This is a genomic window from Nonomuraea sp. NPDC005730 (genome assembly GCF_040630865.1).
Lineage (GTDB): Bacteria > Actinomycetota > Actinomycetes > Streptosporangiales > Streptosporangiaceae > Nonomuraea.
Map to the genome: position 1 here is coordinate 56776 of NZ_JBEXYK010000013.1, position 53732 is coordinate 110507.

Annotated in this window: 55 protein-coding genes, 3 pseudogenes and 1 riboswitch (2 of these 59 only partly in view); of the genes and pseudogenes, 30 read left to right on the forward strand and 28 right to left on the reverse strand. The window is 70.9% G+C overall.

Features of this window, described 5'->3' with window-relative positions:
• From ABZ444_RS18325 to ABZ444_RS18335, 3 genes are all read right to left on the reverse strand, one after another.
• Positions 1 to 658: the start of an erythromycin esterase family protein gene (locus tag ABZ444_RS18325; RefSeq protein WP_357997789.1), read on the reverse strand. Its footprint begins 701 nt before the window's first position; only the first 658 of its 1359 coding nucleotides appear in the window; it begins with the start codon at positions 656 to 658; its stop codon lies off the left edge, out of view.
• A 181-nt stretch (positions 659 to 839) separates the two neighbouring features.
• Positions 840 to 1478 carry a response regulator transcription factor gene (locus ABZ444_RS18330; protein ID WP_357997792.1) on the reverse strand — a complete coding sequence of 213 codons (639 nt, stop codon included), beginning with the start codon at positions 1476 to 1478 and terminating at the stop codon, positions 840 to 842.
• Positions 1466 to 2707: a sensor domain-containing protein gene (locus ABZ444_RS18335; protein WP_357997795.1), complete on the reverse strand. Its 1242-nt coding sequence runs from the start codon at positions 2705 to 2707 to the stop codon at positions 1466 to 1468. The genes ABZ444_RS18330 and ABZ444_RS18335 overlap by 13 nt, the downstream gene beginning before the upstream one ends.
• A 99-nt stretch (positions 2708 to 2806) precedes the next feature.
• Between ABZ444_RS18335 and ABZ444_RS18340 the strand changes: the two genes are divergently transcribed.
• Together ABZ444_RS18340 and ABZ444_RS18345 are read left to right on the forward strand one after the other, a co-directional pair.
• Entirely contained in the window at positions 2807 to 3079 is a 273-nt protein-coding gene (locus ABZ444_RS18340; protein ID WP_357997798.1) for a hypothetical protein, read from the forward strand.
• Between the two features lie 154 nt (positions 3080 to 3233).
• The gene (locus ABZ444_RS18345) at positions 3234 to 3722 is read left to right on the forward strand and encodes a GNAT family N-acetyltransferase (protein ID WP_357997801.1); all 489 of its coding nucleotides are present in this window, start codon (positions 3234 to 3236) and stop codon (positions 3720 to 3722) included.
• 147 nt (positions 3723 to 3869) lie between these two features.
• Here ABZ444_RS18345 and ABZ444_RS18350 read toward each other — a convergent pair whose 3' ends face one another.
• Positions 3870 to 4718: a hypothetical protein gene (locus ABZ444_RS18350; protein ID WP_357997804.1), complete on the reverse strand. Its 849-nt coding sequence runs from the start codon at positions 4716 to 4718 to the stop codon at positions 3870 to 3872.
• Positions 4719 to 4779: 61 nt separating this feature from the next.
• Entirely contained in the window at positions 4780 to 8226 is a 3447-nt protein-coding gene (locus ABZ444_RS18355) for a serine/threonine-protein kinase (protein WP_357997807.1), read from the reverse strand.
• Between the two features lie 167 nt (positions 8227 to 8393).
• Here ABZ444_RS18355 and ABZ444_RS18360 point away from each other — a divergent pair, with 167 nt between their 5' ends.
• Positions 8394 to 9224, forward strand: coding sequence for an MFS transporter (locus ABZ444_RS18360; protein WP_357997811.1), 831 nt, complete (start codon positions 8394 to 8396; stop codon positions 9222 to 9224).
• Here the strand turns inward: ABZ444_RS18360 and ABZ444_RS18365 are convergent.
• Entirely contained in the window at positions 9185 to 9877 is a 693-nt protein-coding gene (locus tag ABZ444_RS18365; RefSeq protein WP_357997814.1) for an SDR family oxidoreductase, read from the reverse strand. The genes ABZ444_RS18360 and ABZ444_RS18365 overlap by 40 nt on opposite strands.
• A 96-nt stretch (positions 9878 to 9973) precedes the next feature.
• Between ABZ444_RS18365 and ABZ444_RS18370 the strand changes: the two genes are divergently transcribed.
• From ABZ444_RS18370 to ABZ444_RS18380, 3 genes and pseudogenes are all read left to right on the forward strand, one after another.
• Positions 9974 to 10543, forward strand: a complete 570-nt coding sequence (locus tag ABZ444_RS18370; RefSeq protein ID WP_357997817.1) for a TetR family transcriptional regulator — start codon at positions 9974 to 9976, stop codon at positions 10541 to 10543.
• Between the two features lie 62 nt (positions 10544 to 10605).
• A pseudogene (locus ABZ444_RS18375) lies at positions 10606 to 11139 on the forward strand (LysR family transcriptional regulator); the annotation flags it as partial.
• A gap of 100 nt (positions 11140 to 11239) precedes the next feature.
• Entirely contained in the window at positions 11240 to 11434 is a 195-nt protein-coding gene (locus ABZ444_RS18380; RefSeq protein WP_357998121.1) for a hypothetical protein, read from the forward strand.
• A gap of 61 nt (positions 11435 to 11495) precedes the next feature.
• Here ABZ444_RS18380 and ABZ444_RS18385 read toward each other — a convergent pair whose 3' ends face one another.
• The gene (locus ABZ444_RS18385; protein WP_357997820.1) at positions 11496 to 11999 is read right to left on the reverse strand and encodes a MerR family transcriptional regulator; all 504 of its coding nucleotides are present in this window, start codon (positions 11997 to 11999) and stop codon (positions 11496 to 11498) included.
• Complete coding sequence (locus tag ABZ444_RS18390; RefSeq protein WP_357997823.1) at positions 11996 to 12349, reverse strand: hypothetical protein; 354 nt, start codon at positions 12347 to 12349, stop codon at positions 11996 to 11998. The genes ABZ444_RS18385 and ABZ444_RS18390 overlap by 4 nt, the downstream gene beginning before the upstream one ends.
• 198 nt (positions 12350 to 12547) lie before the next feature.
• Between ABZ444_RS18390 and ABZ444_RS18395 the strand changes: the two genes are divergently transcribed.
• The 5 genes from ABZ444_RS18395 (at position 12548) to ABZ444_RS18415 (ending at position 20055) form a co-directional block, all read left to right on the forward strand.
• On the forward strand, positions 12548 to 14044 hold the full coding sequence (locus ABZ444_RS18395; RefSeq protein ID WP_357997826.1) for an alpha/beta fold hydrolase: 1497 nt from the start codon (positions 12548 to 12550) through the stop codon (positions 14042 to 14044).
• Positions 14045 to 14073: 29 nt separating this feature from the next.
• Complete coding sequence (locus tag ABZ444_RS18400) at positions 14074 to 14910, forward strand: serine protease (protein WP_357997829.1); 837 nt, start codon at positions 14074 to 14076, stop codon at positions 14908 to 14910.
• 948 nt (positions 14911 to 15858) lie between these two features.
• Positions 15859 to 17523, forward strand: coding sequence for a TROVE domain-containing protein (locus ABZ444_RS18405; RefSeq protein WP_357997832.1), 1665 nt, complete (start codon positions 15859 to 15861; stop codon positions 17521 to 17523).
• 340 nt (positions 17524 to 17863) lie between these two features.
• Complete coding sequence (locus ABZ444_RS18410) at positions 17864 to 18007, forward strand: hypothetical protein (protein WP_357997835.1); 144 nt, start codon at positions 17864 to 17866, stop codon at positions 18005 to 18007.
• Positions 18004 to 20055, forward strand: a complete 2052-nt coding sequence (locus ABZ444_RS18415; RefSeq protein ID WP_357997837.1) for a serine/threonine-protein kinase — start codon at positions 18004 to 18006, stop codon at positions 20053 to 20055. The genes ABZ444_RS18410 and ABZ444_RS18415 overlap by 4 nt, the downstream gene beginning before the upstream one ends.
• A gap of 77 nt (positions 20056 to 20132) precedes the next feature.
• On the opposite strand, the gene ABZ444_RS18420 is transcribed toward ABZ444_RS18415, so the two are convergent.
• The 4 genes and pseudogenes from ABZ444_RS18420 to ABZ444_RS18435 form a co-directional block, all read right to left on the reverse strand.
• Entirely contained in the window at positions 20133 to 21038 is a 906-nt protein-coding gene (locus ABZ444_RS18420) for a S41 family peptidase (protein ID WP_357997840.1), read from the reverse strand.
• Between the two features lie 115 nt (positions 21039 to 21153).
• A complete protein-coding gene (locus ABZ444_RS18425; protein ID WP_357998124.1) occupies positions 21154 to 21666 on the reverse strand; it encodes a hypothetical protein in 513 nt (170 codons plus the stop codon).
• A gap of 128 nt (positions 21667 to 21794) precedes the next feature.
• A pseudogene (locus ABZ444_RS18430) lies at positions 21795 to 22103 on the reverse strand (sigma factor); the annotation flags it as partial.
• A 73-nt stretch (positions 22104 to 22176) separates the two neighbouring features.
• Positions 22177 to 23454 (reverse strand): FAD-dependent monooxygenase, encoded by a 1278-nt coding sequence (locus tag ABZ444_RS18435; protein ID WP_357997843.1) that lies wholly within the window; start codon positions 23452 to 23454, stop codon positions 22177 to 22179.
• Between the two features lie 71 nt (positions 23455 to 23525).
• Between ABZ444_RS18435 and ABZ444_RS18440 the strand changes: the two genes are divergently transcribed.
• On the forward strand, positions 23526 to 24110 hold the full coding sequence (locus ABZ444_RS18440; RefSeq protein ID WP_357997846.1) for a TetR/AcrR family transcriptional regulator C-terminal domain-containing protein: 585 nt from the start codon (positions 23526 to 23528) through the stop codon (positions 24108 to 24110).
• A gap of 38 nt (positions 24111 to 24148) precedes the next feature.
• On the opposite strand, the gene ABZ444_RS18445 is transcribed toward ABZ444_RS18440, so the two are convergent.
• Positions 24149 to 24382 (reverse strand): hypothetical protein, encoded by a 234-nt coding sequence (locus ABZ444_RS18445; protein ID WP_357998127.1) that lies wholly within the window; start codon positions 24380 to 24382, stop codon positions 24149 to 24151.
• A gap of 157 nt (positions 24383 to 24539) precedes the next feature.
• Positions 24540 to 24785 (reverse strand): annotated as a pseudogene (locus ABZ444_RS18450) (helix-turn-helix domain-containing protein); the annotation flags it as partial.
• 22 nt (positions 24786 to 24807) lie between these two features.
• Here ABZ444_RS18450 and ABZ444_RS18455 point away from each other — a divergent pair.
• A complete protein-coding gene (locus ABZ444_RS18455) occupies positions 24808 to 24993 on the forward strand; it encodes a hypothetical protein (protein WP_357997849.1) in 186 nt (61 codons plus the stop codon).
• A 45-nt stretch (positions 24994 to 25038) separates the two neighbouring features.
• Here ABZ444_RS18455 and ABZ444_RS18460 read toward each other — a convergent pair whose 3' ends face one another.
• Positions 25039 to 26202 (reverse strand): MFS transporter, encoded by a 1164-nt coding sequence (locus tag ABZ444_RS18460; protein ID WP_357997851.1) that lies wholly within the window; start codon positions 26200 to 26202, stop codon positions 25039 to 25041.
• A gap of 73 nt (positions 26203 to 26275) precedes the next feature.
• On the opposite strand from ABZ444_RS18460, the gene ABZ444_RS18465 reads away from it, so the two are divergent.
• Entirely contained in the window at positions 26276 to 26866 is a 591-nt protein-coding gene (locus ABZ444_RS18465) for an XRE family transcriptional regulator (protein WP_357997854.1), read from the forward strand.
• A 118-nt stretch (positions 26867 to 26984) separates the two neighbouring features.
• On the opposite strand, the gene ABZ444_RS18470 is transcribed toward ABZ444_RS18465, so the two are convergent.
• The gene (locus tag ABZ444_RS18470; RefSeq protein WP_357997857.1) at positions 26985 to 28187 is read right to left on the reverse strand and encodes an MFS transporter; all 1203 of its coding nucleotides are present in this window, start codon (positions 28185 to 28187) and stop codon (positions 26985 to 26987) included.
• Between the two features lie 123 nt (positions 28188 to 28310).
• On the opposite strand from ABZ444_RS18470, the gene ABZ444_RS18475 reads away from it, so the two are divergent.
• Together ABZ444_RS18475 and ABZ444_RS18480 are read left to right on the forward strand one after the other, a co-directional pair.
• Entirely contained in the window at positions 28311 to 28922 is a 612-nt protein-coding gene (locus ABZ444_RS18475; RefSeq protein ID WP_357997860.1) for a TetR/AcrR family transcriptional regulator, read from the forward strand.
• A gap of 83 nt (positions 28923 to 29005) precedes the next feature.
• On the forward strand, positions 29006 to 29542 hold the full coding sequence (locus ABZ444_RS18480; protein WP_357997863.1) for a helix-turn-helix domain-containing protein: 537 nt from the start codon (positions 29006 to 29008) through the stop codon (positions 29540 to 29542).
• Here ABZ444_RS18480 and ABZ444_RS18485 read toward each other — a convergent pair.
• Both ABZ444_RS18485 and ABZ444_RS18490 read right to left on the reverse strand, forming a co-directional pair.
• The gene (locus ABZ444_RS18485; protein ID WP_357997866.1) at positions 29539 to 30036 is read right to left on the reverse strand and encodes a hypothetical protein; all 498 of its coding nucleotides are present in this window, start codon (positions 30034 to 30036) and stop codon (positions 29539 to 29541) included. The two genes, ABZ444_RS18480 and ABZ444_RS18485, sit on opposite strands and share 4 nt — an antisense overlap.
• Before the next feature lie 181 nt (positions 30037 to 30217).
• Entirely contained in the window at positions 30218 to 31102 is an 885-nt protein-coding gene (locus tag ABZ444_RS18490; protein ID WP_357997869.1) for a hypothetical protein, read from the reverse strand.
• 162 nt (positions 31103 to 31264) lie between these two features.
• Here ABZ444_RS18490 and ABZ444_RS18495 point away from each other — a divergent pair, with 162 nt between their 5' ends.
• The 6 genes from ABZ444_RS18495 (at position 31265) to ABZ444_RS18520 (ending at position 38424) form a co-directional block, all read left to right on the forward strand.
• On the forward strand, positions 31265 to 32314 hold the full coding sequence (locus tag ABZ444_RS18495; protein WP_357997872.1) for a hypothetical protein: 1050 nt from the start codon (positions 31265 to 31267) through the stop codon (positions 32312 to 32314).
• Positions 32304 to 33530 (forward strand): hypothetical protein, encoded by a 1227-nt coding sequence (locus ABZ444_RS18500; protein ID WP_357997875.1) that lies wholly within the window; start codon positions 32304 to 32306, stop codon positions 33528 to 33530. The genes ABZ444_RS18495 and ABZ444_RS18500 overlap by 11 nt, the downstream gene beginning before the upstream one ends.
• Entirely contained in the window at positions 33527 to 36553 is a 3027-nt protein-coding gene (locus ABZ444_RS18505) for a WD40 repeat domain-containing protein (RefSeq protein ID WP_357997878.1), read from the forward strand. The genes ABZ444_RS18500 and ABZ444_RS18505 overlap by 4 nt, the downstream gene beginning before the upstream one ends.
• A gap of 66 nt (positions 36554 to 36619) precedes the next feature.
• Entirely contained in the window at positions 36620 to 36778 is a 159-nt protein-coding gene (locus ABZ444_RS18510) for a hypothetical protein (protein WP_357997880.1), read from the forward strand.
• A gap of 116 nt (positions 36779 to 36894) precedes the next feature.
• On the forward strand, positions 36895 to 37866 hold the full coding sequence (locus tag ABZ444_RS18515) for a helix-turn-helix domain-containing protein (RefSeq protein ID WP_357997883.1): 972 nt from the start codon (positions 36895 to 36897) through the stop codon (positions 37864 to 37866).
• Between the two features lie 153 nt (positions 37867 to 38019).
• A complete protein-coding gene (locus ABZ444_RS18520; RefSeq protein WP_357997886.1) occupies positions 38020 to 38424 on the forward strand; it encodes a hypothetical protein in 405 nt (134 codons plus the stop codon).
• Between the two features lie 214 nt (positions 38425 to 38638).
• On the opposite strand, the gene ABZ444_RS18525 is transcribed toward ABZ444_RS18520, so the two are convergent.
• The 3 genes from ABZ444_RS18525 to ABZ444_RS18535 all read right to left on the reverse strand — a co-directional run bounded on the left by ABZ444_RS18525 (position 38639) and on the right by ABZ444_RS18535 (position 40164).
• A complete protein-coding gene (locus tag ABZ444_RS18525; protein ID WP_357997889.1) occupies positions 38639 to 38908 on the reverse strand; it encodes a hypothetical protein in 270 nt (89 codons plus the stop codon).
• Between the two features lie 83 nt (positions 38909 to 38991).
• Entirely contained in the window at positions 38992 to 39834 is an 843-nt protein-coding gene (locus ABZ444_RS18530; protein ID WP_357997892.1) for a universal stress protein, read from the reverse strand.
• A 120-nt stretch (positions 39835 to 39954) separates the two neighbouring features.
• Positions 39955 to 40164, reverse strand: a complete 210-nt coding sequence (locus ABZ444_RS18535) for a hypothetical protein (RefSeq protein WP_357997895.1) — start codon at positions 40162 to 40164, stop codon at positions 39955 to 39957.
• A gap of 196 nt (positions 40165 to 40360) precedes the next feature.
• On the opposite strand from ABZ444_RS18535, the gene ABZ444_RS18540 reads away from it, so the two are divergent.
• Complete coding sequence (locus tag ABZ444_RS18540; protein ID WP_357997898.1) at positions 40361 to 40618, forward strand: hypothetical protein; 258 nt, start codon at positions 40361 to 40363, stop codon at positions 40616 to 40618.
• Between the two features lie 137 nt (positions 40619 to 40755).
• On the opposite strand, the gene ABZ444_RS18545 is transcribed toward ABZ444_RS18540, so the two are convergent.
• Positions 40756 to 41196, reverse strand: a complete 441-nt coding sequence (locus tag ABZ444_RS18545) for a DoxX family membrane protein (RefSeq protein ID WP_357997901.1) — start codon at positions 41194 to 41196, stop codon at positions 40756 to 40758.
• Positions 41197 to 41297: 101 nt separating this feature from the next.
• Between ABZ444_RS18545 and ABZ444_RS18550 the strand changes: the two genes are divergently transcribed.
• A complete protein-coding gene (locus ABZ444_RS18550; protein ID WP_357997904.1) occupies positions 41298 to 41885 on the forward strand; it encodes a TetR/AcrR family transcriptional regulator in 588 nt (195 codons plus the stop codon).
• 10 nt (positions 41886 to 41895) lie between these two features.
• Here the strand turns inward: ABZ444_RS18550 and ABZ444_RS18555 are convergent, their stop codons facing one another.
• Positions 41896 to 42870 (reverse strand): DUF5937 family protein, encoded by a 975-nt coding sequence (locus ABZ444_RS18555; protein ID WP_357997907.1) that lies wholly within the window; start codon positions 42868 to 42870, stop codon positions 41896 to 41898.
• A 68-nt stretch (positions 42871 to 42938) separates the two neighbouring features.
• Here ABZ444_RS18555 and ABZ444_RS18560 point away from each other — a divergent pair, with 68 nt between their 5' ends.
• Complete coding sequence (locus ABZ444_RS18560) at positions 42939 to 43841, forward strand: alpha/beta hydrolase (protein ID WP_357997910.1); 903 nt, start codon at positions 42939 to 42941, stop codon at positions 43839 to 43841.
• Here ABZ444_RS18560 and ABZ444_RS18565 read toward each other — a convergent pair.
• The 3 genes from ABZ444_RS18565 to ABZ444_RS18575 form a co-directional block, all read right to left on the reverse strand.
• Positions 43807 to 44232: a GNAT family N-acetyltransferase gene (locus tag ABZ444_RS18565; RefSeq protein ID WP_357997913.1), complete on the reverse strand. Its 426-nt coding sequence runs from the start codon at positions 44230 to 44232 to the stop codon at positions 43807 to 43809. The two genes, ABZ444_RS18560 and ABZ444_RS18565, sit on opposite strands and share 35 nt — an antisense overlap.
• A 7-nt stretch (positions 44233 to 44239) precedes the next feature.
• Positions 44240 to 44331, reverse strand: a riboswitch (SAM riboswitch).
• A gap of 123 nt (positions 44332 to 44454) precedes the next feature.
• Positions 44455 to 45213 carry a hypothetical protein gene (locus ABZ444_RS18570; protein ID WP_357997915.1) on the reverse strand — a complete coding sequence of 253 codons (759 nt, stop codon included), beginning with the start codon at positions 45211 to 45213 and terminating at the stop codon, positions 44455 to 44457.
• A 139-nt stretch (positions 45214 to 45352) separates the two neighbouring features.
• Positions 45353 to 47173: a M4 family metallopeptidase gene (locus ABZ444_RS18575; RefSeq protein WP_357997918.1), complete on the reverse strand. Its 1821-nt coding sequence runs from the start codon at positions 47171 to 47173 to the stop codon at positions 45353 to 45355.
• A 262-nt stretch (positions 47174 to 47435) separates the two neighbouring features.
• Here ABZ444_RS18575 and ABZ444_RS18580 point away from each other — a divergent pair, with 262 nt between their 5' ends.
• The 3 genes from ABZ444_RS18580 (at position 47436) to ABZ444_RS18590 (ending at position 50035) form a co-directional block, all read left to right on the forward strand.
• The gene (locus tag ABZ444_RS18580; RefSeq protein WP_357997920.1) at positions 47436 to 48749 is read left to right on the forward strand and encodes a hypothetical protein; all 1314 of its coding nucleotides are present in this window, start codon (positions 47436 to 47438) and stop codon (positions 48747 to 48749) included.
• A 151-nt stretch (positions 48750 to 48900) separates the two neighbouring features.
• A complete protein-coding gene (locus tag ABZ444_RS18585; protein WP_357997923.1) occupies positions 48901 to 49458 on the forward strand; it encodes a GNAT family protein in 558 nt (185 codons plus the stop codon).
• 229 nt (positions 49459 to 49687) lie between these two features.
• On the forward strand, positions 49688 to 50035 hold the full coding sequence (locus ABZ444_RS18590) for a GNAT family N-acetyltransferase (protein ID WP_357998115.1): 348 nt from the start codon (positions 49688 to 49690) through the stop codon (positions 50033 to 50035).
• Here the strand turns inward: ABZ444_RS18590 and ABZ444_RS18595 are convergent.
• Positions 49968 to 51416, reverse strand: coding sequence for an MFS transporter (locus ABZ444_RS18595; RefSeq protein WP_357997926.1), 1449 nt, complete (start codon positions 51414 to 51416; stop codon positions 49968 to 49970). The genes ABZ444_RS18590 and ABZ444_RS18595 overlap by 68 nt on opposite strands.
• A 108-nt stretch (positions 51417 to 51524) precedes the next feature.
• Here ABZ444_RS18595 and ABZ444_RS18600 point away from each other — a divergent pair, with 108 nt between their 5' ends.
• The gene (locus ABZ444_RS18600) at positions 51525 to 52109 is read left to right on the forward strand and encodes a helix-turn-helix domain-containing protein (RefSeq protein WP_357997929.1); all 585 of its coding nucleotides are present in this window, start codon (positions 51525 to 51527) and stop codon (positions 52107 to 52109) included.
• A gap of 24 nt (positions 52110 to 52133) precedes the next feature.
• Here the strand turns inward: ABZ444_RS18600 and ABZ444_RS18605 are convergent, their stop codons facing one another.
• Positions 52134 to 52775: a TetR family transcriptional regulator gene (locus tag ABZ444_RS18605; RefSeq protein WP_357997932.1), complete on the reverse strand. Its 642-nt coding sequence runs from the start codon at positions 52773 to 52775 to the stop codon at positions 52134 to 52136.
• A 76-nt stretch (positions 52776 to 52851) separates the two neighbouring features.
• Here ABZ444_RS18605 and ABZ444_RS18610 point away from each other — a divergent pair, with 76 nt between their 5' ends.
• Positions 52852 to 53732: the 5' portion of a zinc-binding dehydrogenase gene (locus ABZ444_RS18610; protein WP_357997935.1), read on the forward strand. 49 nt of this gene lie beyond the right edge of the window; 881 of the gene's 930 nt are visible here — the first part of the coding sequence; the start codon lies at positions 52852 to 52854; its stop codon lies off the right edge, out of view.

Below are 53732 nucleotides of genomic sequence, written 5' to 3' on the forward strand. Positions count from 1 at the left end.
GCAGGCCCGCGTAGCGGCGACGCAGTTCGGGCGCCAGCGACGGCTGGTGCTTCTCGGCCCACGCGAGGATGCGCCGGTACTGCTCGGGATTGACGTCGCCGATGTCGGATCCCATCACGCGCAGCTTGCGTGCGGCGGTGCGGTTGTAGTCGCGCATCCACTCATACAGGTCCATCCACTCCTGGGTCCTCCACGAGCGGTAGGACTGCTGGAACTCCTCGGCCATGATCGTGCGCAGGTCGCCCTTGCCGGTGCGCACGTACGCGTCCAGGCGGACGCCGGCCGACCAGGTCGCCTCCAGCGCCAGCGTGGTGAAGCCCTGGGTCTGCACCAGGTGCCGGAACATCCGGTGCCGCAGCGTGAACAGCTCCTTCGAGCCGTGCGTGACCTCGCCGATCCCCACGATGGTGGCGCCCTTGGTCATCGCCGACAACGCTCGCAGGTCGCCGGACGGGCCGCCCGGGACGGTGCTGCGCAGTTCCTGAGCGTTGCGCTCCAGGTCCGCCACCACCCGCTCCTGGCCGGTGCCGACGGCCGCCGTGGCGACGCCGGCGGAGGCGGGGGCAGGGGTGGCGAATGCCGGAGCGCTCAGGCTCGTCAGACAGGCCGCCAGCGCCAGGGTGACCGGCACGGTACGACGCAGAGTGTTGCTCGTCAAGACAGATCCTTACGTTGGGTGTCGGATGAAGCAATCACCAACGTAGGGAGCGGCGCGGGCGGTTTCGATCCCGGCCGCTGGCCGGTCGATGGTGGTGCTGGCTACCGCACGCCACCCTGGCCCGGCTCACAAGGCGTTTCCCAGAGGCTGTTCTCCAGAGGCCGGGTGTCAGAGGCCGGCTTCAGGCGCCGAGGTAGCGCAGCACGGCGGCGACCCTGCGGTCCATACGGTCGCTGGGAGCCAGGCCGAGTTTGGCGAAGATGTTGCGGATGTGCTTGTGCACCGCTCCCTCGGTGATCACCATCTTGTCGGCGATGGCCAGGTTGCCCAGTCCTTCGGCCATCAGCGCGAGCACCTCGCGTTCGCGCGGGGTGAACTCCGCCAGGGGGTCGCGGCGGCGGGTGAACAGCTGGGCCACCACGTCCGGGTCGATGGCGGTGCCGCCGCCGGCGACCCGGTTCAGCGCCTCGAGGAACTGCTCGACCTTGCCGACCCGCTCCTTGAGCAGATAGCCGACCCCGTGCGTGCCGTCGGCCAGCAGGTCGGTCGCGAACGCCTGCTCGACATGCGCCGACAGCACCAGCACCCCCAGGCCCGGCTGCAGGCGCTTGGCCGCCACGGCCGCCCGGATGCCCTCGTCGGTGTGGGTGGGCGGCATGCGCACGTCCACCACCGCCACATCGGGCCGGTGTTCCTCGACCGCGGCCAGGAACCCCTCGGGGTCGCTCGCGGCCGCGGCCACCTCGATGCCCTCCCCGCTCAGCAGCAGCACCAGGCCCTCGCGCAGCAGCGCGTCATCCTCAGCGATCACGACTCGCACGGCAGTTCCACCTCGATCACAGTCGGCCCCCCATCGGGGCTGGTCAGGGTCATCGTTCCGTCATGGGCCTCGACACGGCGGCGGATGCCGGCCAGCCCGGTGCCCGCGCCATCACGGGCGCCGCCCTTGCCGTCGTCCTGCACCTGGACGCGCAGCAACGGGCCTGCACGTTCGACGACGACCTCCGCGTGCTGGGCGCCGCTGTGCTTGCCCACGTTGGTCAGCGCCTCGGCCACGGTGAAGTAGGCGGTGCTCTCCACCGACAACGGCACCTCGGCGAGCTCACCCACCCGTACCCGGCAGGGCACCGAGCATCCGGCGGCCAGCGCGTCCAGCGCGCCGGGAAGCCCCTTCTCCTCCAGGATCGGCGGCAAGATCGCGCGAACCACGCCGCGCAGCTCCGCCAGCGCCTGCTCGGCCGCGTTCCTGGCACGTTCCAGTGCGTGCGCGGCCAGGGCGGGATCGCGCTGCAGTGCACGCTCGGCCGCGGCCACCGTGACCACGACCGCGTTCAGCCGGTTCTGCGCGCCGTCGTGCAGGGCCCGCTCGATCCGGCGCAGCTCGACGGCGTGTGCGCGCAGCGCCCCCGCGCGGGTCACGGTCAGCTGCGCGATGCGCTGCGACAAGTCGATCGAGGCGTGCGGGACCAGCAGTTTTCTGGCGGGCAGCGCCTGCAGCCGCGCCAGCACGGGGAAGAGACGGGCCAGGGCGACCACGACGGCCATGCCGATCACCGAGGTGGCGATCGCGCCCGGCCAGGTGGTGACCGGGATGGCGAAGTTGGTGAGCTGATCCTCGCGCGACAGCAACTGCCAGTAGAGCGGGTACGTGACTTCCCGCAGCGCCGCCACCGGCATGACCAGCCCGAGCAGGCCGCAGGCCGGGCCCACCACGGCGTAGAGGGCCAGCCAGCCCAGGTCGCGCCAGGTCGCCGGGTCGGCACGGGCCTCCCGCATCCTGGCCGCCCAGCCTCTGGGCAGCTGCTCGGCAGGCAGCCGGTACGGGCTGACGATCTCGACACCCGCGCCGGCCAGGCGCCTGCGTTCCCACTCGGCCGCGCCCCTGGTCATCGCGATCATCGCCGGCACCAGCGCCAGCCCGACCCCCACCAGGCTCAACGCGGCCACCACCAGCCAGCAGAGCGAGACGACGACGGCCATGAACGCGGTGCCCAGCCCTCCGGCCAGCCGTTCCAGACTTTCAAGGATTCCCCGCAACACTGGTGCCATAGTAGGTGAAAGAGGACACAGCTTGCTCCAGCCCGCTGTACCGCGGCCAGGTAGCGTGCGGGATTTCCGTAGATCGGGCCCATTTCTAGAGTTCTGGCCATGACCGACCCCTACCGCATCTCCAGCCCTGACTCCGACCCCGCCACCCCCCGGGCCACCACATCCCGGCACGCAGCGCGCAGGCCCCCGCTGAGCAGAGGCGCTCTCGCGCTGCGCGCCCTGCTCTGGCTCGTCCTGATGGCCGGCGCGGTCGTCAACCTGATCGCCAACAGCATCGGCCGCGCCTGGCCGCTCGGCCTGGCCTCGGGCGGCGTCGTCGTCGTGTGCGTCGCCGCCCTCATCGTGCACCACGTGAGCAGGCGCAAGACATGAACCACGTCGTCCCCCTCACCGGCGTCACCGAGATGTTCGACTACAAGCCGGCTCGGTCTACGTCGTGACCGGCAAGAACGGAACGGGACACCGGGCCACGGAGGCGGGCTCGCCGTCGCCGGGAGACGTTCGGGGCCGCCGGTATATTGGGCGGATGCTGATCAGAGAAGCCACCCTGGACGACTGGTCGGCCATCTGGCCGTTCTTCCGCGAGATCGTCGCTGCCGGTGAGACCTTCACTTATCCGCTCGATCTCGGTCAGGAAGAGGGGCGCGGCTGGTGGTTGCTGCCCGCCCCGAATCGTACGGTCGTCGCGGTCGACGACGACGGGATGATCCTCGGCACCGCGAAGATGAACAACAACCAGATGGGCAACGGCTCGCACGTCGCGAGCGCCAGCTACATGGTCGATCCAGCGCATTCCGGACGCGGTGTGGGCCGCGCGCTGTGCGAGTACACCATCGAGTGGGCCCGCGACATGGGTTTCCGCTCGATGCAGTTCAACGCGGTCGTGGAGACCAACGAGACGGCGGTGCGCTTGTACCGGCGGCTCGGATTCGAGGTGCTCTGCACCGTGCCGGAGGGCTTCTGCAGTCCGGCGAAGGGCTACGTCGGACTGCACATCATGTACCGCGCTCTGTGACCGGTTCCCGCGACGCGCCCGGCCGCACCGCGGGCACCGCGCACCGCTGAACGACCTTGCGCGCCGCGCCGGCCGGGCGCGGCGGCGCCTGGCCGAGCAGCCGGGCTGTGCCGAGTTCCGGCCTGATGACGCGCGCCGGCGGGATGGTCAGGCGCAGAAGGAGGTCCAGGCGGCGCGGCCCGCCGGGTCGCGCAGGCGGTAGTCGCCGGTGGACCAGTTGAGGTCGAAGTAGAGGGCCCACAAGGAGGCGTGCCGGCTGAGGTACGCGGTCATCTGCCCGAGCCAGGCGGCGCGGCGGGTGCCGTCGTCGCCTGCGGCGATGTGGCTGCCGAGTTCGGCCACGCCGTGCGGGAGGTTCTCGGCCTGGTTGACGGCGTACGTACGGTCGAGCAGGGTGGCCGGGGTGAGGTACTGGCCTTTGGCGGCGGTGGTGTCGTAGTTGTAGACGTCCCAGGCCAGGACATCGATGGCGGTGCTGCCGGGGTAGTAGTCGTGCCAGTCGCGGCCTGAGGCCGGGTCGACCGTCCAGCCCATCAGGATGAGTGTGGCTCGCAGACGGGGGTTGGCCGCCTCGTCGGCCAGCGCGGCGAGGTGGCCCCAGGCCTGACGGTAGGCCGCGGCGGTGAACTCGCCGTTTCTGATGTTGTCCTCGGGTTCGTGGTAGTAGGTCCAGTAGATGTCCTGGTCGGGTGGTGCTGCGGCGAACCAGGCGCGCATCGCGGCGTCGTGGGTCCCGGCGACGATCGCGGCGGGGGCGGCCTTGAACGAGATGACCATGGGGCGCTTGCCCGCGTTCAGCTTGCCGGGCCAGGGGTCGGGCAGGCCGCCGTAGAAGACGCGGACCGCCTTCAGCCCGCCGAACAGGGAGTCCTCGCGAGCCAGCGCCTGCTGATAGGTCTCGCCGGTCTCGGCGGCGAAGGACGCTCCGCACAGGGTCGGCCGGGTGTAGGTGATGACCAGGCGGGGGCCCAGGTCACCGGCCTCGCGCGAGTGCACGACGGTCGCCGACTCCGCATGTTCGGGGACTGCGGCCCCGCATGGATGCCATGCGCGCCCTTCAGCAGAGTTCGCGGTACGGGGCGTCCGGGACGTAGCGTGACCAGTCGGTTCGGGAAGGGTGGCCGCCGACGCGGGTGCACAGCAGGACGGCGGCGCGGGGGCCGTCGGTGACGTAGGTGAACAGGGCGCCGTCGCCGGTCAGCGCGTACAGGGTGCGGCCGTCGGGGGAGAAGGACAGGGCGAGCACGGGGCCCGCGGTGCCGGGGAACGGGAGGTCGGCGACCTGGCCGGTGGAGGTGTCGCGTACGCGTATGCGCTGGTCCCTGTCGACGGTGGCGAGGGTGCGGCCGTCGGGGGAGGAGGCGGCGGCGTCGACGCCGGCCTCGCTGACCAGCGGCGGCTCGATGAGGCGGCCCGTACGCAGATCGGCGAGGTACAGCGCGTTGACGCCGGTGAGGGCGTACCGGGGGTCGGGCGCGAGGCCGCTCAGCGACCCGCCGACGGCGTCGGTGGTGATCCGCCGGGCCGTCCGCCCGGAGGCGACGTCGAGGAGCACGAGCCCGTCGTCGTCGCGTGCCACCACTTCCCGGCCGCCGGGGAGGAAGGCGAAACTCCCGTAGGTCGCGTTCACGGTGTGGGCCGGCCGCCAGGAGGGGGTGGCGGTCCAGAGCTGGGTGGCCCGTTCCTCCTGGCAGGTGCCGGCCGCGCGGTAGGTCGTGGCGGCGGCGAGCGTCCTGCCGTCGGGGCCGAACGTGAGGTCGCCGACCCGCCACAGGTCACCCGTCCGGCGGGGCGGGCGGCGGGAGAGGCGGGCCAGTTCGCGGCTGGTGGCGACGTCGCTGATCCGTACGGCTCCGTCCGGGGTGACCGCCGCGAGGGTGGCGCCGTCCGGGCTGAGGGTCACCGCGTGCTCGGGGTCGTTCGAGGCGGCGCACGGCGAGGTCGCCTCCGTGCCCTGGAAGACCAGGGTGGGCCCGACCTGGCGGCGGGTGCGCAGGTCCCACACCCGTACGCCGTCCGGCCCGGCCGTTGCGGCCCGTCCCGCCCCGACCGCCAGCGCCGCCTGCACGGCCTCCCCGCCCAGCCGATCGGGCGCGGTCCAGGCGGCGACGTCGGCGAACCGTACGCCGCCCGGCCGTACCGTGTAGGCCAGGCCGCGGCCGTCGCCGGTGAACGCCAGCTCCTCCACCAGGGACGGCAGGCCCGGTACGACGGTCGCCGACCGGCGGGCGCGTACGTCCCAGAGCCGCAACCCCTGGCTGCTCGCGGTCGCCAGCCACCGCCCGCCGGGGTCCGTGGCGAAGCTCTCCACGTGCTCCCCGGCCGCGGCGTGGCCGGCGAGCTCGGCGCCGGTGCCCGTGTCCCAGAAACGGAGCTCGACGGCGTGGCTGATCAGGGTCCTGCCGTCCGGGGTGAAGCGCAGGGCGCGGATCTCGTCGTCGGAGGGCGGGACGGTGAAGACGCGTGCCGTCCGTCCCGACGCGAGGTCCACCAGCTCCACCCGGCGGTCCGCGCCGGCCAGCGCGAGGGTGGACCCGTCGGGGCTCAGGGCCGCCGCCGTGACCGTCTTCCTGGTCAGCGTGCTCACGACGGTGCCGCGGCGCAGGTCGAGGACCGAGACCGGCCTGCCGGAGTCGTACGTGAAGACCGCCGCCCTGCCGCCCCCGGCGGCGAAGACCGCTCCGTTGCCGACCAGGGGCAGTTCGTGCCGCAGGCGGCCGTCGCGCACGCCGAACAGGCGGGCCCTGGACTGGTAGGCGTCGATGGCGAGCAGGAGGGAGGCGTCCGGGCTGAGGAAGCTGTTCGCGCAACATCCGGGCGAGGCGATCGTGCCCAGCGTCCGGCGCGTGGCCGGGTCGCGGACCGTCGCGCCGTCGCTGTCCCAGGTCAGGACGTGCCCTCGGGCCGACACGGCGACGTACCTGCCGTCGATGCCCGTACTGACGTCGGCCTGGCCGAGCGAGGCCAGCAGCCCGAGCCGCGCCTCGGGCACGGGGGACAGGCGCCAGGCGGCGAGGCTGAGCTGTATCGCCGTGGTGGGCGTGTGCAGGCGCAGCGCGGGCACCCGCGCGGCGAGCCCGCGGGCGATCGCCTCGTCCCGCTGCCCGGTGACGGTACGTCGCTGCGTCTCGGCCAGCGCGCCCAGGACCGCCGCCACCGCGAGCAGCGCGGCGAGCAGGGCGAGCAGCAGAGCCCGGCGCCGCCTGCGGCGGCCCGCCAGCGCGGCCGAGGCGGCGAGGAACCGCCGTTCGACCGGGTTGAGCCGCAGGTGCCGCCTGGTCTGGCCGGCCCAGCGGTGGTCGCGTTCGAGCGCGGAGCCCTGGTGCAGGTCGGCGTCCTTGTGCCCGTTCGCCGCCCATGCCCGGGCCGCGTCGCGCAGTCGTTCGAGATCGGCCAGGCCGGGACGTTCGTCGGCCAGCCAGCCGCGCAGCCGGTGCCAGGCGACGGGCAGGGCGGGCGAGGCGATGCGCACGCCGTTCGCGTCGCCGGTCAGCATCCCCGCCCGGCGCAGGGCCTCGACGGCGACGGGTGCCGCCGGGTCGTCGCCGAGTTCGTCCAGGGCGGCGGATCTGAGCTGGTCGCCGGGGCCGACCAGGCGTACCAGGAGGCCGGGGACGGCGGCCTGCGCGGGCTCGGGCAACGCCGCGAACGCCCGCTCGGCGCGCTCGCCGAGCGGTGGCCGTTCGGCGCCGTTCCGGACGGCGAGGACGCCCGCCGCCCGGCTGCCGGCCTCCATGAGGCTCCCGTGGGCGGCCCGGTGTTCCAGCAGCCCGAGCAGGAGGTCGCGGGCCGCCGGACGCTCTTCCGGCCGCTCGGCCAGCCCCGCGTCCACGAGCGCGCGGAGCGGCTCCGGCAGCGGGACGGTGTGCGCCTGCGCCCGGTACGGCGGACGGCCCGACGCGGCGTACACCATGACGGCCGCCCAGCCGTAGACGTCGGCGGCAGGTCCCGCGGGGGCGCCGCGCAGCACCTCGGGGGCCATGTAGAGCGGGGTGCCGACGGCGCCGCCGGGGGTGATCGAGCCGGTGAGCAGCCGGGCGATGCCGAAGTCGATGACGCGGGGCCCGTCGGGGCCCAGCAGCACGTTGTCCGGTTTGAGATCGCGGTGCACCACGTCCGCGCGGTGGACCGCCACCAGGGCCGTGGCCACCCCCACCGCCAGCCGGTGCAGCTCGTCGCCGTGGAAGGGGCCGTGCTCCTGGACGGCCGCGCGCAGGCTCGCCCCCGACACGAACTCGCTGACGATGTACGGCCGCTCGGCCGCCAGGTCGAAGTCGAGGATCCTGGCGGTGCAGAAGGGGGCGATCCTCGACAACGCCCGTACCTCGCCGTCGGGTGGGCGGAGGGAGGCCGCCCCGGCGTGCAGCGCCTTCACCGCCACCCGGTCACCGGCCGGCCCGTACGCCTCGTAGACGACCCCCTGGCCACCCGCGCCGAGACGCCCCGCGAGGGTGTACGCGCCGATGCGCCGGGGGTCACCGTCGAGGAGCGGGCTCCAAGCCACGACCCATTGTGCGCGCGAGACCGTCACGAACGTCAATGCCCGACCGGCCGCCCGCAGGGGACCGCACGCCATGCGCGAAGCGCCGCCGACCGGTGTCAAGTCTGCGGTTACGCACCATGGCTGGTCCGCCTCAGCGACCCCAACGGCATCGTCGTCGAACTGACCGAATGGATCACGCCGAGCGGCGCCTGATCTCCCCTCCGGCGGACGGCCGCAGCAGGCCGCTCACCGTCGAACACTCTCCGTATCCGACGGGAATCCAGGCGGTGCTGTCGTCGTCGAAGTTGTTGCGGATGCTGTCGCCACGGGCAGCATTATTGCGCGCCGAAGGACTGCGCTGCCTGTGGCGGCAGCCGCTGCTCCGCCTGATGGCGCTCGCCCTGACCGTACTCAGCGCCTGCTGGGGCGCCTGGCTGGCCCTCGTCCCCCTGGTCGTGACCCAGCTGATGAAGCTGGAGCCCGCCCAGTACGGCCTGCTGCTCAGCGCGCTCGGCGCAGGCGGCCTGGTCGGCGCGATCACCGTCACCACGATCAACCGCCTGCTCGGACGCCGCTGGTCGATGCTCGCCGACCTGATCGGCACCGCCGCCATGGTCGCCGCGCCCGTGTTCACCACCAACCTGTGGATCGTGGCCGCAGCCGCCTTCCTCGGCGGCATGGGCGGCATCCTGTGGACCGTCAACGCCCGCACCATCAGCCAGCGCCTCGTCCACCCCGGCATGCTGGGGCGCCATGCCCTTGGGGGCGGGCCTGGTCGGGCTGCTCGCCCAGTGGCTCGGCAGGCAGGCCGCCTTCGCCCTTTTCGCCGTCGCAGCCCTGGCCGTCATCGTGCCGTTCCTGAAGGCCGCCACCCCCGCCGCGCTCGCGGCCGCCGACGTAGCCGCACCCGCCGCGTGACTCCGGCCGGGAGCGGCAGCAGGCGGCGCGCAGAACGGCCGGTCCGGCTCGCGCCGGGCGATCACCTGCCGGTCGGGACGGGGCCTCGTGCCAGAGCCTGACGGATCTGGCGGGTGAGGTCGTCGGCCAGGATTTCGGCCTGGCCGGTGGCGAGTCCGTCGAGTGCCTGGGTGGCGACGTCGGCGGGGTCGGCCTTCGGGACACCGTCCAGCCCGGCGGTCATGTCGGTGTCCATGAAGCCGACATGGAGTGCCGAGACGCTGATCCCCCTGGGCTGGAGTTCCTCGCGGGCCGCGTCGGTCAGTGCCCACGCGGCCGCCTTCGCTGCCGCGTACGCCCCGGCTCGCGCCGGGTGCAACCACGAGATCACCGACAGGATGTTCAGGATCGCACCTCCGCCGTTGACCTCGATGACCGGGGCGAACGCTCTGGTGACGGCGAGGGGGCCGTAGAAGTTCGTCTCCAGTTCCCGGCGCACCGCGTCGAGGTCGCCGCCGATGAGAGGCGTGCCGGTGGAGATCCCGGCGTTGTTGATCAGGAGGGTGGCGTCGGCGGCGATCCGCGCGGCAGCCCGGATCGACGCGTGGTCGGTGACGTCGAGGAGCAGCGGGGTGACTCCTGGCAGGTCCAGGTCGTCGGGGCGGCGGACGGCCGCGTAGACCGATGCGCCGCGGTCCAGCAGTTGTGCGGCCAGGTGGCGTCCCAGACCCCGGTTCGCACCGGTGACCACCGCGACCGCGCCGTTCAGAACCATGCCTGTCTCCTTGATGCGGATGGAATAGATTATGACGGTAATCTATCTGTCGCAGCATAGGATAGATGACGACTGACATCCGACAAGGGGGCGCAGATGGGACGCGGATCACAGGCGCAGGCGCGGCAGAACCGCCGGCGGGTCGTCGACACGGCGTCCCGGCTCTTCCGCGAGCAGGGCACCGAGGTAAGCGTCGCCGACCTGATGAAGGCCGCGGGGCTGACCCACGGCGGCTTCTACAAGCAGTTCGCCTCCAAGGAAGCCCTCATCGGCGAGGCGACCGCGCGCGCCTTCGACGAGCACGCCGACGTTCGCGCCACCGCGCTCGAACGGCACGCGGGAGATCGCGAAGCCGCCCAGGCGGCGTACGTGGACGCCTACCTCTCCTCCACGCACCGCGACAACGCCGCCGACGGCTGCCCCGCCGCCGGGCTCGCCGTGGACATCGCCCGCGGTCACGGGGACGCCGAGGCCCGCCGCGTGTTCACCGAGCAGGTCGGCGACACCGCGGCCTGGCTCGCCACCGCCGACCAGGACGGCGTCGTACGGCTGTGCACCATGGTCGGCGCCCTCGTCCTGGCCCGCGCCACCGCGGGCGACCCGCTGTCGGAGGACATCCTCGCCGCCGCACGCACGGCACTGGCCGGCGACCGGACCACTCCCTAGAGGGACACCGCACGTGATTCGTGCGTTTCGCGGATCAACCACAGTGCACAGCCGGAACAACGATGAGTCCGGAAAGCTCATCTTCAGCAGGAGCAGGCAGGGCAGGCGTGGAACTACGTGACATCGAGATCTTCCTGACCCTGGCCGAGGAACTGCACTTCGGCCGCACCGCGGCCCGGCTGCACGTGTCACCCGCCCGCATCAGCCAGGCGATCCAGAAGCAGGAGCGGCAGGTCGGCGCGGTGTTGTTCGAGCGCAACAGCCGCACCGTACGGCTGTCGCCGGTCGGGCAGCAGCTCCGCGACGACCTGCGCCCCCATTGGGACGCCTTCCGCGATCGGCACCCGCGGTGGAAGCTACGCCTGCAGAACAGCCGCTCCAGCGACGCCTTCGCCACCCTGCGGCGCGGGGACATCGACGTCCTGATCGCGTGGTCGCCCATCGACGAACCCGACCTCACCGTCGGACCGGTCCTGTTCGCCGAACCGCGCGTCCTCGCCGTCTCCGCCGGCCACGAGCTCACCCGCCGCACGTCGGTCTCCCTGGAGATCGCCGCGGACTTCCAGCACCCGCGCTCCGACACCCGGCCCGGCTACTGGTACGACGCCGCCATCCCGCGCGAGACCGGCCGCGGCCGCACGATCGAACGCGGACCCCTGGTCCACGACACCGAGGACGCGATCATCGCTCGCCGGCATGGCCGAGATCGTCGTGCTCTTCCCCGCCCACATGACCCGCTACCGGATCCGCCCGGACATCACCTACCTGCCGGTCACCGACATGGCGCCGCTGCCGTACGCCCTGGTCTGGCGCAGCGACACGGAGAACGAACTCGTCCGGGCCCTCGCCGGGATCGCCCGCGACCTCGGCCCTCTCCCACCCCGGAACTGACCTGCCGAGTCCGCCCGTTCTCCTCAGCGGTGCGATCCCATGCCCACCTGCCGCGGGGCGGTCACGCGCCCGCCGTCCGGTCGGACCCGCCCGAGCAGGGCGGTGACGACGCCGTCCGCTCCGGCAGGCGGCCCTCGGCCAGGTCGGCGAAGGGCAGCGGGCAGTCGGGACAGGTGCAGTGGGTCAGGCTGTCGCAACCCGCCGAGACCACCTCGGCCAGCGCGGCGCGGATGGTGGTCAGATCGGCGATCTTCGCCTCCACCTCGGAGATCTTCGCCAGGGCGCGGGCCCGCAGATCCGGGGTGGGATGGCCGCGCCGCCCCGTGTCGAGCAGCTCGGCCACCTCCTCCAGCGTGAACCCGAGCCGCTGCGCCGCCTTGATCACCGTCAGCAGCGTGACCGTCTCCGGCGGATAGGCCCGGTGGCCGCCGAGGCTGCGCGCCGGCTCGGCGATCAAGCCACGCCGCTCGTAGTAGCGCAAGGTCTGCAGGTTGACCCCGGCACGTTGGGCCACCTGCCCGCTGCGCAGGTACGGCCTGTCCAGCCCCTGCGTGTCCTGCCTCATGCCGTCCGCCCCGCTTCGGCGACCGCGCGGGCCTGCAGGGCGTCCAGGACGTCGACGTGCTCGGGCGGCACCCTCACCTCCAGCGACAGGCGGCCGCCGGTGACGGTCAGGGTGAAGGTGAAGAAGGAACAGCAGCCGTTCTCTCTGGCCGTGAGCTCGGCGGCCCGTGCGGCGTGGTCCGGGCTGAGGACGAGGTCCAGGCGCAGCCGGGTACGCTCCGGCCGCGCCACGCCTCGCACCGCGTCGGCGAACAAGGCGTCGAACTCGGCCACGCGCAGCGGCTGCTCCGCCGTGGGCAGGGTGCAGGCGGCGGGCGCCCATCCCTGGTCAAAGGCGATGTCCTGTGTCATATCACGACGGTAAACCGGTACCTGGGTACCGAATGCAAGCCCCTGTGACGGATACAGGGCGGATACACGGCCGCGCGGCCGCTGATACGGGGTCGCGACGGTGTGGGAACCTCCGCCCTCCAGGGTGGACGACGTACGCCTGACGGCGTGCCCCGCGCGCTTGGAGGTGCGCGGGCAGGACCGTCGAAAGATGCGACCATGTTCAGCACCCGTGTATTCCCAGGTAATCGTCCGGCGCGCGTGGCGGTCGTGTGCCTGATCGGCCTGGCGAGCTTCGGAGTCGCCGGCGCGGCCGACGCTCACACCGACGAGGAACCTCTGACGTGGCGTGAATGCGCCAAGACGGCCAAGGACTGGCCCGTCGAAGACGACACCAGGACCGAATGCTCCATGCTGACGGTTCCCCTGGACTACGCGAACCCGCAGGGTCGCAAGACAAAGATCGCCGTGAGCAGGATCAAGGCCGCCGACCCGAGCAAACGCCGTGGTGTGCTGGTCATCAGTCCCGGCGGTCCCGGCATCAGCAACATCGACGCGCCGGCGACGTACGCCACCAGCAAGCTCGGCCCGCTGGCCGTCGACCATGACCTGATCGGGTTCGATCCCAGGGGCGTTGGCTACAGCGAGAAGATCAAGTGCGACGCGGAGGACGAGATGGGCGGTCAGGAGTCGCCGTCCAGCACGTCGCCCAAGGAGGAGGCGAAGGCTGGATTCGCCGGGACCGCCGCGTACAACAAGCGGTGCGCCGCCAAGGATCCCGCCTTCGTCCAGCAGTTGACCACCACGAACATAGCGCGGGACGTGGACTCGATCCGCGCGGCCCTCGGTGAATCGAAGATCAACTTCTACGGGGTGTCCTACGGCACCGCGGTGGGCGTGAACTACCGGTCGCTGTTCGACCACCGGGTGAACGCGATGTGGGTGGACTCGGTGATGCCACCCGTCATCGACCTCGCCGCCATGGACGCCACGATGGACGCCCTCAACGAGAAGCGCTTCGACGCGTTCGTCCCGTGGCTGGCGCGGCACGACGGCGAGTATCACTTCGGGACGACCGACGCCAAGGTCCGCGAGACCATATTCGCGCTGCGTGACGAGCTCCGCCGTGAACCACGTGAGGTGGACGAGAACACGGTGCTCGACGGCGAGTGGGTCAGGACGATGCTCGGCGGAGGGCCGAGCGGCTGGATCTCCTCCGCCAGGGATCTCGCCACCGTCCGCGAAGGCGGCGTCCCGCTGTCGGCGCGTCCCGCCCCAGCGTCCGCGAAGGTGTTCGGTTTCGACGCGACCCCTCTGGGCCTGAACCTGATCCAGTACCAGGCGATCTTCTGCAACGAGGGTGCCGGCGGCCGCGACTTCGAGCAGATGTGGGCCGCCGCGCAGGCCCGGAGAGCCGCCTTCCCGGCGACCGGTGGCTATTTCGAGCGCAGCGCCTGGTGCGGGGAGTGGCCGTGGCCTGCCCGCCCGTGGAAGCCGGTCAGGGGAACCAGCCCACTGCAACTGTCCGGCCACATCGGCGAAGACGTCACGCCGTACGCCTGGGCGGTGGACACGTGGAAAGCCGTCGGCGGGACGTTGCTGACGGTTCAGGACGACACGCACGCCTCGCTGCGCCGGCTGCCCTGCGCCGCGAAGGTGATCGATTTCTTCCGCACCGGCCGTACCACCGCGGGCACCTGCCCCGGTACGCGCTGACCGCGGCCCCTCCCATGAACGGACATGAGATGCGTGTGTTTCGGCGAATCGGCGCGGTACTGGGTGCCGCCGTCCTCGGCCTCAACCTGCTGGCCTTCCCGGCGCGGGCGGCGACCGTGAACCTGGCGGGCACCGTCAACGTGGACGGCTGCTCTGGATCGCTGGTGCGGATGCCGGTCAGCGCGGCCGACGACCGGGCCTTCGTCCTGACCAACGGGCACTGCTACGAGGGCACGTGGCCGGTGCCGGACGAGGTCCTGGTGGACCAGCCGTCCCACCGCGCGGTCGACCTGCTCGACGCCGCCGGCGAGCCGGTGGCCACCCTGCACGTGGCCAGAGCGGTCTATGTGACCTTGACCGGCACCGACATCGCGCTGTACCAGCTGGACATGACCTACCGGCAGTTGGAGCGGGCCTACCGGATCCGGCCGCTCACGGTGTCGGCGGAGCGTCCCACACCGGGCACGGACATCCGGGTGGTCTCCGGAAGCATGAAGAAGATCTTCTCGTGTGAGATCGACACGCTGGTCTACCGGGTGCTGGAGGTGGGCAACGTGACCAAGGACGTCATCCGTTACACGCCGCGGTGCGACACGGACCACGGGACCTCGGGATCCCCGATCCTCGACGCCAGGAGCGGCAGGGTCATCGGCATCAACAACACCAGCAACCACGACGGCGGCCGGTGCACGCTGGACAACCCATGCGAGATGAACCGCGACGGTGCCATCAGCGTGCACAAGGGCATCGCCTACGGAACCCAGACGTACTGGCTCGCCACATGCGTCAGAGCGGGGAACAAGCTCGACCTGGAACGCCCCGGCTGCCTGCTGCCCAGGCCGGACGCGCGGGTCTCCGCACGGTGACGCCGCTGTTCACCCTGTTCGACCCGGCTCTGGCGCCAGGGCCTGGGCGGAGTGCTGCCCGAGGTCAAGGTGTGCGGCTCGGACGGGTGCGGGCGAGAGCTTCGGTGGCAGGACGACGCACGAGAGCGGAAGCGTCCGCGCACTGATGCGGCCTGCTGCTCGCAGTCGTGCCGCGACGTCGCTTCACCACGGGCGGGTCGGTGCATCGCTCCGGACGATGCACCGACATTTCCCCATTTCGGAAATATTCAGGTGTAATACGGCACGTTGATCGCTACTGTGGGGACCAGCTTCGCGAGACCCGGAAAGGCGCGGGTCGAATGGACATCGGTTATCTTTCTCCAACAAAGAACCCTCCGGTGCCCGCCACACACATCCGCGCCTTTCCGCGCCTTTCCGAGCCGCGCGAGCTGGTCAGGTCTGGTGCTGGCACGGGTCGAATCTCGTCGGTCATCGCCTCTTGAGCCGGTGGCTGCGGGTTCGAATCCCGTCACGGACTTCGGTTCGTGTAGCTCAATGGCAGAGCACCGTAACAGCCGGTTGGTCACCCATATCCGTGCCGGTTCCAGACCTGATCGCACGTCAGCCTTGCCGGCGGTACGGGTCGAATCCTGATCGGTTATCGATTCTCATTCGAGTTGTCCGGGTTCGAGCCCCGGCGGTCCGCACTCGCGGCCCGTGGTGTAACTGGCAGCACGCTAAAAGGCCGGTCGGAACCTCCACATCCGTACCGCCGGCAAGGCTGACGCGCACAGGCAGGGGAGCGGGTCGAAGTTCGTCGGTTATCGGGAACAGGTTGTCGCAGGTTCGAGCCCTGCCCGTCCGGTCGGCAATGCCGGGTGGTAGCTCAGCTGGAAGAGCGTCTGTCATAAAGGCCGGTGGACATCACCACATCCGCTCCCCTTCGTCACATCCGCCCTCGGGCGGGTCGAACAGAAGGAGCCAACGATGGCACGTGACCCTCTCGCCGGCGTTTCGGCGATCGCGACCCCGCAGACGCACCCGATCCCCGGCCGTAGCGACCAGGTGAGGAACGCTGCCGGCGGCTACGTGTTCGCCAAGGACGTGTGGCGCAGGCTGGAGGACTTCCTCATCCTCGGCACCACTGGCGGCACCTACTACGTGGGTGAGAGCCGGCTGACCGCCGAGAACGCCGGCGTGCTGTTCCAGGCCATCGCCGAGGACGGCCCGCGCGTCGTCAGGCTGCTCACCGACATCTCGACGGCCCGGCCGCCGCGGGCGCCGAAGCAGCGTCCAGCCCTGTTCGCTCTCGCCGCCTGCTACGCCAAGGGCGACGCCGACACCCGCCAAGCGGCCAAGCCGGCGCTGGCGAAGGTTGCCCGGACCACCGACCACCTGGCCCAGTTCTTCGGCTACTACAAGAACCTCGGCGGCAAGGCGACCGGTCGAGGCACCGCGCCCACGGTGGGCCGGAGCCTGCGCACGGCGCTCGGCTCCTGGTTCCTCGCCGGTGAGGCCGACGCGGTCGCGTTCAAGGCGTGCAAGGCAGCCCAGCGCAAGACGCCGCAGGGCGAGGCGTTCGCGCTGCGGGACGTGCTGCGGATCGCCCACCCGGTCGCCGACTCCGACCGGCGCAGGACGCTGTTCGGCTGGATCGCCGGCAACATCTCCGATGACGAGGCGCGCGACGAGCTGCCCGCCGTCGACCGGTTCCTCACCGCGAAGGCCGTCACCACCGCCGAGGACGCGGTCCGGGTGGTCATCGAGGCGAAGGTGCCGTGGGAGTTCCTGCCGGACTCGGTTCTGAAGGAGCCGTCGGTGTGGGAGGCGCTGATCGAGACGGTCGGCCTGACCGCGCTCATCCGTAACCTGGCCCGCATGACCCGGCTCGGCACCCTTGAGCCGATGGCGGACGCCACGTCGCGGGCGGTGCTGCGGCTCACCGACCAGGAGGCGATCCTGCGCGCCCGCATCCACCCGATGGACGCCTGGCTCGCGATGCGCGTCTACGCCTCCGGGCAGGCGCAGCCCAACCCGCGCGCCGACCGGCACACCTGGCAGCCCGTCCCGGCCGTCCTCGACGCGCTGGAGGAGACGTACGAGCTGTCGTTCGGCGCGGTCGAGCCGTCCGGGAAGCGGCTGCTCGTCGCCGTCGACTCGTCCGGGTCGATGAGCTGGGGCGGCGGTGTCCGGATGGGCGGTTCCCCGATCGGCTCCCCGTACGAGGTGGGCAACGCGATGGCGGTCATGCTGTCGCGTATCGAGAAGGGCAACCTCCACGTCATCGACGTCGACACGTCCGTGCACGCCTCGAAGGTGACCCCGCGCACGAACCTGCGCGAGATCGCCTCGTGGCAGCCGTCGGGCGGCGGCACGGACCTGTCACTGCCGTTCACGTGGGCGCGTGACCAGCGCATGGAGGTGGACGGCATCATCGTCTTCACCGACAACGAGACCTGGGCGGGACGCTCCCACCCGACGCAGGCCCTCGACGCCTACCGTCGCACCGTCAACGCCGACGCTCGCGTGGTCATCGCCGCGATGACGGCAGCGGGACATTCGATCGGCGATCCTGGCGACGAAGGCGTCCTGAACGTGGTCGGCCTGGACGCGTCGCTCCCGCTCATCGTCAACGGATTCATTCGCACCTGAAAAGGCGTGACGCGTTACTCCCATTTCCCGGAGACGTATGCCCCGGTCAGGAAGAGATTCCCGGCCGGGGTCATTGCCACGTACGACCCCGAAGAGGTGCGGGTATGAGGACACACCGATCCGGGTGCCGTCCTCGGTTGGGCTGCGCCCGCCCGGAACCGTGCCGAGCGCCTCTGCTTGCAGCGCCTTTCTCGACTGTCTGCCGGGCATCCTCGCTCTCTTGCAAGGCCGGCCCGTCGTTGAACTCCCGGCTTGGCTCGCTGGAGATGCACGCGGCTGTTTCCTGAAAAGATCTCCGGTGGACAGACACGTGTGTTCTTCTGAATGGGGGCGGGCGCCGGTGGATCGCAAGCAGCCGAAGCTGACGAGTCGAGAGCAGGGCCACCTCGTCAAGGAGCACCTCGCCGAACGCTGCTCCGTCCGCCGGGCGACGGCGTACCGCGTGCTGGAACGCTTCCTGGACGTACACACGGAGGTGCGATGAGCTTCCCGCTCTGGCCGGAGCCCTTGCGGCCGGGTGATCCGCGCCGGGCGGGGGCCTATCGGCTGGAGGGGCGGCTGGGGGGTGGCGGGATGGGGCAGGTGTTCCTGGGGCGCTCTCCCGGCGGCCGACCGGTCGCGGTCAAGCTGGTGCGGCCCGACCTGGCCGACGATCCCGGGTTCCGGCGCCGGTTCGCCCTGGAGGCCGAGGCCGCCCGCCGGGTCGGCGGGTTCTACACCGCCCAGCTCGTCGACGCCGACCCCGATGCTGACCCGCCGTGGCTGGTCACCGCCTACATTCCCGGCCCGTCCCTGCACCAGGCCGTCGAAGCGCACGGACCGATGCCCACGGAGGCGATCACTGTGTTGGGAGCGGGACTGGCCGAGGGGCTCGGCGCGATCCACGCCTGCGACCTGGTGCACCGCGACCTCAAGCCGTCCAACGTGATCCTTGCCGCCGACGGCCCCCGCGTCATCGACTTCGGCATCACCCGTGCACTGGACGCCACCTCCCACACCCTCTCCCGCGCGGTGGTCGGCACCCCGTCGTTCATGTCCCCGGAACAGGCACGAGGCCGCGAGATCGGTCCTCCCAGCGATGTGTTCTCCCTCGGACTCGTCCTGGCGTTCGCCGCCACCGGTCACAGCCCGTTCGGCACGGGACGGGCCGAGGCGATCGTCTACCGCGTAGCCCACGACGAACCCGACCTGACCGGCCTGCCCGCCCACCTGACGGAGCTGGTGAAGCGCTGCCTGGCCAAGGACCCGGGCGACCGCCCCGGCGTGGCCGACATCCTCAGGGAACTGACCGACCCCGCCCGGACGACCACCCAATGGCTTCCGCCACCGTTCGCGACGATGGTCGACGAACGCCAACTGCGGACCCCGCCGGCCCTGGCGCCTTTCCCCTCTTCCGATCCCGGCCCCCACATGGGCAGGACCCGGGACGATGCCAACCACGGCCGAGCCCTGGGCACTCCCGGCGGCACGGAGCGGTATCCGCATGAGCTGGGTCACCGGGCACCCAGCGGCTCCGACCTGCCCACCGACAGGCGCCGCCTGCCCCGGCGCCTGTTCCTGCTCGGCGGTGTGGCTGCGCTGGGTGCCGCGGCCGTCCCGATCGGCTGGAACTTCTGGTCCCACCGCAACCGGCTGACCGACAGGGATCTGTACACGGTGGCGTTCAGCCCCGACGGGCGCACCGTCGCGGGAGGCAACATCCACGGCGACGGCTGGCTGTGGGCCGCCGACTCGCACGAGGTGATCGCCGACTTCTCCGCCGAGAACTCCGGCAACGGCGCCATGGCCTTCACCCCGGATGGCTCCGCACTGGTGACAGCCGGGATGAAGGTGCCGTTGAGCTTCCGCGGCCCCTCCACCGGGAAGGTGACACACTCGCTCTTCTCGCCGGTCGGGGGCGCCCACACGATGGCGTTCAGCGCGGACGGCGCCCAACTGGTCGTCGCGGGAAACATCCCGGTCGGCAACCCGGAAGCCGCTGAGATCTGTGTCGTGTGGGATGTCGCAGCCAAGGAGCCGAAGCGCAAGCTGCCGTTCGCGACGAAGGCCAGTTCCGCGGTGAACTCGGCGGCGTTCATCGACGACGGCCACTCGATCCTGCTGGCAGGTGAGGACCTCACCGCAGCCGACGGGACGGACGGATTCTGGCGCTGGAACCTCGACAGCGGCGACCTGGAGGCGATCGGCCCCGACGGGTACGGCTCGGCGGTCGCCGTGAGCCCGAACGGGAAGCAGTACGCGCTGGGCGGCGCCCACGGCTGCTCCCTGACATCCGGTCAGGGAACCGGGCTGCGCCCCATCAGCACCGCGGACGTCGACGCCGTCGCCTTCAGCCCGGACGGTGCCACCCTGGCAGTGGCCGACGAGGACGGCATCCGGTTATGGGACGCGGCGACCGGTCGGGCGAAGGCGACCGTGACCGACCGCAGGGCCGCCGCACTGGCGTTCCATCCCGATGGAACCTTCCTGGTCTCAGGAGGTTGGTTCGTGGATGCCGGAGGCTGCTGGCTGTGGCCGGTCGAAGACCCGTGACCAGGCCGAGGGCGGAGCTTCGGTCGTCCTGATCACGAACGGCGTCGGGTGCCTCACTGACGATGGGCTCGACCGCGTCAGCCTGCCAGGCGGGCGAGCGCCAGTGCGTGTGCCCGGTCGAGGGATCCCGCGGCGGCGCAAGGGACGTCCGGCTGCACGCCGGTGCCCTCCCAGTTCGCGCCGGAGACGGGGTTGACGGCGCGGCCGGTGGGGACGGTGGCTTCCAGATGGGGGTGCACGGTCCAGCCCTTGCACGGGTGCGCGCCGCCGCGGGTGGGCTCGCCGACGACAACGGCGCGGCCGAGTTGCTGCAGGTCGTAGGCCAGCTCCTCGGCCGCGGAGAAGGTGCTGTCACTGGACAACACGTACAACGGTTTGCTGCCGCCGAAACGCGCGCCGGGAACGTGCGGCAGGCTCCAGGACTGCTCTCTGCGCTCGCCGCCGCGCCAGTACATGGTGTTGAGGTGGGTGCGCTCGTCCAGGAGGTAGCTGCAGACGAAGGCGACGGTGTCCGGGTCGCCGCCCCGGTTGTTGCGAAGGTCCACGATCAGCGCCTGGGCGCGGGAGGCCAGGGTGAGCGCGGCGCTCAGCGGTTCGGCGGCCCACTCCAGCGGGAACAGCATCGGCGCCAGCTCCACCACGGCGACTCCTCCGTCGAGCAGCTCCACCCGGGGCGCGCCGCCCAGCGAGGTGTCGTAGTCCCGGCGGATGGATTCCAGGGTTGCCGCGCCCTGCCCGGGGGACACCGGGTCAGCGTGGTGCTTCAGCCTCAGGTGTTTGTCGCCGTTGACGGACTGCAGGTCCGCGGTGACCAGACGGGCGAGTTCCTCGGCATCGTCGACGTCGTAGGCGCCCTCGGCGAGGCGTCGTCGTAGCAGGTCGGCGAGCTGTTCGGCGATCTCGGGGAAGACGTAGTGCTCGGTCAGCAGTCGGGCTGTCTCGTCGATGACAGGGGCAGGCTGAAGGTTCGTCAGGGGGGTCATGGCAGGAAGTAGAGCACCGGCCTTCCGAAGCCGTCAAAAGAACGCCTTCGGTAGGCGTGATCAGTCTTCCCGCCGGCCGCTTCCGTCGCTCCGCCGACCTGCACCCGTCGGCGGGTCAGCGTGCCAGCGCGTCCGGGAAGCCGAACGTCGTGACCAGCGCGGGATCGTGGAACTTGATCACGCGGGCGATGCCGGTGGCGGTGGGGACCAGCACCACGAGGCCGTCGGCCCGGAGCGTGCCGGCCGCGTCCCGGTGATACACGACGGCGGAGGGGTGGCCGTTGGCGGTGGTCGCGGTCATCCGCCAGTCGCCCGGCGTGGCCAGCACGTATGCGCCGAGCATGTGGACGCACTTCGCCCGGCCCGACCGCCAGTCGCGGAACGGCGTCGCCTCCAGCGTGGCGTCCATGCGCAGCACCTGTTCCAGCAGGCGGACGTCGGAGCGCTCGAAGGCCGCGATGTAGCCGTCGAGCAGCGCGCGTGCCCGTCGGTCGGTCGGTTCGAGCAGCTCCGCGGGCTCGGGCTCCAGTTCGTCGAGCCGGGCGCGGGCGCGCTGCAGACCGCTCTTGACCGCCGCGGTGGTGGTGCCGAGGATCTCCGCCGTCTCGGCCAGGGCGGGGCGATCCATGCGTCCGGCAGCGGTTCCAGCCAGGAGACCTCGCCCGGCCCGACGGGACTCGGCGGGCGATCGAGTCCGTCGTACGGACCTGTCAGACCCGACGGCAGCATCCGGATCGGGCGCGGCTTCAACGCCGTCAGGCAGACGTTGGTGGCGATCGTGTAGAGCCAGGACCGGATCGACGCCCGGCCCTCGAACCCCGAGTAGGACCGCCACGCCCGCAGGTACGTCTGCTGCACCAGGTCCTCGGCGTCGTGCGCCGAGCCGACCATGCGGTAGCAGTGCGCCGGCAGTTCCCGGCGGAACCGCTCGGTCTCGGCGGTGAACTGGTCTTGATGTGGTGCTGCCCGCAGATGCGAGGCCACGCCGGGAGCCTGGTGCTGCGACACGCCTGGGCATGATCCACGTACGTCGTCCCGGTCCAGCGTCACGACGGATCGTGCCATGTCCTGGCCGCGTCGGCGGAGTTCATGCGCGGGCTCGTCGTGGAGGGAACGCCCGGAGCGACTTCGAGACCATCTATGACCACTGGCTCTTCGGCAGCCATGACCGCACCGTGAGCTGCTGGTCGCTCTCGGGGAGCTGCCAGTTGCCGCCGCGGTCCTCCTTCGAGAAGCGCGCGACGAGATCGGGGACGTGCAGGAAGCAGGCCAGTGCGGTGGCGGCCTGGAAGGCGTCGATCGCACGCTGGGTCATCGGCATGCCCAGGCGCAGGAGACGCGGATTCACCTCGCCCTGGATCTCGTCGACGAAGGGCCGCAGCACGTTGTCGTAGTTCGCCAGTGCGGTCGGCAGATCGCCCGGGTGCCGGTTGATCTCGCCGGCCAGCACGTAGGCGCCCACCAGACCGCCGGAGACGCCCATGCCGCTGTACGGGGAGGCGCAGTGGGCGGCGTCGCCGACCAGGACCACGCGGCCCTTGGACCAGGTGCCGGTTCGGACCTGGACGATCTCCTGGGAGTAGAAGAAGGGGCTCGTCCGCATGCCGTCGACGAAGCGCTCGGTCTGCCAGCCCGCGTCGCGGAACCTGCTCGCCCAGAACTCCTGCTGGCGCTCGACGGGTTCGCGGTGGATCGCCGAGGCCTCCGCGGACTCCTCCCGCAGCACGAAGTACACCTGCGTCTCGGTCGGGTTGTGGCTGCGGCGCATGATCTGACGGCCGCCCGGGACCATGTAGGTGTCCCGGATGTTGCCGTCGGACACGATGCGCGGGACGAACCAGTAGGCCATGTGGATGCCGAGCCGCCGGTACGGGTCGTGGCCCGCGGGGAGTATCGCCCGTCGGATGCGCGATCCCTGGCCGTCCGCGCCGACCAGGAGGTCGAACTCGCCGGAGGAGCCGTCGGAGAAGTGCGCGACGACCTTCTGCTCGTCCTGCTCGAAGCCGTCGACGCTCATGCCGAAGACGTGCTCGGTGTCGTCCTTCGACGCGTCGTGCAGGATGCGTACCAGGTCGCCGCGCATGATCTCGTACTCGGAGGTGAGGGTCTGCCGGCCCCGGCCGGAGGTGTTGGCCATGATCGTCGCCTTGGTCCTGCCGCGCGCGTCGACGAAGGCCACACCGGCCTCGTCCACCAGCTTGCCGCGGACGGCGTCGAGAAGCCCCATCCGTTCGACGGCCTCGATGCCCTGTCCCCGGAGGTCGACCTGCGCCCCGGTGGCCCGCAGCGCCGGGAAGCGTTCGACGACGGTTACCTGGTGGCCGCCTCGTGTGAGCCAGAAAGCCAGCGCCTGCCCCGCTATCCCGCCGCCGGTGACGAGCACCCGCAGGGGATGGGCTCCCGATCTGTCGGCCATGCCATCACTCCAAAAATCTATCAGTGAATGATTCCTCTCCAGAGTCATCTATCAGTGATAGATTTGTCAACGTGACCAAGGTCAACCGTGAGATCGTCGTCTCCGCAGCGCTCGACCTGCTCGACGAGGTCGGGCTGGACACGGTCAGTACGCGGCGGCTGGCGAAGCGGCTGGGCGTCGAACAGCCCTCCCTCTACTGGTACTTCCGCACCAAGAAGGACCTCCTCGCCGCCATGGCGGAGGCGGCGATGGCGCCGCATGCGGCCGTCCCGCTGCCGACGCCCGGCGACGACTGGCGTGGCTGGTTCCTGGACAACACGCGAAGCTTCCGGCGTACCCTGCTGATGCGCCGCGACGGCGCCCGCCTCCACGCGGGCAGCACCCCTGCCGGCGACCTCGACCGGATCCGCCGCAAGATGGACTTCCTGATCGCCTCCGGAGTGCCTGAGCGGGACGCCCAGATGGCGATGCTGGCCGCCGGCCGGTTCACGGTCGGCAGCGTCCTGGAGGAACAGGCGGACGCCGGCTCGGCTCCACCGGCGGACCTGCCTGTGATCGACCACGAGTCGGCGTTCGAGGCCGGCCTGACCCTCATCCTGGACGGCCTGGTGCACCGCACCGCGATGCGGGCCACCAGATCCGATGGTGATCGCTGACGGAGGTCGACGAGCTCGGCGTCCTCCACCGCGGGCCGTCAGCGCTCAGAGAGCCCCTCGACCGGTTCGAGCCCCGCCGCGGAGTGGGCGCGGAGAACGTCGGCGGTGAAGTCGTCGAGGGGATAGAAGAGCTCGATCGCCAGCTCGGCCGGCGTCACGTCGGCCGGAGCGCCGAAGGTGGCCATGGTGCTGAACATCGCCAGTTCGCCGAACGGGGTGCGGATTCTCAGAGGCACCTGGATCGGGCTCGGGCTCGGCCGGGTACGGCTCATGCGCCGCCAGCATGGTCTCCAGCGCAGATCGGATCGAGGCCATGTAGTCGTCAAGGCTGCTTTCCCGGTAGGCCGGGGCGTAGTCGGCGGCCAGCAGCAGCGTGTTGCGCTCGCGCAGGGGTACGTCGAGTGCTGCTGACAGGCGCAGCAGCATCGTGCGGCTGGGGCGGGCGCGGCCGTTCTCCATGTACGACAGGTGCCGTGCCGAGGTGTCGGCCAGGTTGGCGAGATCGAGCTGGCTGAGCCTGCGGCGCCGGCGCCACTCCCGTAGCAGGGCCCTACCCGGGACGGCTGTTCCACGTCCATGCCGAGGGGGATAGGCCACCACCAGGTGGGCGACGTCATGACCTCTGAGGTTATTGAGCACGTAACCGCCGGGCGAGGCCGCGGCGCTCGGCCTCATCGCCGGTCATCCGCGGATCCCCGTGCGACATGTGGCGTTCGTCGTGGCGGGCAACGCGCTGTCCTGTGTGGCGCTGCTGGCCCTGGTGTTCGCGGACGTGATACCGCTGACCGGCTGGGGGGTCGCCTTCGTGCTGGTCGGCGCGCTGGTGGTCGCCGTCCATGCCGGGCTTGAGTTCGCCGGGCTCCGGCGACTGGGTGCGAGATGACAAGGACGGGCAGGGGTTGAGCGTCAGGCAGCGGGCCGGTATCGGTCAGCTTGCGGCCGACCGCATCGCATCGGCGTTCCTGATGGTCAGGGGTGCGACGATGCCTGCGGCGACGAAGAGCAGCGCCAGGACGCCCCAGGTCCAACCACCCGTCAGTTGGAGCATGCCGGTGATCAGGATGGGGCCGAGAACGTAGCGGCTGACCGAGCGACCCATGCCGAACGCCGCCAGGTACTCACCTCTTCGGTCATCCGGAGCGAAGGCGTACGACAACGTCCAGGCCGCGGGGACAGCGATCAATTCCGCCGCGGTGAGCATCACCAGCGCGGCACAGAACAGTGCGAGGGGTGCCGACTGGGCCGCGTACCAGAACAACAGGCAGGCGGCAGCAGCGAATGCCGCAGCGACGGGCTGACATCGCCGGGCAGCTCTGAGGCTGGTGACGTGGCGTGCCATGAGAGCTTGAAAGACCAGCGCGAGGACTGTGTTGATGGCGTACAGCGCCCCGAGTGAGCCGTCCGGCAATGTGGTCGCCTGGGCGAGCCACAGCGGGAAGGCGAGGTTGAGGATCGGTTGCCAAAGCTGCAGTACGCCATCCACACAGGCCAGCGCGAGTAGCCGCAGATCACGTAAGACGCCCATGCCTCGCCGGACCTGGGCGGGCTGTTCGGTTCGAACCGGTTGGGGCAGGGTGGCGAAGGCCGCGGTGACCAAGAGATAGGCTGCCGCGTTGGCCAGGATGATGGTCCGGAAGAGACCGGTGCCGGCCAGTAGTCCGCCGAGTGGACCGCCGATGCTGATCGCCAGATTGATCACAGTCCGATACGAGGCCAGCACCCTTACCCGGCTGTCTCCTTCGGCGATCTCTGCTACGTACGCCTGGGTCAGTGCAGTCGCGATCTGGTCGGCGACCGTGATGATCGTGACGACTACGAGGTACCCCCACCAATCTCCGACGAGGGCGTAAGCGGCGGTTCCGGCGGCGCGTAGGGCATGCACCAGCACCAGTGCCCGCCGGACACCGTAGCGGTCGGCCGCCCGGCCCAGCGGTATCGCGGCGGCCATGGCCGCGGTACCCGCGATGCCCAGGCCCAGCCCGACCTGGCCTGCGGCGAGCCCGACGACGCCGGTGAAGTAGACGGCCGAGAAGGCCAGGAAGAGCCCCGAGCCAAGGAAGTCCACGAAGCTGGCGCCGAGCAGCCGCCGCACCGCCCGACGCTCGGTGCGAACAGTATCTTGTGTCATAGTCGCACTATTTTGCACCCTAGGGCAGCATTGCGCCATGACCGATCCCGCCGAGGCCGTAAGCCACACCCTTGCCGCGAACCTGCGTGCTGCACGTCAAGACCGAGGCTGGCGGCTGGAGGAGCTGGCCACCCGGTCCGGCGTCAGCCGCGGCATGCTCCAGCAGATCGAGACCATGCGCACCAACCCCAGCATCGCGACGCTCGCTCGGATCAGCGCCACGCTCGGTGTCTCGATCGGCGAGCTGGTGGAGCCCCCGGAGGAGCTTGGCCGCGTCTCCCGTGCCGCCGACGCCGTGGTTCGCTCTGAAGGCCGCACCAGGCTCCTGATCAACGACAGCCAGCCGCCTTTCACCGAGCTTTGGGAGTTCCGGCTGCCTGCCGGCGACAAGATCTCCACGCCCGCGCATCCGGCCGGCACCCGGGAACTGTTGCAGCTCCACTCGGGCAGCGTCGCGGTCACCGTCGGCGGGGCACTCTTCCAACTCGCCGCGGGAGACGCGCTCCGTATGCGAGGCGACCGCCCGCACGCCTACGGCAGCCAGGGCCCGGAGCCGGCCCACTTCACGATGGTCGTCGTCTATGCCGGCGCCCGAGACCCTCGCTACGCGAGCCTTGTCCCCGGCTGATCCAACGGTCCGTCGTGAGGCTCCACCCTGCGATGCTCCGATCCGTCCCGACGACCCGCGCTGCGGCCCCTGCCGGACCCGCCTCGCGCGGACAGAGTGAGAACCCCGCGAGGGCGGGTCAGTGGCGGGCGGTGGGGAAGCGGCGGAGGGTCGGGCTGAGCGTGGTCGCGGCCGCCACGAGGGCGAGCGCGGCGGCGCAGGCCAGGATGCCGCCGGTCCCCGCCGTGACCAGCGCTCCGCCGAGCAGCGGCCCGAGCGCCGCCGCGCCGCCGCCGCACAGCCCCGTGACGCCCGTCAGCCGGCCGCGCAGCGCGTCCGGGGTCACGGTGATCTGGTAGGTCAGGATCGTGGTGTTGGCCAGGGGGACGAAGAAGGCGGCGCAGCCGAGCAGCAGCCCGAGTGGCAGGCCGCTCGGCACGACCGCCATCAGCGCCGTCAGCGCGGCGGTGACCCAGGAGAAGCCCACGATCACGACCGGCGCGGGCAGCGCGGCGTGCAGCCGGTCGGCCAGCGCGGCGCCGAGCAGCCCGCCCGCCCCCATGCAGGCCATGCTCAGTCCGATCACCCCGGCGCCCACCTGGTCCTCGTGGGACGTCGCCAGCACGATGATGATCAGGGCGGTGAAGACCAGGTTGGACAGCAGCATCCACAGCAACGTCGTCCTGATGACCCGCCGGCCCAGCACCCACCGCAACCCGGCCACGAGGTCACCGCCCGGCCCCCGCTGCTCCCCGGCCGGATCCGGACGCGCCGGCAGCCGCAGGAAGATCAGCGCGACGGAGGAGAACGCCAGCATGACGGCGTCCACCACGAACGGGATCGCCCGCTGCAGGGCGAACAGGAAACCGGCCGGCGCCGGTCCCACCAGGGTCGCGATGAACGGCCGCGCGGTGTTGGCCGCCACCGCCCGCGAGAGCTGCGAGGCGGGCACCACCTGCGGCAGCGCGGCCTGCTCGGCGGGCTCGAACGCGGCCCCGAGCAGGCCGTCGAGCAGTGCCACCAGCAGGATGTGCGGGAAGGAGTAGGCGTCCAGCCACACGGCGGCGGCGACGGAGGCCATGGCCAGCGCCCGCCCGGTCTGGCAGATCAGCAGGGTGCGCCTGCGGTCCCAGCGGTCGGCGATCACCTTCTTGCCGGCCCAGCCGGCCAGAAGTGCGCCGACGACGGCGGCCAGCGCATGGCCCGCGACCCACGCCGCGAACCCGCCGGGCAACCAGCCGAGCAGCCCGGCGTTGTCGTGGTCGGCCAGCAGCCGGATGGCGCCCCGTGCTCCCAGGACCAGCAACAGCATGCCGATGATCAGCACGATGACGTCCTTCATGAGGGGTTCGTCTCCTATCGCCCCGAAGGACCGTGACGGCAGGCGTGAACTTTATGGTGCGATCGAACCATAACATCCGTCTTGGTACGATCGCACCACAACAAGTCGCAAGGGACGGATGGCATGCCGAGACAGGTGGACCACGATCAGCGCCGCCGCCAGATCGCCGAAGCCGTATGGCGCCTGGCCACCCGTGGCGGTCTGGAGGACGTCACCTTGAGACAGGTCGCCACCGAGGCCGGGGTCTCCGCCCGGCTGCTGCAGTACTACTTCGGCACCCGCGACCAGTTGCTGCTCGGAGCGCTGAAGATCCTCAACGACGACGCCGAGCAACGGGCCCGCGAACGCCTCGCGCTGCTCGGCGACGCGCCCGGCATGCGGGCGATCGTCCGGGGAGTGCTGCTTGAGCTGCTACCGCTGGACGAGGAGCGGCGTAACCGGCATCTGGTGTACGCCGCCTACTTCGTGCGTTTCCTCGCCGACCCCGCCCTGGCCGAGGTCGCCCGCGACGCGCCGCTCGCGCTGGAGAACCTCGTCGCCGGCCTGATCGCGCAGGGGCAGGAGCTCGGCCAGGCGTCCCGGGACGTCGACGCCGCGGCCGAGGCCGCGTTCCTGCTGGCGGGCGCCGAGGGGATTCAGTCGAGCGTCCTGCTGGGGCAACGATCCGCCGCGGACGCCGTAGCCATGATCGACCACCAGCTTGCCCGCGTCTTCACCACGACGAACCGCGAGTGACCCCTCGGAGAACCTGGACGGATACGCCCCGGTCGGAACGGTTGTTTGAAACGCTTGTTGGTGACCTTGGTAGGATCGCCCGCGTGGGAGTTCCTGAGGATCTGCTGGCCGCGGCCAAGCAGTGCCTGTCCGAGCGCGGGTACGCACGCACGACCGTCCGGGACATCGTGGCCGTCTCCGGCAGCAACCTCGCCGCGATCAACTATCACTTCCGTTCCAAAGACGCCCTGCTCACCCAGGCGATGATCGAAGTGACCGGTGAAGCCGTCGCGGAGGTCCTCAAGGCGTTCCCCGACGACTCCAAGGAGTGGTTCGAGTCGTTCTGGGCGGAACTGATTGCGTCCTTCCATGCCAATCCGATGGTGTGGCGCGCCAACGTCGAGACGCTGGCGCAGGCGCCGCATCTTCCCGACGTACGAACCAGCCTGGCCGAAGGGCAGGCGCTGGCCCGGCGTGAGCTGGCCCAGCGCCTGCCACGTCAGGACGAGGCGGCCGCGCAGGTGCTGTTGACGCTGTTCATCGGCCTGCTGGTGCGGTGGCAGATCGACCCGGACCACGCCCCGACGGCTCACGAGCTGGCCGCGGGCATCCGGTCGCTGGGCGCGGCGGCCGCCGGCTAGCGCATCGCGTGCCGTCCGGAGTGGTCCGGCTCGGGCTGCGGCCGGCTCGCTCGCCGTACGGAACGCAGCAGGACGGGCGCGAGCAGCGCCATCAGGCACAGGCCGGCAGCCGCGGCGATCATGGCGTGGTGCTGGCCTTGCGTGAAGGCTTCGCGGGCGGTGGCGGCGAGGGCGGTCGCGTCCGGTTCCGCCAGCTGCCGCGCCGTCTCCAGGGCGCCGCCGAGGGTGTCACGGGCCGCGGCGGGGGCGCCGGCGTCGCTGAGATGTCCCCGGTAGACGGCGGTGCCGATGCTGCCCAGCAGGGAGATGCCGAGGGCGCCGCCGAACTCGGTGGCCACCTGCGACAACCCGGCGACCGACCCCGCGCGCTCCGGCGGCGCGGTGGCGATGATCAGGTCGGCGGAGACCGTCAGGACGAGGGTGACGCCACCGGCCATCAGCATGATCCCGGCGATCAGCAGGCCGCTCCGGCCGGTCACCTCCAGCTGGGACAACAGGGGCCGAGCGATTCTGGACCTGTACGGAGGGCGGATACGAGGAGGGGCTCAGGGAGGTGGGACTGCTCTCAGAGGGAGCCTCCGCGCCGGCCCTGGATGCGGTCATCCGGTCGCCGTCGCCGACATCCGCGTCTGCCCAGGTCCTGGGCCGACGATCGTGACCCGCCGCTCCATTGGGCTACCACGCCCATCGGAAGCCCGCCGCCGCGTTTTCCAGGGCGGGGATGTAGCGGTGAGCGCGATGAAGGTTGTCGAGCTTCACAGGTTCCTCGGCGAGCACGGCACCGGCACGGTGATGGTCCCAGGTCGACCACCACGTGTGGCGCGGCAGCCGTTCGACGTGGAACTGGACGACGATGCTGATGCTCTCGGTGCGGGCGTGGAAGATCCTTCGGTATTCGGTGTCCGGCTCGGAGGAAGGAAGGAAGGTGCGGCGGTACTCCAGGCGGGTGTCCTCGCCTGCCAGCAACGGCCGCGGAAGCAGGATCTTCATCAAGGGCGGCTCCAGGCGGACCTCGTGGACGGTCTCGACACCGGCGGTTCTCGGCGACAGGAAGCACGGATAGCAGTCGATGTTGTCCTCGCAGGCACGGATTATCTTCGTGGAGCGCTGGGCGGCCGCCCGGCCGTCGGCGTCGATCGTGCGGTGTTCGAGGAGCATCAGCGTGCGGTGGCGCTGGCGCAGGGGGAGCGGCTGCGGGGCCTTGATCCCCGCCGGCGGGCCCGTCAGGGCTTCCCGCAGAGCCCGCTCGTCCTCGTCGCTCAACTCGAAGGCGTCCACGAACAGGCTGAGGGTGTCGGGACTGAAGACCGTGCCTGCCAGGGCGCGGCCGATCCGGTCCTTCAGTATTCGGCCAGGGTCCTTGACCGTGTCCGGTAACAGGCCCTGCTCTACCAGGTGAGCAGCCACGACCTTGGCCACCGCGCGCCGGCTGGGCCCGCCGGATGGGGAACACCGCTGCTGATGGCGCTGCCAGCGCCGACGGTATTCCGGCCGGTCGAGCAGTGTTCGCAGCAGCCGACCGGCGAGCTCGGCCCGGGTGGGGACTGGCTCATTGGCCACGGTGGCACCCCTGGTTGCGATCTATCAGCGACAGACATCTGCTTTATTGGCCGTCTCACGGCCGTGACGGCAGCATAGCCGCGCTGCTCGCCGATCAGCCGTGCCATTCAGGCAAATCACGCAACATGGGTGGGGTGGGCTCAGCGCATGGCCGATTTACGCATGCTCTACGAGCGGCAGGCCGACGGTCCGCTGGTCAAGGGCGACCAGGTGGACGGGATGCCGGTGACGGGGTTCGCCACGGCTCTCGAATCCGGTCCCGACGACCGGCTCCTCCTGGCCGGGGACGAGGCCTGCTCGCGCATCCCGACACGGCCGATCCCGCCGCGCGAGGATCCGGGCATCAAGCGGTGCGGCCCCCAGATCGCTCACCGGATCGCGGAAGCGGACGTGACGGACGCGGACGACGTCAGGCCGGGGCTTCGCGCGGCGGTGAGCAGAGTCGTCGACCAGCGCCCTGAGCCGGGCCGTTTCGTGCGATCGCTGGTCGCGGAGTTCGCGCGGCGGGACTGCGCTCTGTGGCTCATCGGCGGTGCTGTTCGGGATCTCGTGACCGACCCGGCCCCGGCCGTCAACGACCTCGACTTCGCCGGCACGATGCTGACCGGCGAACTCCACGCCCTGGCCCCCGAGATGCTGGCTCTCAGCGGCCTGGGAGACCACCGCCCCCACATCTCGCCCGGCCGGGTCCTTTCGGTCCAGGACGGCATGCCGGGCTCCGAGCGGATCATCGAGTACAAGGCGCTGTCGCAGCACGGGTTCCGCTTCCCCGCCTCAGGCGGCGACCTGCTCGACGACGTCGGCACGCGTGATCTGACGATCAACGGACTCTACTATGACCTGCGGCGGCACGTCCTGATCGATCCGTCGGGGCGAGGAGTGCGACATCTTCGCGCCATGCCCAGGACGCTCGCGCCTGTCCACGCCGGTGATGACCCCGTCGAGCGCGCGAAGGTCGTCATCCGAACAGTGAAGTTCGCCGTCCGATCACCGGACGCGGACCTGTCGGAGGCGGCCGCGTGGATAGATCGCCATCTTGCCGATCTGGCTCGTGAACTGCCCGCAGACATGCGACGCAGCCTGCTCGGCTTCTGGGGACGGTGCATTCCCAAGGAGCAGACGTCAGAAGCGCTGCGGGCGGTGGAACGGCTGGGTGTCGTGGCGGGCTCGCTGATCCAGGCCGTGCGGGAGGGGGGCCGTCATGCCGGCTAAGCCGCTCAGCAACTGGGTGCGCCCGGCCGCGGACCCCTACGGCGACGTCAACGACGGAGACGAGAGGGCCGATGCGCGACAGCTGCCGCATTTCGCGCACGGGTGGCGGCACGACCGCGCGGACGGGGCTCTCGTTCTCGTGCATGAGCGGACCGGCGAGAGGCTCGTCGAGGTGGACGAGACGTGCACGCCGATCCGGGTCACGCGGGAAGGGCTGCGCGTACTGCGACGCATCGAGGACGCGTGGCCGCACGCGCCCTGGGACGCGGAGTCGATCGCCGTGCTGGCACAGGAGGATCGGCCGCTGCGATACCTGCTGCTGGCGCGGCTCGTGACGGAGGGCGAGCCGCTGCCGCAACTCTTCCACGTGCTTCCGTGGGAGCTGGTGACCCGGCTGGCGGAGCAGGTACGGGCGACGCTGAGCGGGCCTGCGGCTGTTCCCGGAATCCTGTTACGGCACTGGTTCGCCCCCGCCGGATCCCGCTTCACCGCGGCGCTGGATCAGCTCGCGGCCGGCCTGCGTTCCGGTGACGCCACCGCCGCTCGGGCCGGCGCCACCGCACTGTGCAGCCGGATATCCGAGCTGCAGGCGGCGCGGGTGCCCGCCGTGACGCGTGAGGCGTTGTCTCTCCTGCTTCTGGACCTCCCCGGCCGCGATCCGTTGCTGTCACACTTCGCCTCGCGGAGCGCGGAGAGACTGCTGGAGGCGGCCGATGTCGGCGAGGGGCCCGTGCGCGTGCCGATCGCCCTTCCTCCCGCGGCCGACACTTTCGGCGTGCGCCGGATGCGCTATCGGCTGCGCAGGGACCCCTTCGCGGTCGAGGCGGTGGTCACCAGCAGTGGAGTGCTGGAGCTCAGTGTCACCGCACGGCTCGATCCCGGCCGTGCCGGCTACGTCGCCGAGACGTATGGTGTCGTGGTCTCACGCGTGGACGTGGGCCCGCGCACCTTTCTCATCCCGCTGGACCGGCACGCCGACGGCTTGTCGGGCACGCTGCCTGTGCGGCTTCCACCTCGCGAGTTCGACGTGGACGTGACCCTGCCCGCCATCGGTGGCTTCGAGGTGGCCGGGCTGAGCGAGGAGGACCTGTCGCCCTCGCTCCCTGCGAGCCTGCCCCGGCCCGCCCTGCGGTTGTGGCGCGAGCTTGCCGCCGCACTGCGTGACGATCACGTCCTGCACTCCCTGCTGGCCCGCCTTTCGGGGGATGTTCTGTGAAGGACGAGGACGTCAGGAGACTTCTCTGCGACTCAGCCGCCGCCGAGTGCAAGGCCGTCGACCTCGTGGGGCCTGGGATGCCCTTCACGAGGTTCGTCCGGGCCTGCGTCGCCGACGGGGACATGGAGTCCCTCGCCCGGATCGAGAAGGGCGGCACCGCCCTGGAAGACCTGCTCGGACAGCTGCCGACGGTCTTCTATCCGGATTTCCTGGACGGCAACACGTCTGTGCCGTCCGCGATCATCGTGGCCCGCCGGTTCGCCGGCTTGGCCTTGACCTTGTTCGAGGCGGAGGCGAGGGAGCAGCGTGTAGCGGCATGGCTGGACTGGCAGCGGCGCGCGTTCGCCTCCCCGATACCGCGGCCGACAGCCACCGGCGATGCCACCGACGCAGCGCTGCTCTGGCTCGCCGGCAAAGATCCTGGCATCGCCCCGGAGGCCGCGACGGGCGTGCTGTTCGCGACGAACGACGCTGGGCTGCAGGGCCGGCTCACGGCACGCCTGATTCCCGGCCGCCCACCCGGCCTGGCACCCGATCCGTCCCAGATGACGTTCTTCACCGCCGACGCGGACTTCCAGCGTGGGCTGGACACGGCATGGCGGCACGCGGGTGGACAGCTGCCCGGGCAGGTGTTGTGGACGATCGAGTCGCAGACCGGCGAGTTGCAGGCCGGACCCGCGGCCCGAATCGTGGGCGGCTCCCTGAGCACAGCGTTCGCCTTCATATTGAACGAGCTGCAACGAAGGAGCGGCCGGCTGCACGTGTTGACGTGGTCCAAGCCGCGTTCCCACCTGGCGATCGTCGGAGACCTCAAGGACGACGGCTCCGTCGCTCCAGTCGAGGGATACGGAGAGAAGGTGGCGGCGGCGGCGGGCATCAAGCGGCTCATCGTCCCTGCCCAAGACGTCGCGAAGGTGAAGACCCTGGCACCGCCAGGACTCGTGGTGCGAGGGGCGAGAACCTGGCAGCACGCGGCCCGGCAGGCCCGTCGACCCCACGGATGGAAGGCCCTCAGCGCGGCGCTCGCAGTGCTGCCATTCGCCATCATCGCCGGCTTCGGTCACACGAACTATGTCGCCGCCCAGGCTGCCACGCTACTGCGCCAGAGCGACGACGCATGGCCGCAAGATCTCGTGCTCGCTGGGCAACTGGCTGCGAAGTCCTGGTCACTGCGCCAAACGCCCGCGGCCCGTTACCGCATGCTCAGGACGGTCACCACTCGGGTGCGGGCGATCCTGCCGGTCGAGGACTCGGAGATCGTCATGGCGTTCAGCCCGGCCAACGACCGACTCGCCACCGCAGGCAGGAACGGCGTGCTCAAGCTGTGGAATCCGCAGAGCGGGGACGATGCGATCACCACGAGCCTCATCGGCGCCGAGATCTCGGGGCTGACGTTCAGCGCGGACGGCTCCAGGCTGGCGGTCGCCCTCTCCGACAGGACGGTACTGCTTCTTGACCCTGCCACCCTGCGTCCCCTGTCCGAGCCGCTGCGGCACGACAGCCCCGTCCTGTCGGTGTCGTTCAGCCATGACGGCCGAACCCTCGCCACCGTGACCGAGGAGGGGACGATTCGCTTGTGGGACGTTGAGCGGCGACGTCCTTCCGCGCCGCCGTTGAGGACGGAGCCGACCGGGCAGATCACCATCGTCGCGTTGAGCCCCCGCGGCGACGTCTTCGCCACCGGTGGCATCGACGGCGAGGTCCAGCTCTGGGATCTCGGTACGCGCAGGCTGATCAAGACGCTGACCGGCGGCAACTCGTCCGTCAATGCGGTGGCCTTCACCCCCGACGGCGCCAGGCTGGCGGCGGGCGGCACGGACGGCGTGGTCACGCTGTGGGACGTCGGCACCCGGACAGCCGTCGCCGCGTTCCGCCACGACCAGAGCGTCACGGGCCTGTCCTTCAGCGCCGACGGCAGGACCCTGGCCTCGTCCAGCACGGACATGACGGCCCGGCTATGGGATATGGAGACCCTGCGGCAGCGCGGCGCGCCCTTCAACGGCCAAGGACGATACCTCACGGCGGTAGCGCTCGCCCCGGACGGCCGCACACTGGCCACGGCTGTCCAGGGCGGCACCGTATGGCTGTGGGACGCGACCTCCTGGCAGCCGGAGGGCAAGCTGCTCCCCACCCGCCACGAGCGGGTGACCGTGGCCTACCACCCGGACGGGCGACTGGCCGTCGCGGACGACAGTGACGTCAAGGTATGGACCCCGGCGGCCGGCACCTACACGTCGTACGCTCACCCGCAGGAGGTCAGGGCCGTGGCCTTCAGCCCCGACGGACGAACCCTGGCCACCACAGGCCGAAAGGATGCCGTGCGGTTGTGGTCGAACGGCGGCGTGAGAGCCATATCGCCCTCGACCTCCGGGGTCTACAGCGACCTCGCCTACAGCCGGGACGGCAGTGTCATCGCAACCGGCGGCGGTGGGCAGGCGCAAGTGTGGGACGCGGCCGGCGCCGAGCCCATGACCAAGCCGTTCGGCATGGGCATCCTTGGCCTGGCGGTGGGCGGCGAGCTCTTGGCCACCGGGGATTCCCGCGGCAACGTCGAACTCAGGACCATGCGGGAACCGGACAAGCCCGGAAAGGTGCTGAAGACCGGTTGGTCGCACACTGCCGAGGTCGACGTGAGCGCCGACGGCAAGCTGGTGGCCGCAGCCGAGGGCCAGACCGGGCAGGTGGGCATCTGGGACGCCGACACCCGCCGGCCTCTCCGGAACTTCGTCGTCAAGACGTCCGCGATCTACCACATTGCCTTCAGCCCCGGCGGAAGGATGCTGGCTGCCGGCACCAGCAACGGCGAGGTTCATGTCTGGGACGTCGATGACGGCGGATTGCTGGCTCCTCGGCTCCGCGTACCAGGTGGCGTCACCAGCCTGGCCTTCAGCCTGAACGGCGAGCGGTTGGCGATCGCGACTGTGTCCGGTGTGCAGATCTGGCGCCTGGACGTTCCCACCGACCCCCTTCGCGTCATCTGCTCGATGACCCAGGAACCCGACACGGAGTACTGCCCAGCCTGAGCAGGAGGTATCGCAGCTTCATCTGCACGTCGATCTCCGCACGCTCGACAGGTGAGATGTTCCGAGATGTCCACGAGTGGCGGACTGCCCGGCCACGGTGACCTGGCCGGGGTCATCGGGTACGGCACACCGGCCGAGCACGCGTTCACCGCCGCGCCGGACGCCCTGTGCCTGGCCCTGCCCGACCCCGGCGAAAGCGGCGTGCCATCAGGAACCAGGCGATGAGCCGCCGAACCGCCGAGCCCCGGGCGGCGCTGGGAACAGCCGTGCGGGTTGTGCGCGGGACCTTGAGCGGGTGATGCTGGGGCGGCCCCGGAAGCGACACTTCGATGTGGAGGCCCATGGACGTGGTCAGCTTCGCCGACGTCCCGCCGCAGGAGCGGTTCGCCTTCTGGCGCGAGATGAGCTCGAAGATGTGGATGCCGCTGGACGCGTCCTGCGAACCACGCCTGGAAAGCGCGTTTCAGGCTCACGTCGCGCTCGGCGGGCTCGGCCTGGTGCAGGCGACCTTGCTGACCGCGCCGTCGCTGACGATCCGGCGTACGCCCCGGCTGATCCGCCGCTGCGACCCCGAAACCTTCTTCGTGACCTGCACCGTCCGGGGTCACGCCGGCGGAGAGCAAGCCGGCCGGCGGGGGGAGCTGCAGGTCGGTGATCTGATGCTCCGGGACAGTTCGCAGCCCTATCTGACCACGTTCGAGTCGAGCGGCCCCGCCGACGGCCAGCTGCTGTCGCTGCAGTTCCCGCGCTCCTTGCTGCCGCTGCCCGAGCGGGGCCTGCGCGAGCTCAACGCGGTGCCGATCCGGGGTGACCGGGGGATGGGCGCGCTGGCCTCGCAGTTCCTCCTCCAGCTGGCCCGGCACCTGGAGGAGTTCAGCCCGGCCGAGGCGACCCGGGTCTCCACCCTGACCCTCGACGTCCTGACCGCCGCGCTGGCCGGTGCTCTGGACGCCCACAGCGCGGTACCGCCGGGCAGCCGGCGACGCGCGTTGCTCGCCCGGATCCACGCCTTCGTCCAGGCGAACCTGGGCGACACGGACCTGACCCCGTCCGCGATCGCCGCGGCACACCACATCTCCCTGCGGTATCTGAACAAGCTGTTCCACGCCGAAGGACACACCGTGGCCGGCTGGATCCGCGAGCGCCGCCTGAAGCAGTGCCGCCGCGATCTCGCCGAGCCGCATCTGGCCGGCTACCCGATCAACGCGATCGCCGCCCGGTGGGGGTTCACCAGCCCCGCGCATTTCAGCCAGGCGTTCCGCGGCGCCTACGGGTTGTCGCCGAGCGAGTTCCGCCGGCAGTGCACGAGGTAGTGCCCGCAGGCTGAACATCCGTGCCCGCAGCCGTAAGGCCCGCTCCGGCCGCGGCGGGCATTCTTTTGCCTGGACGGGGTCAAGAACGCCGAGACCTCCGATCGCGTCACACGGGGGCGTCACGGGAACCCCATGAGCAAAGGAGAAACCCCTATGAAGACAGCGGGAACGTTCAGGAAGGGCCGCCTTCTGGGTGCCTTCCTGACGATGGCGACCGCTCTCGCGGTCACCACGACGGTCGCGAACCCACCTGCTTCGGCCGAAGTCGCGGATGCCCGGAAGGTGGCCGGGATCAGCAGGTGCCTCGGGCTCTGGGCCCAGGACGGCAGGATCAAGCTCCAGCACCAGAGCCGTTGCGGCCCCAACGGCTCCTACCACATCCGCGTCTGGAGCCCTGGTCGCAGCACCAACAGCGGCACCTACACCTACAGCGGCGTCGCCCTGACGTTCAACAACCCTTGGCCGGTGCCTGCGGGCACCAACATCTGCGCCGAACTCTGGCACCACGAGCCCGGCGGCGGCTATTCGAGCTGGGGCCTTCCCTGCGACACGATGTGACGCCGGGCTGAACCACCGCGCGGGAGGCGGCTGCTCCGGTGGCCGCCTCCCGCGTCCGTCGTGCGCGGGGAGGTCTTCGGGGCAGTGGTGGCGGGCGGCGCGTGGTGATGGTGGCCCGCTCGTACGGGCGGCCGCTGGTCCGCCGGTCTCCAGGTGGCCAGGGCGGTCAGCGGTCCGGCCGTGGTGAGGAGGCCGCCGACCCAGTTGACCGAGCTCATGCCGAGGCCGCCGTCGATGGCCGCCCGCCCAGGTGGATTCCGACGGCGCTGCCCAGCGTGAAGGCGGAGATGTTGGCGGCGGACGCCACGTCCGGCGCCTGACCCGCGGCCGTCATGACCCGCAGCTGCACAGGGGCGACCACGGCGAAGGCCGCGGTCCCGAAGACCGGCATCATCACGACCGTCGCCGGCCTGCTCCCGACGGCGAAGGTCATCGCGAACGCTCCGACGACCATCGCCCAGATCGCCAATGGCAGCCTTCTCATCGCGCGCTGCCTACATGGCGGGCCGCCTGCCCCGCCTGGTATCAGGCAGGACGATCCCCCTTGGACCGTCTACGCCCGACCCGTCAACGGGACGCGTGGGAGGCCCCACCGGGAGGCACCACGGCCACCGGGCACGCCGCGTGGTGGAGCACGCCGTGGCTCACCGACCCCAGCATCGTGGAGGCGAACTCGCCCAGCCCGCGCGAGCTCACCACGACGAGGTCGGCCGTGGACGAGGCGTTCCTGAGGGCGGCGACGGGATGATCGCACACCTGCTCGTCGACGATCCGCACGTCAGGGTTCCCGTCCCGCCACGGGGTCACCTGCTGGGCGGCGTCGCGGGCGTTGTCCTCGAAGCTCTCGCCGAGCATCCTGTAGGCGGAGGCGTACGAGGACAGGATCGGCGGCCGCCAGGCGTAGAGCACCAGGAGCTCCGCTTCCTGGGCGCGTGCCTGCCTCAGGGCGTACTCCATGGCGGCCGGGGACTGCCATCCGTCGTATCCGACCACGATCCTGCCGTGGCGTATCGTGGCGGCCTCACGGACGACCACGACCGGGCTCGCGGCGTGCCCGGCCAGCGCCAGGCTCGTGGAGCCGAGCACCATCCCGGCGAAACCGCCCCGCCCTCTGCTGCCCAGCACCAGGCTGTCGGCCTCCGCCGACTCCCGCACCAGGTCGTCCACCACCGGCCCGGACAGGATCTCCGTGCCGATCTCCACGCCGGGGGCCAGGCCGCGCGCCCGGTCCGCCGTCGATTCCAGCATCCCGGCGCAGTATTCGGCCGTCCCCGCGTCGCCTGTCCACGGCTCGCACACGTGCACCAGCCGCAGTTCCAGCGAGCGCCTGCGGGCGTCCGCCGCGGCCCACTCGACGGCCGCCATCGAGGGCGGAGAGCCGTCCACGCCCGCCACGATCCGTCCAGTCATCTGCCGCCTCCCCCGAGCCCCTGCCCTCTCCCTACCCCGAAGCCGCCCACCGCCATCCGCCCGGCGGCCGTGGGGGCGCTGCCGCGGCGGAGGTCCCCGCGACCGCTCGTGGGCCGAGCCTCACAGGTCCGGGAACCCCTGGTCTGTTTCGCGTGCCGTGGCTTCTCCGCCGACGGAGGCGTGTTCCGGTCGCACCGCGGTCAGCTTGTACTCGGGCATGACGTCGCGGTGTCGCCTCGCGTTGACCCCGCTGACGGGGAAGTGGAAGGCGCAGAAGACCTGGCCGGGGTGCACGTCGTCGCTGAGCCGGAGGGGCAGCGCTGGGCGCATGACAACTCCGGCGGCATGACGCGGGCGACCGCGTCACCGTCCGAAGCCGCCGTCCCGTGAGCAGTATCAGCCCGGATGCACGGTCGGCCAGGGCGCGGAAGGCGTCGGACCGGCTGCTGGGCGGCCTGGCTGTCTCGTGGGGGATGTACGGGCTGCTGTGTGGGCCGCGGCCGGGATCTGGCTGCCGGGACCGTCCGTGCTCGCGCTCGCGACGGCTCTGACGTTGCCGCCCGCACTGGTGTCCTTGGTGCTGCACCGGAGGTGGGGGCATCGGGGGTGGTGCTGGGTTCTGCGGTCACTGGATCCGGACGCGGTCATGATGGTCCTGGCCCTCCTCCTCGGCCCGTTCCGCTGGCTTGAACCGGTCTTCTGGGTGGCGGTCTGGCCCTTCCGTCAGATCCTTCGGTTGTTCGTCTGGATCGGGCGGGTTCTGTCGGCGTCGGGCGATCTGTAGCGCTTGCGTGCGCGGCCGCCGTCCGACAGGAACGACGCCGGCGTTCGTTCCCTCGGTCGAGCTCCCGCCTCCGGTCGTGCTGGAACTCCGGCCTTCAGCTCGGCGGTCGTGAGGCCGGTGGTGAGGGGGCGGTGAGTTCAAACGGCCGCAGCGACGGCGGCGGCGATGAAGAGCACCTGAAGGGCCGTGCGGGCGGGCAGCGGGGTCACGGGCTTCCCGGCCAGCGTGAGGCCGCGGCGGGCCGCCGAGACGTTGGCCGGGAACATGGCGACCATGAGCAGCGCCAGCCCGATCGCCGCGTACGGCGCGACCGGCGCGAGCAGCAGCCCCGCGGCGCCGGCCAGCTCCAGGACGCCGGTGAGGGTGACCAGCAGGGCCGGCCGCGGGAACGACGGCGGGATCATCGCGACGAAGTCACGGCGCCACGAGGGCAGGAAGTGGGGCACGCCGGTGAGGACGAACATCAGGGCCAGGGCGCCTCGCAGGGCCGGCTGCCAGGCGTCGAGTGCGTCGATGCCGACCAGGCCGGCGAGCCGCAGGACGACGAAACCGGCGGTGAGCGCGATGAACGGAACCATTCCGTCCTCCAATCTTGTCGTTGGACAGATTGGAGGAGGTTCGTCATCTTGTCAATGTCAAGCTAGGGTGTGGTCGTCACGCTGAGCCTTGGAACGCGGAGGTGAGGAACATCAGCCAGCCGTCCTACCACCATGGCAACCTGCGGCGCGTCATCATCGACGCCGCGCTGCAGGCCATCGGCGAATCCGGCCCGGCCGGATGGAGTCTGCGCGAGCTGGCCCGCCGCGCCGGCGTCTCACACGCCGCTCCCGCCTACCACTTCGGCGACAAGCAGGGCCTGCTGACGGCCGTGGCCGCCGAGGGCTTCACCATGTTCGCCGACGCTCTGGAGAACGCCGCCTCCGACGTGTGGGAGGTCGGCGTCGCCTACCTCCGGTTCGGCCTTGACCACCGGCCCTACTTCGAGGTGATGTTCCGGCCCGAGCTCTACCGCGTGGACGATCCCGGCGTTCGATCCGCGCAGCGGCGCGCCGCGGACGTACTCAACACCAGCGCCCGCTCGCTGTCGCCGAGCCCGGAACACGACCGGACGACCACGATCGCCGCATGGTCGCTGGCGCACGGCTTCACCACCCTGTGGCTGAGCGGCGCCCTGCCGGAAAGCGCGGACGGAGACCCGGAGGCCCTGGCCCGCTCGATGCTCCGCCTCGTCCTGGGCGCCGTGGCGGGCGGACCGGACGGCCCGTGACCCGGCGGCGTCAGTGACCGTTCGGAACCGGGTCGCCCATCAGGTGGGTTGCGCGTTCCGTGCGCAGATGGAGTGCCGTGCGGCCCATGCGTTGTGTCGACACCAGGCCCGCACCCCGCAGTGCGCCCAGGTGTTGTGAGACCGCGCTCGGCGTGATGCTCAGGCGGGTGGCCAGGGCCGCGGTCGTCAGAGGTTCGGCCAAGGCGGCGAGGATCTGCGTTCTCGTCTGGCCGAGCACCGGGATCAGGCCCGTCAGCGCCGGTCGGGGCGACTCCCAGAGCAGGCCGACGCCCATCGCCGGATAGCGGATCGACGCGGCGGTGACCGGGGCCTTGTCGACACCCACGTCCGGCCAGTTGAAGACGCTGGGCTGCAGGACCAGGCCATGCCCGCCGGTGTCCACCGTGTACACGGAGTGCGGGGTGCGCCGGCCGTGGACCACCAGCTGGCCGTCGTCCCAGGCGATGTCGCGGTGCAACTCGGCGAACAGCGCCTGCACCCCGCCCTCCACCAGGGTCAGCGCGCGCCGGCCGATGTCGGCCTCCAGCACGGCGCACATCCGGCCCCACTGTGGCGCGATCAGCAGTTCGTGGCAGCGATGCAGCGCCTCGGCCAGCCGTGGCAGTACCGTCGCGGGCTCGGGGGCGTCCTCGGCCGGCATGCCCAGGACCGCGCCGTACTCGTGCCGGAAGAAGTCCTCCTGCGTGGCGCGTACCAGGTCCAGCTCCGTCGCGATGGCAGGCAGGCGCTGAGCCGGTGCCGGGAACAGGAACGACGGCAGCGGCCCGGCGATCAGCGCGCGCAGCAGCGGCAGCTCGCTCTCGCGCGCCAGCAGCGGGCGCGCCTGGCGCACCCAGGACCGGTGGACGGCATGACCGCCCGTACCGAACAGGATCCGCAGCGCCAGCACCGTCTCGCCCAGCGGTGAGACGGCGAATCGCACCTTCGCGACCGACGCCGCGGTGAACCTGATCTCGACCGCCATCCGCCCTCATCATGTAGGTGTGGCTAAACGATAGCCGAGGCGCGGCGTCTCCCCGCAGGCTGGCGGGCATGGACTTCTTCACCTCCTACGACGGCATCGAGCTCGCCTACCACGTGTTCGGCGACGGTCCCCCTGTGGTCTGCCTGCCCGGCGGGCCGATGCAGGCTTCCGCCTACCTCGGCGACCTCGGGGGCCTCTCGGCGCACCGGCAGCTGATCATGGCGGACCTGCGGGGCACCGGCCGGTCCGCCGTGCCGCCGGACACCGCCTCGTACCGTTGCGACCGCCTTGTCGATGACGTCGAGGCCCTGCGCGAGCACCTTGAGCTCGACCGGATGGACCTGCTCTCCCATTCCGGGGGCACGAATCTGGCCGTGCTCTATGCGGCCCGCCATCCGGAACGCGTCAGAAGGCTCGTCCTGGTCGCTCCGAGTGTCGCCGCCGTCGGCATCGGGATCACCGAAGAGGTCCGGCGGGGGACCGCCCGGTCGCGCGAGGGCGAGCCCTGGTTCCCGGGGGCGTTCGCGGCCCTGGAGAAGGTCATGTCAGGGCAGGCCACCCGTGACGACTTCCAGGCCATCGCGCCGTTCTGGTACGGCCGTTGGGACGAGACGGCCCAGGCGCACAAGGCCGCCGAGGACGAGCAGCGGAACAACGAGGCGGCAGCCGTGTTCGGCTCCGACGGCGCCTTCGCCCCCGATGCCACCCGTGCCGCGCTCACCCGCTTCACCTCGCCGGTGCTGCTGCTCGCGGGCGAGGTGGACCTGAACTCCCCTCCCGCCGCGGTGACCGAGCTCGTCGCGCTGTTCCCGCACGCCGAGCTCGTCGTACAGGCCGGGGCAGGGCACTTTCCGTGGCTCGACGACGCCGACCGGTTCGTGGCCACCACCTCGGCGTTCCTGGGCCAGGCGCCCCTGCCCGGCGAGGGGCCCTTGGCTACCGTCTGCCGGTCTTCATCGAGCGCTCGCTGAGGCCAGGCGGGTTGTGAGGGTTCGCCGGACGGCCGGCCATTCGGATGCGACCACCGCGAACATCGCCGAGTCCCGGAGCGAGCCAGGTGAAGCCGATCTCGATCGCGCGCAGGGCCGGCCGATCCGGCCATGGCCGCGGGTCCCGGAATCCGGTGCACCCCACGGCCTTCCCGTCACGCACCCGGATCTGCGCGAACGGCGTCAGCCCACGCCTGGCCAACTGCGTCGCCACGTAGGCCCGCATCTGCCTCCCGCTGGGAACCAGCGTGAATCCGTAGGACACCCGGTCCTCCTCGGCCGCCGCGGCCAGGTCGACCGCGTGCTCCATCGTCGGCGGCTCCAGCCGCACCAAGGAACCGGCGAGCACGGGAACATCGAGCTGAACGCTCATCAGACCTTCCTCATCGTGCCTGGCGTTGGCACCTTGCCCGGACCGGGCAGGTTGCCGGACCGTCACAGGGCCAGGTCCCTCGGATCCTCTGGATGATCACCTGAGGCCGATCCTCCCCAACGACCGACGACCTCGTCAACACAGGAGGGCGACGGCGGCAGCGCGGAAACCCCAGCCGGACACAGCCCGGCTGGGGATTTCTGGTCGGGGACCTGTCAGCCGTCAGCTGGTGAAACGTCCCTCACGGGTGTACTTGCAGGCCCCGCTGAGGCAGTTGGGGCTGGAGCCCCAGCCGTCGTCATAGCTGACCCTGCGGTGCAGCTTGATCTTGCCCTTGACCTCTTCCGCCTGGAGACCGGGGCCGACCTTCCTGTCCGCCTGCTTCCACCAGCTGGTGCCGTTCCAGTAGTACAGGCGGTGCCGGGCCCACAGGTAGCTCGGCGAACCCGCCGGCAGGCAGTTGAAGATGAAGCTCTCCGCGCGACGCTCCTTGAAGCCGCCGAAGTCGGGGGTGGTGAACGACTTGGGCGCCAGGCCGGCCTGGCCGTTCTCGTGCCACAGGTGCCAGCCGAAGTGTTCGGCGGTGCATGAGCCGGAGAGCACGGCGCCGGCCGGAGCGGTCAGGCCGCGTACGGTGACCGGCTCGCTGGTGATCCGCCGTCCCCGCAGTTCGGCGGGCAGGTCGGCGCCGTGGTCGTCGACGAGCCGCTGGGGCACCGGCACGTCGGGCGGGGTGATCTCCAGGTAGGTCTGCAGGTAGCTGTTGCTCCGGTCCCAGTCGATGAGCGGCGCGCGGCCGATGATCCCGAGCTGGGACATCCCCACTTCGTCGGAGGGCTGACTGTCGGAGAAGGTCACGGTGAGACCGGTCGTGTACTCGATGGACGCGAGGGGGATCTCCCGGTCGCTTCTCTCGGGTTCGGCCGCGGCCGGGGAGGAGGCGAGCACCATCGTGGCGGCGGTTGCTGCGATGAACCTCATGTCGCTCCTTGCGGTAGATGACGGCCCGCGCAGAACGTTAGGCATCGGCCCTTTCAACGGCCTTGAAAATGAGCCCGGCACATACTTCCGGCGCGCCGGGCCGGAACGTGGCTGAAACCCTCGCGGCGGCGTCATCGGCTCATGGAACCACGGTAAGGGTGAGGGTGGCCGTGTGGTCGAGGGCGACGCCGTCGGCCAGCACCGTGATCGGGTAGGTGCCGGACGCGGTGCTCGCGCCGACCGTGACGGTCAGCGTGGAGGTGGCGCCGGTGGTGATGCTCGCCGGGCTGAAGGAGGCCGTCATGCCCGCCGGAAGCCCCCTGGCGTACAGCGAGATCTGCTGCGGGCCGCCCGAGACGACGGCGCTGCCGACGGTGACGCTCACGGTCTGGCCGGGCTGCACGGCCGCCGCGGTGGGGTCGACCGCGACCGAGAAGTCGCACGTGTACGGCTCCCCGGCGCGGACGGGCACGCGGACGGCGTTCCACGCGGCCTTGACCGTGTTGTACTCCAGGCACGACCCGGGGAACATATCCAGGGCCGCCTGCAGCGAGGCGCGGCGGGCCATGGTGTGCGGCCAGGAAGTGGTCTTGCGCAGCAGCGTGCCCATGTAGATCTGGCCCGCCTTGCGCGCACCGAGCCCGACGATGGAGGAGGAGTCGCAGGTCGGGCTGGGCGGCTGACCGTTGGTCGGGTTGCTGCCCTCGGCCAGCAGGTAGAACCAGTGGTTCTGGACCCCGGCCCCGACATCGGGCGGCATTGACGGCACCGCGCTGCTGAAGCAGTCGGGGTGGCCGGGGATCAGCGACGGCTTGTACATGTAGCGGATCGGGCCGGTTCCGTCGACGTTGACCTCCTCGCCGACCGTGTAGTCGGGCGGGTCGAGGGTGGCGGGCTGGTTGGCGTACTGCTCGGTCAGCGCGCCGAAGATGTCGCCGGTGGACTCGTTGAGTATGGCCTTCTCGTTGTCGCCGAGGTCGATGCCGGGCGTGGTGGCGAAGACGGCGTGGCCGTACTCGTGCGCCACGACGTCCATCGCGGTGAGCTGGCGGCGGTTGTCGGAGGTGTGGCCGAAGACGGCGTAGTTGCCGTTCCAGTAGGCGTTGACGGCGTTCAGGCCGACGCGGGCGGGGTAGCCGTCGCCGACGCCGTTGAAGCCGGAGCGTGCCAGCCACGCCTTGAGCATGTCCCACTCGGTGTCGATCGCGTAGAGCACGTCGACGCAGGCGGTTTCGAAGTTGGTGCCGGTGCCGTTGCCCCAGTTGTCGTCGGGCCCGGTGTAGGCGGAGCCGTTCTGGCCGCCGCAGCGCACGTTCCGCCGTACCGGGTCGATCATGGCGAAGGACGCGCCGGTCCCCATGGTGCCGATGGTGACCGGGTTGCCGTTGTAGTAGCTGTTGCCCACCCCCTCCTTGACCTCGTCGGACTTCAGGACGACCGCGCCGGTCAGCGCGTCGACGAAGACGTGCAGCTTGCTCTCCCTGCCTCTGATCGCGCCGTGGACGAGCACCTCGTAGGCCAGCCGGCCGCGTCCTTGCGCCATGACGACCAGCCGGGGTGTGGCGATCGAGGAGACCGCGGGCAGCTGGCTCCCGGCCACCCGGGCCGCTTCGGCCGCGCTGAGCCTGGGCGTGGTGGCCACGTCCAGGGGGCTGTCCTGGGAGACGGAGGTGCTCAGGACCTCGCCGGAGGCGGCGCTGACCACGACGAAGTCGCCGCCGTAGACGGGCAGCCCCGCGTACGTGCGGCTGTAGGGCGTGTAGCGAAGGCCACCCTTTCCTTCGATCGGGCTCTGCCGGACGTACGCGTCCTCGGGTGAACTGCGGAGCGGTGCGGGCCTGGCCTTCACCAGGAGGTCGGCGGGATCGCCTTTGGAGGCGTTCGCCGAGCCGGGGACCGAAGCGGCCACGAGCACACAGACGGCACTCGTGACCAGGGCTAACACGGTATTGCTTCTCATGCGGGCGCTCCTTTTGCGCTGGCGGGCGATGAATGGGGTCACCTGCATTTGAGTTGATGAACTACAAGAGGTCAATATCGAGGTAAATAGGCGGAAGAATCGGGATTAATCACCGTTAGGACCTGTAATTGGCCGAGCCGGGATTCGAGCGCCGAGGCGAACTCCCGGCTTGGCAGCGCCCAGCCGGGCGCGGGCCGCCGGTATCTGAGGCGCGCCGGACCCGCTCGGGAGGGGAGGCCACACACATCCCCAGGAGGCGCCCATGCCCAGGATCGGGCTCGAATGGCAGTTCCAGCGTAACGAGCTGAAGTTTCTGGCAGATTCCACGAACGGCTGGCAGGCCGAGGAGGCCCTGCCGTCCAAGGGACGGGTCTGCTTCTGGCAGGACCCCGGGGTGATCATCGAGTCCGACGGCGGCGACGTCGAGATCATCACCGAATCGGTGACGACGTGGGCGGCCCTGCGCCGTCAGCTCGTCTTCATCGGCGAGCTGCTGACCCTGCTGACGGGCCGTTCGCCCGACACCACCAAGCTTCCTGACACGTTCCTGCGGACCGACGAGCAGGAGGGCGACGCGACGACCGGCTCCAGGCGGTCGAGCAGGATCCGGACGAGCGTCAAGATGCAGGCCGTGCGCGTGGCCCAGGGGCACCTGAGGACCCACGACGACGTCCAGCCGACCGATGGCCTGCGCTTCGTGCCGAACACCAACGTGGGCAACATCATCACCGTGTCCCTGGCGGCGCCCATCAAGAGGTGCGACTTCAACCTCGCCGGCAACCCGGTGATGACGACCGTCTACGCCAAGGGCGACGTACTGGCCTTGACCGCCGGCAGGGACCTCGTCCACGGCACGGCTCAGGCCACCCTGGACGTGCCGCTGGCGGAGCTGCCCGACCGGCTGGGGATGCTCGGCTTCGATCCGAGTGACCGGGTGGGCACGTGGCTGAAGGGGCGCCACCAGACGGCCAACCTCATCGGGTTCGTCACGCTGATCCAGTACATGCTGTGGGTCTTCGCCCATCAGAACCTCACCTCCGGCGACGGGCCGAAGGCGGGCTTCGCGCTGCTGCCGCGGACCAACCTGCGCTCGGTCTACATGAACGCGCTGACGGAAGTGGAACGGTCCGCCTTCGACGCCATGGTCAACGCCCTGTCCGACGGGGACAAGGATTCCCGGGTGTGCCCCCGGCCGTACGGTCTGGGCGGGCGGCAGACGTATGACAACCAGCTCAGCCTCTTCTGGTGGCTGCGGTCGATCCAGGCCGGCGACCCCGGCCAGGGCAACGAGACGCTGGCCCTCCACATGAGCGGCGACGGCCCGCGCGGCATCGCCTACGATGCGATGTCCCCGCCTCGCGGCTACCCCGCGCACGAGGGCTTCCCCGGGCGACCGGCGGAATGGTTCACGTACTCCATGGGCCAGAAGACGACGCCGTACAAGGCGTCGCACGTGGTCGTGGAGTACCGGCAGACCGACCTCTTCGGCCTGAAGAACGGTATGGGAACGTACGAGCAGTTCGTCACCGCGGCGATGGTCGCGGCCGAGAGCGCCGGTCTGGACATGCCGCACTGACGGCTCAGGTGTGGGCGGGCGTGGGCTCGGCATCTCCCACCAGGTAGATGTCGGCGAGGGTGACCGCGTCGCGGTGGACGGCCGGCGGCGGGTCGGCTTCAGGCTTGTGGCCCGCACGGACAGGCCGTCCGGGCCAGTAAGGTCGGCGTCCATGTACCCGGTCACGATCGCCTCCCCGAGGCTGGCCCTGCGGGAGTTCGCCCCGACAGACGTTGACGGGCTTCTGGCCGTCTACGGCGATCCGCAGGTCACCGAGCACATGAGCTTCGGGCCCCGCGACCGTGAGCAGGTCGAGAGCACCGTAGCCGGCGTGATCGAGACGGCCCGGAACGACCCGCGGATGGACTACTGCCTCGCCGCGGTGCTGCCGGACGGCGAGCTGGTGGCGTTCGCGCGCATCTCGATCGACTTCGGCCACCCACTGCAGAACAGTGCCCAGATCGGGTTCGCGCTGCGCTCGGACCGGTGGCGTCAGGGATTGGGCGCCGAAGTCGTACGTCTGCTCCTGCGGCTCGGGTTCGAGCAGCTCGGCATCTACCGCATCTGGGGTGCGCGAAGCCCGTTCAACGAGGCGTCCGGGCGGGTCACGAGCAAGCTGGGGATGGTCGAGGAGGGTGTCATCCGCGGGCACCTGAAGCTGGCCGGCGGGTGGCGGGATTCGGTCGTCCACTCCATCCTCGCTCCCGAGTGGAAGGCGGCGTCCGGCTGAGCGAGCCAGAGTTCGTCACGGTGGAAGGGCATTTCCTCGTGGCAGGCATCCCGTGATGCGATCCTCGAAGCGAGAGGAGGCGACGTGACCGGCGGCGGACACCGAGGCCAGGACCCGCGTTCAGGAGAACGGGCCACGGACGACGACGTTCAGGCGGACGACGGGCGCCACGCCGCCGCCCTGGTGGCGGTGTGGCCTCTGCTCGGATTGCGCCTTGCCACCGAACGCCTTGGACTCGCCGTCCCCACCCCCGCTGACCTCGCGGATCTGTTCGACGCGGCCGCCGCCATCCAGCCACCTGGCCAGGCCCGCTTCCAGCAGTCCTTCCTCTACGGCTCATCACCTCCACCTGGCCATCCGCCTGGACGGTACCGCCATCGGCCTGCAGAGCATGTGGGCGACAGACTTCGCGATCAGCAGGACCGTCGAGACCGGATCCTGGATCGGCCTGGCCCATCAGGGCCGGGGCTACGGCACCGAAGCCCGCATGGCCGTGCTTGAGCCGGCCTTCACCCGAGCTCCTCTGCGGCTGGCCGGTTCTTCATGGTCAAGGCCAGGAGGATTGCGCCGGCGGTGAATGCGGCGGCGACGGTGAAGGCCGTGGTGACCCCCTCGGTGAGGACCTGGTGGGCCGGTCCGTGCGCAGCGCGTGTGGCTGCGCCGAACACCGTGACGAGGATGGCCAGCCCCAGCGCGCCACCGATCTGCTGCATGACATTGAGCAGGCCCGAGGCGGCGCCGGCGTCCTCGGCCCGGATCCCGGAGGACAACACGGTGGTGGCTCCCACCAGCAAGGTGCCCATGCCGAGACCGGCGATCATCATGGGGCCGAGCAGTGCGGAGACGTAGCCGGTCTGGGGCGTCAGCCGCGTCATCCACAGCAGGGCGAGGCTGATCGCCGCGGCGCCGACGGCGATCAGCGTCTTGGCGCCCAGGCGCGGCAGCAGCCGGGCGGCTGCCGCGGAAGAGGCCAGGATCACCAGGGCCAGCGGTACGAAGGCGAATCCCGCCTGCAGCGGGCTGTATCCGCGGACCTGCTGCAGGAACTGGGTGAGAAAGAAGAACATGCCGTTGCCCGCGGCCAGCACGAACAGCAGCACGACGTAGCCGCCGGCGCGGTTGCGGTCGGCGAACAGCCGCAGCGGGACGATCGGCTGCCGGGCACGGGACTCGACGGCCACGAACAGGACCAGCAGGACGGCCGCCACGCCGAGCGCGCCGAGCGTGATCGCGTCGCCGAAGCCCTGCTCGGCGGCGCGGATGAAGCCGTAGACGAGCGCGGTCATGCCGAGCGTCGAGGTCAGCGAACCCGCCAGGTCGAAGCGGCCCGGGTGGCGCTCGGTCTCGGTGACGAACAGCGGGGCCAGGATCAGCAGGACGATGCCGATCGGCACGTTGACGAACAGCACCCACCGCCAGGAGATCCAGTCGGTGAGCATGCCGCCGGCGATGAGGCCGATCGCGGCGCCGGAGCCGGAGACCGCCGCGTAGGCCCCCAGTGCCCGCGCCCGGCGCGCAGGGTCGGGGAAGCCCACGGTGATGAGGGCGAGCACGGTCGGTGCGGCGACGGCGGCGCCGATCCCCTGACCGGCCCGGGCCGCCAGCAGCATCCCGGCCGATGTGGCCAGCCCTCCGGCCAGTGAGGCGAGGGTGAAGACGGCCACCCCGCCGACGAGCGCCCGCCGTTGGCCGACGATGTCGCCCACGCGACCGCCGAGCAGCAGCAGCCCGCCGAAGGCCAGCATGTAGGCGTTGAGCACCCAGGACAGGCCGGTCGCGGAGAAGCCGAGGTCGTGCTGGATGTCGGGGAGGGCGATGTTCACCACGTTGGTGTCCAGGATGAACATCGTCTGGCAGATCAGCACGATGGCGAGCACCAGGCCGGGGTTGCGCTGGTGTCGGGCGGCACCTGCGGGCCCGGATCCCGCTCTCGCCGCGTGCGTGCTGTGCTCGGTCATGGCACTCCTCAGAAGGGTGTCCGAAATAAACGAGGAGGTTCCTCGCTTTCGGTGGGCTAAGATATGAGGAGCTTCCTCGTTTTGGCAAATGTGTGGAGGGTTCCGGTGGTGGATCGATCGACGCAGGCCCGGCCCGTAGGGCGCAAAGACGCGCGGCGCAACTACGAGCGGCTCCTGGCGACCGCCCGGACGGCGTTCGCCGAGCACGGCGTCGGCGCCTCCCTGAACGACATCGCGCGCACCGCCGGTGTCGGCAACGTGACCCTCTACCGGCACTTCCCGACCCGCCAGGCGCTGCTGGAGGCATTGCTGGGCGAAAGCCTGCGTGGCCTGCGGGCGCGCTCGGACGAGCTGCTCGCCTCACCGTCCCCGCGCCAGGCCCTGACCACCTGGATGACGGCCGCGGTCGAGCACGCCCTGGCCTATCGCGGCCTGGTCGACGCCCTCGTCGACAGCCTCGCCGACCCGGCGTCCGAACTCCACGCCACCTGCCAGGCCGTCAAGGCCGCCGGGGCGCAACTGCTGACCAGGGCCCAGGAGGCGGGGACGATCCGGCCCGATGTCGACGCGTCCGCGCTCTTCTCCCTGATCGCTTCAGTCGCCTGGGCGGTGGAGCGGACCCCCGCACACCGTGATCAGCTTCTCGCCGTCATGTTCGACGGGCTGCACCGCGGGGTGGATGAGCACGTCTGAACCCGCCGGTCCATGAGGCGGGGCTCAGCGGCCCGGCTCGTCGCCGGTGAACGTCGCCGCCTCCGGCGCGGCCGCGAAGACGGTACGCAGCTCGGCGAGCAGGTCGTCGAGCGTGGGGTCCGGCGAGGCGGTGGTCCAGCCGCGCAGGGCGGCGTGGAAGGCCGCCACCAGCAGGTCGAGCGCCAGCCTGGGCCGCTGGTCGCGGGCGCCGAGGCCGAGCCGCCTGCGCAGGGTGGTCTCGAAGGCCGCGCTGGTGCGGTCGCAGAACTGCAGCCCGTGCGCGGCGATGGACGGCGTGCGCTGCGACAGCTCCTGGCTGAGCCGCACGCGGGCCACCCATTCCGGCCCCTCCGCCGACATCCGTCGCACCGCCGCGAGCATCGCCTCCTGCAGCACCTCCAGCACGGGACGGCCGCCGAGCGGCGCGTGCTCGACGTCGTCGAGGAGCGCGGTCCACAGTGCCTCCAGCGGGGCGGAGGCGACCTCCTCCTTGCTGGCGAAGTTGCGGAAGAACGTGCGCTTGGAGACCTCGACCTCCGCGCACAGCTCGTCGAGGGTCACCTGGTCGAAGCCGCGCTCGGTGAACAGCGCGAGCGCGGTGTCCACCAGGGCGGCCCTGGTCTTGAGCTTCTTGCGCTCGCGGAGCGGCAGCAGGTCGGCGGTCATCGTCCCCCAGTGTATCCGGAGCGCATATGCCTCCTATAGGCTTATGCCACTCAGTGGCATTTTGGAGGATGTCGTCATGCGCGCTCTGATCGTCGACCGTTCCGTTCCCGGTGGCCTGCGGGTGGGCCAGGCGCCCGACCCGGTGCCGGCGCCCGGCCAGGCGCTGGTCCGCGTCACCGCCACGTCGCTCAACTACGGCGAGGTCAGGCACGCCCTCCAGGAGGCGCCCGAGGGCGCGGTGCTCGGCTGGGACGCCGCGGGGGTCGTCGTCCAGGCAGCGGCCGACGGCTCGGGGCCCGCCGCGGGCACGCCCGTGGTCACGCTGGGCTGGGACGGTGGGTGGGCCGAGCTGCGGGCCGTCCCGACCGACCAGATCGGAATGGTGCCGCAGGGCGCGGACCCCGGCGCGATCAGCACGATCCCGGTGGCCGGCGCCACCGCGCTGCGCGCGCTCGACCGCCTCGGGCCGATCCTGGGGCGGCGCGTCCTGGTCACCGGCGCGACGGGCGGCGTCGGCCGGTACGCCGTGCAGCTCGCCCGGCTCGGCGGCGCGTACGTCATCGCCGCCACCGGCGACCCGGACCGGCACGGCGACGGGCTGCGCACGCTCGGCGCGGACGAGGTCGTCGCCGCCCCCGCCGAGAGCGGCGGACGACTGGACGGCGTCCTGGACATGCTCGGCGGGGCTCCGCTGGTCGAGGCGTTCGACCAGCTCACCGAGGGGGGCACGCTGGTCGCCGTCGGCCACTCCACCGGCGAGGGCGAGAGCTTCCCGTTCGGCGCGCTGTTCGGCGGGGCCGACCGCCACGACCGCTCGCTCGTGACCTTCCACCTGCTCTACTGCCACGGCCTGCACCGCGACCTGACCTGGCTGGCCGGACAGGTCGCGGGCGGCACGCTGAGCCCGGAGATCACCTGGCGCGGCGGCTGGGACGACGCCGCCGAGGCGGCGACCGC

What these genes read in the sequence shown, in the direction of transcription:
- ABZ444_RS18335 (WP_357997795.1), bottom strand. Translation starts at nt 2,707, where the DNA reads ATGGCACCAGTGTTGCGGGGAATCCTTGAAAGTCTGGAACGGCTGGCC.
- ABZ444_RS18340 (WP_357997798.1), top strand. Translation starts at nt 2,807, where the DNA reads ATGACCGACCCCTACCGCATCTCCAGCCCTGACTCCGACCCCGCCACC.
- ABZ444_RS18345 (WP_357997801.1), top strand. Translation starts at nt 3,234, where the DNA reads ATGCTGATCAGAGAAGCCACCCTGGACGACTGGTCGGCCATCTGGCCG.
- ABZ444_RS18360 (WP_357997811.1), top strand. Translation starts at nt 8,394, where the DNA reads ATGGATCACGCCGAGCGGCGCCTGATCTCCCCTCCGGCGGACGGCCGC.
- ABZ444_RS18365 (WP_357997814.1), bottom strand. Translation starts at nt 9,877, where the DNA reads ATGGTTCTGAACGGCGCGGTCGCGGTGGTCACCGGTGCGAACCGGGGT.
- ABZ444_RS18370 (WP_357997817.1), top strand. Translation starts at nt 9,974, where the DNA reads ATGGGACGCGGATCACAGGCGCAGGCGCGGCAGAACCGCCGGCGGGTC.
- ABZ444_RS18380 (WP_357998121.1), top strand. Translation starts at nt 11,240, where the DNA reads ATGGCCGAGATCGTCGTGCTCTTCCCCGCCCACATGACCCGCTACCGG.
- ABZ444_RS18385 (WP_357997820.1), bottom strand. Translation starts at nt 11,999, where the DNA reads ATGAGGCAGGACACGCAGGGGCTGGACAGGCCGTACCTGCGCAGCGGG.
- ABZ444_RS18390 (WP_357997823.1), bottom strand. Translation starts at nt 12,349, where the DNA reads ATGACACAGGACATCGCCTTTGACCAGGGATGGGCGCCCGCCGCCTGC.
- ABZ444_RS18395 (WP_357997826.1), top strand. Translation starts at nt 12,548, where the DNA reads ATGTTCAGCACCCGTGTATTCCCAGGTAATCGTCCGGCGCGCGTGGCG.
- ABZ444_RS18400 (WP_357997829.1), top strand. Translation starts at nt 14,074, where the DNA reads ATGCGTGTGTTTCGGCGAATCGGCGCGGTACTGGGTGCCGCCGTCCTC.
- ABZ444_RS18405 (WP_357997832.1), top strand. Translation starts at nt 15,859, where the DNA reads ATGGCACGTGACCCTCTCGCCGGCGTTTCGGCGATCGCGACCCCGCAG.
- ABZ444_RS18415 (WP_357997837.1), top strand. Translation starts at nt 18,004, where the DNA reads ATGAGCTTCCCGCTCTGGCCGGAGCCCTTGCGGCCGGGTGATCCGCGC.
- ABZ444_RS18420 (WP_357997840.1), bottom strand. Translation starts at nt 21,038, where the DNA reads ATGACCCCCCTGACGAACCTTCAGCCTGCCCCTGTCATCGACGAGACA.
- ABZ444_RS18425 (WP_357998124.1), bottom strand. Translation starts at nt 21,666, where the DNA reads ATGGATCGCCCCGCCCTGGCCGAGACGGCGGAGATCCTCGGCACCACC.
- ABZ444_RS18435 (WP_357997843.1), bottom strand. Translation starts at nt 23,454, where the DNA reads ATGGCCGACAGATCGGGAGCCCATCCCCTGCGGGTGCTCGTCACCGGC.
- ABZ444_RS18445 (WP_357998127.1), bottom strand. Translation starts at nt 24,382, where the DNA reads ATGAGCCGTACCCGGCCGAGCCCGAGCCCGATCCAGGTGCCTCTGAGA.
- ABZ444_RS18465 (WP_357997854.1), top strand. Translation starts at nt 26,276, where the DNA reads ATGACCGATCCCGCCGAGGCCGTAAGCCACACCCTTGCCGCGAACCTG.
- ABZ444_RS18470 (WP_357997857.1), bottom strand. Translation starts at nt 28,187, where the DNA reads ATGAAGGACGTCATCGTGCTGATCATCGGCATGCTGTTGCTGGTCCTG.
- ABZ444_RS18475 (WP_357997860.1), top strand. Translation starts at nt 28,311, where the DNA reads ATGCCGAGACAGGTGGACCACGATCAGCGCCGCCGCCAGATCGCCGAA.
- ABZ444_RS18495 (WP_357997872.1), top strand. Translation starts at nt 31,265, where the DNA reads ATGCTCTACGAGCGGCAGGCCGACGGTCCGCTGGTCAAGGGCGACCAG.
- ABZ444_RS18500 (WP_357997875.1), top strand. Translation starts at nt 32,304, where the DNA reads ATGCCGGCTAAGCCGCTCAGCAACTGGGTGCGCCCGGCCGCGGACCCC.
- ABZ444_RS18510 (WP_357997880.1), top strand. Translation starts at nt 36,620, where the DNA reads ATGTCCACGAGTGGCGGACTGCCCGGCCACGGTGACCTGGCCGGGGTC.
- ABZ444_RS18515 (WP_357997883.1), top strand. Translation starts at nt 36,895, where the DNA reads ATGGACGTGGTCAGCTTCGCCGACGTCCCGCCGCAGGAGCGGTTCGCC.
- ABZ444_RS18520 (WP_357997886.1), top strand. Translation starts at nt 38,020, where the DNA reads ATGAAGACAGCGGGAACGTTCAGGAAGGGCCGCCTTCTGGGTGCCTTC.
- ABZ444_RS18525 (WP_357997889.1), bottom strand. Translation starts at nt 38,908, where the DNA reads ATGAGAAGGCTGCCATTGGCGATCTGGGCGATGGTCGTCGGAGCGTTC.
- ABZ444_RS18530 (WP_357997892.1), bottom strand. Translation starts at nt 39,834, where the DNA reads ATGACTGGACGGATCGTGGCGGGCGTGGACGGCTCTCCGCCCTCGATG.
- ABZ444_RS18535 (WP_357997895.1), bottom strand. Translation starts at nt 40,164, where the DNA reads ATGCGCCCAGCGCTGCCCCTCCGGCTCAGCGACGACGTGCACCCCGGC.
- ABZ444_RS18545 (WP_357997901.1), bottom strand. Translation starts at nt 41,196, where the DNA reads ATGGTTCCGTTCATCGCGCTCACCGCCGGTTTCGTCGTCCTGCGGCTC.
- ABZ444_RS18555 (WP_357997907.1), bottom strand. Translation starts at nt 42,870, where the DNA reads ATGGCGGTCGAGATCAGGTTCACCGCGGCGTCGGTCGCGAAGGTGCGA.
- ABZ444_RS18560 (WP_357997910.1), top strand. Translation starts at nt 42,939, where the DNA reads ATGGACTTCTTCACCTCCTACGACGGCATCGAGCTCGCCTACCACGTG.
- ABZ444_RS18565 (WP_357997913.1), bottom strand. Translation starts at nt 44,232, where the DNA reads ATGAGCGTTCAGCTCGATGTTCCCGTGCTCGCCGGTTCCTTGGTGCGG.
- ABZ444_RS18570 (WP_357997915.1), bottom strand. Translation starts at nt 45,213, where the DNA reads ATGAGGTTCATCGCAGCAACCGCCGCCACGATGGTGCTCGCCTCCTCC.
- ABZ444_RS18575 (WP_357997918.1), bottom strand. Translation starts at nt 47,173, where the DNA reads ATGAGAAGCAATACCGTGTTAGCCCTGGTCACGAGTGCCGTCTGTGTG.
- ABZ444_RS18580 (WP_357997920.1), top strand. Translation starts at nt 47,436, where the DNA reads ATGCCCAGGATCGGGCTCGAATGGCAGTTCCAGCGTAACGAGCTGAAG.
- ABZ444_RS18585 (WP_357997923.1), top strand. Translation starts at nt 48,901, where the DNA reads ATGTACCCGGTCACGATCGCCTCCCCGAGGCTGGCCCTGCGGGAGTTC.
- ABZ444_RS18595 (WP_357997926.1), bottom strand. Translation starts at nt 51,416, where the DNA reads ATGACCGAGCACAGCACGCACGCGGCGAGAGCGGGATCCGGGCCCGCA.
- ABZ444_RS18605 (WP_357997932.1), bottom strand. Translation starts at nt 52,775, where the DNA reads ATGACCGCCGACCTGCTGCCGCTCCGCGAGCGCAAGAAGCTCAAGACC.